This is a genomic window from Fusobacterium perfoetens (assembly GCF_021531475.1).
In the GTDB taxonomy this organism is placed as follows: Bacteria; Fusobacteriota; Fusobacteriia; order Fusobacteriales; family Fusobacteriaceae; genus Fusobacterium_B.
Genome location: NZ_JADYTX010000015.1, coordinates 1 through 47,809 on the forward strand (window position 1 = coordinate 1; position 47,809 = coordinate 47,809).

Consider the following 47,809-nt stretch of genomic DNA (forward strand, 5'->3'; position numbering starts at 1 on the left):
TTAAAATCACAAAACTCGCTAACGCTCAAACAGTTGTGATTTTTAGCATTCGATATCGCTTTATAAATCTAATTTTTCTTCATAATTTCCGTAATTTTTAATTTATATTCTTATTAATAAAAATGCAACAGTCCTTTTTTATTCCTCATCAGAGGATATTATATTTAGTATAGTTTTTGTGAGGATTAGGTTTTTATTACCTGTTTTGTAGGCTATCAATTTTCTTTCAGACAAAGCCTTATAAATAGTTGACTTCCCCATACCAAGAAACTCTGAAAGTCTTTTTATTGTAGTCAATTCTCCAAGAGTTTTATAAGCTATCTTTAGAAATTCTTCCTCTTTAGGATTTCTTGGTTTTGTCCCCTCGATTATCTCCCAATCCTCCATAAAATCAAAATTTATCATGATTCCTCCTATGTTTAGGTGTAGAAAATAAACTCCCTTTTATTTTCTTAATACCCAAGTTAAATCTTTAAAAAATGAGCTATAACGTTGAAGTAGAACAAATAAACTTGTATCATCTATCTTCATAACTTCTCCTATTTTCTCAAGAGTATAACCTTTCAAAAGATAATGTTTTATTAAGTTTAAATTGCTATCCATATGCCCTCCCTATGATAAACTTTCTCCATATTTTTCTTCGTAAAGTTTTTTAATAAAAAGATTTATAAAATATACCTGTCCTTTTCCTGTAACCTTAGTAGTGGCAACCACTGATTGATGTCCATTTGAATGTGTAACAAGGCTTTCTTTTATCTCGAATAATCTCATATCCATAGATTTTTGAGTAGGCATATTGTAAGAATCCCCTTTTTTCATCAGATAATTATTCTCTCTAAGCCAAGCAAATAGACGTTTTTGTCCTATATCGTATCCTTTTTGTTTAATGATTTTTGCAAGTTCTCCAATGAGAATTGAGTGGTTAGACCCCTCCACAGCCTCAGCAAAAATAACTTTTGGACGGTCTTGGCTGGCGTTATTTTCTAGTGCTTTTATTTTCATAGTCTTTTCATCAATTTCTGATTGCATCAAAAGTACAGCCTTTGCTAATAATAGTTTTTCCTCATCTTTAGGTGGTTTAGCAAGATATACCCCTTTTTTACGGATAGTTTTTAATATCTCTTTTATCTTTCTTTTAAAAGTTTTTGCAATAGGTTTTCTTGATTGCATCAAAACTTCATAAAGTCCATCTTCTGTTAAAAACCACATTTCTCTATTTTGACCTGAGTTACACATTGTGTAAGTCAGCTTTTCATCATCATCAACCATATTCAACATATGAGAGATATTAGTATGCCCAATCCAACTAGCCACATCACGAGCTAAAAATAGAGGGTTTTCAATATCTCCATAGATTTTAAAAGATCTTCCCATCATGTTTCTCTTTGCCAAAACTTTCATATTTCCTCCTTTTTCTAATAAAAATAAAATATAAAAATAAGTATTTTTGATTATATACATATCATAAACTACGATTTTTTATCATATTTATATAAATCCCATATGTTTATAAAGTTCAATATTATCATCGGGGATTTCACTATCTTTGTAGGTTTCTTCCCCTATCTTTTTAAAGTTTTTCTCAATGTTATAAAGCCTGTAATCATCTCGTATAGCACTTACTATCCAACCCTCTCCTTTGTTGTTTGATTTTGCAAAAGCCACTACATCTTTTACTCTTTGGATAGGTTTTTTAAATCTCACAATAGTCATATAATTTATGTTCCAATCTTTTAAAATCTCTTTTATAGTATCTTTGTAGAGAGTATCATCTATTTTATTATTTATATTATTATCTATATTATTGGGTATAATATTTTGACCTATCTCAGTAAAATCTTTTGACTGACAAGCTATATTTTTTTGACTTTCATCAGTTAAAATATTTGACTGGTTGTCCAAAGCCCTATAAATATATGTTCTCATACTTTTGTTAATCCCTACTCTTTGGATAAGCCCTTTATTCATAAGGGATTTAATAACAGTAATCACAGTCTGTTTGCTAGAACCTATCCAACCAGCTAAGTAGTTAAGACTTCCCTCAAAAGATGAGTTATTTTTTGAAAATCCGTAGATAATACCGTATATTATAAGTTCATTCCCCTTGAGTTTCAAATCATCTACCATAAATCTTTCAATGATAAAAAATCCGTTTTTCTTCATATATCCTCCTAATTATTCGCCTTAAACGTATAAAAAAGTCAAAAAAATATATACCTTTTAGATATAGTTTCCTCTATCATTTTTATTCCCTCTAAGGATATAATTTTTCCTTTTTTTAGTTTGTATAGCCAAGTAACAAAGGTTGTATAGGGAATACCAATATTACGAGCCATACTCTTTAGAGTTTTTTTATTATTTTTAGAATATTCAATTACATCTTTATAAATTTTTTTAGCCAAAGTTTCAAAATTATCTTTCATAATTAATCGCCCTCCTCGTATAATTATTATACGCCATAGTACGACGTATTGTCAAGAGATTTTTTTTAAAAATATTTTTTTGAGGAAACTCTCCAACACCCTCTCAAACCCTCTATCTCGTATTTTTAGAAAAAATTTTTTTATGGTATCATTTATATATCAAAAGAAAAGGAGGAGATAGAATGACAAATCAAGAGGCAAAACCAATCGTAGAGGAATCTTTAGCAAAGCTTAAGGAATCAGTAAAAAGAGAGGGGACTTATAATAAGGAGATAGCAGATGACAAGCTGACTTTAAAGACTTTGGAAAAGATGAAAACAGATGGAGAGGAGTTACCATTAGATTGTCCATATGAAAGTTTTGATGAGTGGATAACTCAAATAAACAAAGAGATAAAATCTGGTGAAAACTCTCTTGCAAGAATTGGCAAAGAGAAAGCTGAGATAGTGGCTTTTGAGTATTTTGTATCTAATGCTAATTAGTATCAATGGATAACTTTTATAAGTACAAGCTGTTGGAGATAATTATCTTGGTAGTAGAAAAAATTCTAAAAACCCTATTTGGCGATTGATTTTCTTTTACAATTTTTTTACAAGAAATAAATATCTTTTTAACAGAAAAAGGGTATAATCCTCTCAAGAGATTAACCCCTACCCAAGTCAAAAATTTATCCAGAAAAAAAGAGCTAGACATTTTTGTTTAGCTCTTTTGCTATATTTGTGATTTTATTTGTAAAATATATCCCAATATTTTTTATCAATCTGTGAGGTTGCACACCAAGTTTCGTTATCTTTTAAAAGCTCCTTTGCAAAAAGATTAGCCTCATCTTCATAAACTGATATATTCACAAGGTATGTGTTATTAAGAAGAAAATTCAGATTATCAAAATGGTTGCACATCAAGTGTCCCAACTCGTGGGCACAGGTAAAAAGCCGATCTACCTCATTTAGATTTTCATTTATACAGATATATTTTCTTCTAAATTTTTTCATAGAGTACCCTTTAAGATTACCTAAATCCTTGTAACTTACGATTATTCCAAGATAATTGCAAAGACTAAAAGGATTACTCGTACCCCATTTTTCAACTAATTTTTTTACTCTTAAAGGAATATCCATTTCCCCACCCCTATTTTTTTCTTCTTTTGTTAGCAAGTTTTATCTCAAAATAAGCCTCTTGTAAAGATTCAAAAAGTTTAGCCTTGTCCTCATCAGAGATTTTTTCATTTTGGAAGTATAAAATGGCATCTTGTAAGAAATCATTTAACTCTATTCTTTGATTTTTAGAAAGATTGCAAGTCTTATCTGTATCAAATACTATATTACGTCCTAAAAATGCTGAATCCAATCTATTTCTTTCTTTTTTAGTAAGTTTTAATGTTTCACTAAGGATATCTAAAGTTTTTTGACTTCCTCTACTTTTTCCACTTTCGATATCTCCGATAGTTCCATTTCCAACTCCACTTAATTCAGATAATTTTTTTATAGTTAGACCTCTAGAGTTTCTTAATTCCTTTAAAACCAAACTTAATCTTGTCCTTTGCATAGTTCCTCCTCGATTGAATGTACGATAAAATTTATTCCTTAAGATAATTATTCGATAGTTACGTATTTAATCTCATTATACTCCACTATTATAAAAAAAACAAGATTTTTCTTTACTTATTTACTTTTAACGTATATAATAGTATTATACGGATATAAACGAATAAATATAAAAAATGATCTAAATTATTTTTATTTCTTAAATTAGTAATGAAATTGTAAGGGGGAGTTTATGAAAAATATTCCTATTTGCAGATATTGTGGGAAACCTTATAAAAAAAATCCACATATTTTGGAGGGGTTACCCGATTTTATAAAAGAGAAAATAATCTATATTCCTGATTGTGATTGTCTTGAAATCCAAAAAGAAAAAGAACTAGAAGAGCTTGAGAAAAAGAGAGTGGAGGAGTGCAAAGCAAACAGAATAAAGAGGTTTAGAGATATATCTTTGATAGACGAGAAGTTTAGGTTAAGCACTTTTGAAAGAGCTGATATGAGTCAAAACTATATAAAGATAGCTCGTGCTTTTGCTGAAAAGTTTATAGAGAAAGGGAATGCTCCAAGGGGGATTTTATTTTATGGGGGAGTTGGTACAGGGAAGACCTACGCCTCTAGCTGTATAGGGAATTATCTTATGGACAGTGGCAAAACAGTTGTTATTATGAATATGGGGCTTTATATTGGGAAAATTCAAAGGGAGTGGGCTGAGGCAGAAAAAGATTTACTTTCTTATATAAAAGACTCTGACCTTTTGATAATAGATGATTTTGGTGCTGAAAAAATATCAGAGTTTGTTATTGAAAAAACTTTTGCTATGATAGACACTAGATACAGAGCTTTAAAACCTCTTATTATCACCACTAATCTAAATATAGAGGAGATTGGGGAAAGGTTTGGTGCAAGGATAGCTGATAGAATTTCTGAGATGTGCTTTCCTATTCTGGTTACAGGTATGTCAAAGAGAGGGGCTGACACTAAAAGAAAATTTATGGAGTTTTTAAAATAAAGAAAAAAGCCCTTGATTTTCAAGGACTTTAGTCTGGACTATTTATATAAAATATTACCAAAGATAAAACTATCTTAATTGGAAACCAGCTGATTTAATAGTTTCAATTATTCTATCTCTATGAGCCTCGTCCATACACTCGATAGCCACAGTGGCTTTTTGAGAGTTTATTGGTAGGTTAGAGCTATACATAGTTTGGTTGATGCTTAGGACACTTGCTTTTTCTTGAGCAAGGATTGATAAAAGTTTGTTAAGTTCTCCAAATCTATCCTCAACAATAACGTTAAGTTCAACCTTTCTACCAGATAGTACAAGGGCTTTGTTGATTATTCTTTCAACAGCAGTTATATCAGCATTACCACCAGACACAACACAACAGATATTTTTACCTTTTTCTTTTATTTTACCAGAAAGTAGAGCAGCAAGAGGAGATGCTCCAGCTCCCTCAGCCAATACTTTAGATTTTTCTAATAAGAAAAGTATAGCTTTTGCAAGTTCGTCCTCAGTAACTGTCACTATATCATCAACATACTCAGAGATTATTTTGCAAGTTAAGTTACCAGCACGAGCCACAGCAATACCGTCAGCAATAGTAGGACTAACTTTTACAGTACAAGGGCAACCTTTAGCCACAGCCTCTTTCATAGATGGTGCGTTAGACGGTTCAACACCTATTATTTTAACATCTTTTTTAATAGATTTTATAGCTTTAGCAATACCAGAGATAATACCTCCACCACCGATTGGAACTATTACCACATCTACATTTTCTAAATCTTCTAATATTTCAAGCCCAATTGTACCTTGACCAGCTATTACATATGGATCATCAAATGGGTGTAAGAAAGTTGCTCCAGTTTCTTTTTGGATTTCACAAGCTTTTTTATATGCGTCATCATAAACAGTACCTACTTGTACAACCTCAGCTCCATAATTTTTAGTGGCAGCTACCTTTGATAAAGGTGCAGTCCCTGGCATAACAATAGTTGATTTTATACCAAGACTTGTAGCTCCAAGAGCCACCCCTTGAGCGTGATTACCAGCAGAAGATGCAATAACTCCACGAGCTTTTTCCTCATCTGTCAAGTTCATAATCTTATTCATAGCTCCTCTTATTTTGAAAGAACCAGTTTTTTGAAGATTTTCTAGTTTGAAATAAACTCTATTTCCAGTCATTTCAAAAAGAGTAGGACATTCCATAAGTTGAGTTCTTTTTATCGAATCTTTTATGGTGTAAGCAGCGTCTTTAATCATTTCAAGAGTTACATCATTTACCATATTATTTACCTCACTTTTTATTTTGTTTTAAAAGATTTCTAAATTTTTTAAAATTTCATCACCAGTATAGATTTTACACTCTATCACAGGTATTTGGCTAAACTCCCTTATTTTACGAGTGGTAGATGGACCTATTGAGATTACCTTTATTCCCTCAAGAAGACTGTCATCTTCTAAGGTTTTGAAAAAATTCTCAGCACTAGACCCACTAAAGAAAGTAATATGAGTAGCCCCTTTGATAGTATCTATTATATTCTCTTTTGTTGTGTTGCAAGGGATATTCTTATACCCAATATATTTTTTAAACTCTCTTTTATATTTTTTTGAAAAACTTGCCTCGTCAATAGGAGATACATCAGAGGTCATAATAAATATCTTGTCCCCTTCACTTGTAACCTTAGTCATCTCAAAAGCTAGATTTTCACTTAAATATTCACTTGGCATAACATCAGGAGTTATTTTATATTTTTTTAGCTCTTGGGAAGTCTTGCTACCGATAGCCCCAATTTTAAGATGAGCTATATTTCTTATATCATCTATATGTTCAAAGAAAAATTTTACACCATTTGGTGAGTTAAACATTATCCCTTGATAGTTTTTAAGCTCTTTGTAATCAAAATCCATCATATCATCTATAAGGTCTATCATAGGTAAAGATATAGCCTTTCCTCCAAGTCTTTCAATTTGAGAGCCAAACTTATACCCCTCACGAGCCTCACGAGTAACAACCACCTTTTTACCAAACAGTGGCTTATCCTCAAACCATTTATATAGTTCTCTTTTTTCGACAACCTGACCAATTATAATAATAGCAGGTGGTTTTATCCCCTGAGCCTTTGTCATTATATTTTCTAAAGTCCCAATAGTTGTATTTTGACGAGCCTCGCAACCTCTTTCTATTATTCCGATAGGTGTTTCAGGATTTTTACCATATTTTATAAGGGATTTTGTGATAGTTTCTAGATTTTTAACTCCCATTAAAAATACCAAAGTTCCTTGAAGTTTTGCAATAGTTTCAAAATCTAAACTATCATCATCAGCTGTCATACCTGTAAATACGTGGAATGAACGAGCAATTTTCCTATGAGTAACAGGGATACCAGCATATTCTGGTACAGCGATAGATGATGAAATCCCCGGTACCATTTCAAAAGGGATATTGTGAGGAAGTATCGCCTCTATCTCCTCTCCTCCTCTACCGAATACAAAGGAATCTCCACCTTTCAGACGGACAATATTTTTATATTTTCCAGAGATAGCTTTTTTCACAAGAGTTTGGTTTATTCTCTCTTGAAGAAGTCCCCCCTCTGTATTTTCTTTTCCAAGGTAAATTAGTTCTGCATTAGATTTTGCAAAACTAAGTATCTTATCATTTATAAGTCTGTCATAGATAATACAATCGGCATTTTCTATATATCTTTTTCCTTTTAGGGTCAAAAGTTCAAAATCTCCAGCTCCAGCCCCTACAAAATAGATTTTTCCTTTATCCATCTATATCACCTTTTAAAAGTGAGGCTAAAAGCCTTGCTACCATTATATTTTTATCCAATTTTCCAAACATCTTTCTTTTGTAAAACTTGCCATTCATAGAGTACATTCCAAAAAGCTCAATAAATTTTTCCCCATTTTCTTCAACTATCTTACCACTGCAACCAATAGGAGTGTGACAACCACCGTCAAATATCTTAGAAAACTCCCTTTCAGCCTCAATAACTTTTGTTACTTCTAAGTCGGTTATAGCGTCAAGTAGATTTTTTACAACCTCATCATTTTCTCTATACTCGATACATAAAGCCCCTTGTGCTGGTGCAGGTACAACGTCTTCTATATCAAAAAATTCAGTTATCTTATTACTCAGACCTGTTCTTAAAAGCCCAGCTCCAGCAAGAACAATCCCGTCATAATCTTCCTCATATAATTTTCTGATTCTTGTGTGGATATTTCCTCTAAGTGGTTTTATTATTGCATCAGGTCTTATTTGTTTTATACATTGACTACGTCTAAGAGAGCTTGTCCCAATAATGGGATTTGGTGGCAGTTCCATAAGTTTTTGAGAATTTTTTGAAATAAATATATCTCTGTTGTCCTCACGGATTGGTACCCCTGCCATTATTAAACCATTAGGTAAAATGCTTGGCATATCTTTCATTGAGTGTACTGCAAAATCAATATCTCCCTCAAGTAACTCTTTTTCAATCTCCTTAGTGAAAAAATTCTTAATAGATACCCCTTGGCTACCCCAGTTAGTAGAGAGGTCTTTATCTCCAGTTGTAACGATTATTTTTATTTCAAATTCATAGTCAGGGAATCTACTTTCAAGTAGAGATTTAACTATCTTTGTTTGAGCAAGAGCAAGTTCACTTCCCCTTGTTCCTATTAGAAATTTCTTTTTCATTCTAGTTCCTTTCATCTAAATAAATTTTTAAAATCTCCTCTATGTTACTGCTAACCCAAGGATATTGGATAGCAGGACGTCTGAGTATAAGGACTTTTGCCCCTATATCAAGAGCAGATTTTATTTTTTCTAATTCTCCCCCAGTAGTTCCACTTTCTTTTGTTACTAAATAATCTATCTTGTAATTTTTAAGAATAGCCAAGTTAAAATCATAGGAAAATGGTCCTTGCAGAGCAATTATATTTTTAGCCATTATTCCACATTCCTCTAACTTTCCAAGAGCCAAAGTTGTAGGTAAAATTCTAAAATAGATATTCTTAAGATTTGGTAGATTTTTAAATTTTTCTATTGTGTTACTCCCCAGAGTAACCAAGATATTTTTATTGAGATTTGAAATAAATTTAGTTATTTCAAAAATATCTGTAAAGTAAATTATATTCTTATTATCAGAGAAATTATTTTCGAGATTTTCCCTCTCAAAACGGTAGTAAAGAATGTTCACAACCTTTGAAATATCCATAGCATTTTTTGATATTTCCTGTGCATATGGGTGAGAGAAATCAAATATCCTTTTTATAGAATATTTTTTGATAAACTCCCTCATCTCATCTATGTCCATAGGCTTTACAATTACATCTATTGGATACTCTTCAAGAAGTTTTTTCCCATAAGGTGTGGCTGTTGTTACTATAATATTATTTTTATTTTGTTTAAGTAGACTCTCTATAAAATCTCTAGAATCCTTTGTTCCTCCAATTATCCAATCCATTTTTTATCCTTTTGACCTGACTTACACAATATGTAAGTGAGTTTTTTTTATTAAAGTTTTATATAAGGAAAATTAAAACCCCTTTTCCCTACTTTCTCATAATTCTAAAACCAATATAAGAAAAATAAACTAAATCACTTCTCTCTTATCACATATATTAAAAATTACGAAAATATGGAAGAAATTTATGATTTAATAAACGACATGGAATGCTAAAAATCTCAATTGTTTGAGCGTAGCGAGTTTTGAGATTTTAATGGAGTGAGTTTTAATTAAATCAAATTTCTGTAATCTGTAGTAATTTTTAATTATATAAAAGGAAATTAACTTTAAACTTTCTTTATACGAAAAAGAAAATTTTTGTAATTTATATTAATTTCTAATAATATAAACTATTAAAGCCCTATAAATATAAGGGCAAACTACCTCATTATATATTATCATTTTACCTTTTTAATTACCAAAAGTAAAGGAATTTTTATAATTTATTTCTAATTAATTGTACACGAAATTATAGAGAATTTTTTCAAAAAATATAGTATAATATACCTAGATTCAAAAATTTTTTAACAAAAGGGGGATAATATGAAAGGGTTTATTATTGCTGGAACTAAGAGCGGTATAGGCAAGACAACTATAACACTTGGACTTATGAAAAATTTTCAAAATGTATCTCCTTTTAAGATAGGACCTGACTATATAGACGGGAGATTTCACGAATATGCTACCAAAAATCCAAGCTACAACCTAGATTATTTTCTTATGAAAGAGGAGGGTATAAAATATAGTTTCCTAAAACATAGAAAAGATATATCTATAATCGAGGGTGTAATGGGACTTTATGACGGACTGGGAGATAGTCTCACAAATGGAAGTACAGCTCATATTTCAAAAATCTTAAATCTTCCAATAATTCTAGTAGTAGACGGAGAAAAAAGAGGGACTAGTATATCTGCTGAAGTCTTAGGATACAAAAACTTTGACTCTGAGATAAATATCTGTGGTGTTATCATAAATCGTGTAACTTCAAAAAAAGCCTATGATATTTTAGCAAGTTCTATTGAAAAATATACAGGGATAACTTGTCTTGGTTATCTACTAAAAATTCAAGAAGTAGAACTTGGAGAAAGACACCTTGGACTTATTCAAGCTGGTGAAGATGAAAAGCTTGAAGAAAAATTAGAGATACTAGCAAGTAAAATAAAAGAAACAATAAATCTTGATAAAATCTTAGAGCTAACTGAAATAAAAACAAAAGAAAATGAGATAGTTGATAAACTTATAAGTGGTACTATAATCAATACCAACAAGGTAATAAATCTAAAATCAAAAATAATCTCCCTTGATAAAAAAGACAAATATCAAGGGGTTACAATAGGTATTGCAAAGGACAGTGCTTTTAGTTTTTATTATAATGATAATATAGAGTTTTTAAAAGGTTTAGGGGTAGAGATAAGATATTTTTCACCAATAAAAGATAAAACTATTCCAGATAATGTGGATATACTATATTTTGGTGGAGGTTATCCTGAAAACTATGGAGAAACTTTATCTAAAAATCAAAGTATGATAGATTCAATAAGGGATTTTTACAGCAGAAATGGAGTTATATATGGAGAGTGTGGAGGATATATCTACCTTTCAAAATCTCTTACAACTTTAGATGACAAAACCTATAACTTTGTAGGGGTTACAGATAGAAGTTTTGTTATGAAAAATAGATTAAATATCAAAAGATTTGGATATATAGATGTAAACTTTAAAGGATTTTCCTACCCTGCTCACGAATTTCACTATTCTGAGGTTATAGGTGGCAGAGAGGGAGTGTTTAAAATCTCAAAAAAAGACGGACGTAGCTGGGATTGTGGCTACGAAGATAAAAATCTTCTGTGTGGCTATCCACATATCCATTTTTTTACAAGCAAAGATTTGATATTTGACTTGCTTGATAGGGCTTTGGCATACAGAGAAAAGAAAAATCGTTTTAGTTTTATGGATTTTTTTAATTTTGGAAATTTTAGAAAGGGAAAAGAGTAATGAGAGAATATATAAAAGAACCACAACTTATTGAAAAAAGAAGTTTTGAAATAATAACTAGTGAGCTTGGGGATAAGATAAAAAACTTTACTGACGAGGAGCTACCAATAGTTAAAAGGGTTATCCATACAACAGCAGATTTTCAGTATGCTGACCTTATAAAATTTCTAAATAATCCAATAGAAAGTGGGAAAAAAGCACTTTTAGAGGGGACAAAAATATATTGTGATACCAATATGATAGTAAATGGGCTTAGCAAAATGGTTTTAAAAAAATTTGGTTGTACAGCTTATACTTTGGTGTCAGATGAAGAAGTGGCAAGAGAGAGCAAAGAAAGAGGGGTTACTCGTTCAATAGTTGGGATAGAACATGCCTCAAGGGATACGGATACAAAGATATTTTTAATTGGGAATGCTCCAACAGCTCTTTATAGATTAAAGGAGCTTATAGAAAGTGGAGAGATTGAAAAACCACTGCTTGTAGTGGGAGCACCTGTTGGATTTGTAGGAGCTAGTGAGTCAAAGGAATTTTTCAAATCAGTTGATGTACCATATATCACTATTGACGGAAGAAAAGGGGGAAGTACAGTAACTGTGGCAATACTTCACGGAATATTGTATCAGATTTATAAAAGAGAGGGATTTTAAATGAAAAAGTTAAAATCTGGGTATACCACAGGAAGTTGTGTTGTAGCCTCTGTTATTGCAAGTCTTAATTACCTTATAAAAGATGAGATATTGGACTTTGTAGATATATTTTTAGTTGATAATAAAACCCTAAAAATCCCAATAAATCGTCTTAGAAAAAGAAAAAACTTTTGTACAGCCTCTGTTATAAAATACTCTGGTGATGACCCAGATGTAACAAATGGTATGGAGATTTTTACAAAGGTAACTTTGGTTGATGAAATAAAGCCTAATCCCTCAATGTATAATATAGATAATATCTATATAACAGGTGGTCGTGGTGTAGGAGTTATCACAAAAAAAGGTTTGCAACAGCCAATTGGGAAATATGCAATCAATCCAAAACCCCTTGAAATGATAGTAAAAAATATAAAGTTATTTCTTAAAGAAAATCCCATTGGAAATAAAAAAATCTTAGTAAAAATCTATATTCCCAAAGGGCGAGAGATAGCTAAAAAAACCTTTAATGAAAAGTTAGGTATAAAAGGTGGACTTTCGATTTTAGGTACTACTGGGATATTAAAACCAATGAGTGAGGAGGCGTTAAAAGACTCTCTAAAGCTAGAACTTAAAGTTTTAAAAGAGAATAACAAAAAAGATTGGATAATTTTTTCCTTTGGGAACTATGGGAAAAAATATTGTGAGGAGCTTGGGCTTGATACCGAAAACCTTATAGTTATTAGTAACTATGTTGGATTTATGCTAGACTGTGCAGTGGAGCTTGGTTACAAAAAAATATTTTTAGTTGGGCATATTGGTAAGGCTATAAAGATAGCTGGGGGGATTTATAATACCCATAGCAAAGTGGCTGATGCTCGTATAGAAATAATGGTTGCAAATGCTCTTTTAGTAGGAGAGAATATAGAAAATATCCATAAAATCTTGGGAGCTAATACAGTTGAAGAGGCTTGTGATTATATAGAAAAGACAGAATTTTTTGATTTTATAGCCAATAAAGTAGCACAAAAATGTGAAGAATATCTAAGAGGAGAGGATATAAGGTGTGAGGCACTGATTTTTTCCTTTAAAGATAAAATAGGCATAAGTAAAGGCTTTAAATCTATGGTGGAATTTATATAATAAACAGATTGAAAAAATAAAAATCTTGATTTCTTAATAATGAAATGGTATAATGAAGAAAATAAAAACGAGTGAGCCTCTGCTCTAAAAAGAGGAGCTATAAAAACGAGTGAGCCTCTGCTCTAAAAAGAGGAGCTATAAAAACGAGTGAGCCTCTACTCTAAAGTGGGGAACTATAAAAACAAAAGCTATCTTGATGATAGCTTTTTTCTTTATACAAGGAGAGATATGAAAATAGTAGAATTAGATAAAGATTATATAAATTATTTAAGAGGTTTTGATAAATTTGTTTTAAAACCTGATGGAAAAGATTATAAAAAAGAAAGAAAATATTTGGGAGTTGTTTTTTCTTATGATTGTTTTGATTATTTTATTCCTTTTTCTTCTCCTGATAAAAAAGATGATTATGATAAAGATGGAAAAATAAGAAAATCATCAATGGTTGTTATAAGAATGGTGGACAAAAAAGAAAAAGCTAAACTTTTAGGAACATTAAGATTAAATAGTATGATTCCAATATATAATAAGAATGTAATAAAAGAATATGATATATTAGAAGAAAATGATATTTTTTATAAGAGTTTATTATTTAAAGAGTATAATTTTATAAAAGAAAATAAAGAAATAATCATAACAAAAGCTAAAAAACTTTATGATTTAAAAGTTAATAATTCTAAAATACCAATGTTAAATTTTGTTTGTAATTTTAAATTATTGGAAGAGAAATCTTTAGAGTATATATTAAAAAAATAAAAAAGAGAGTTGTAAATATGATAAATGTTATAGGCTTAGGAGTAGGAAATCTTGAATATTTTTCAAAGGTAGGAGAAAATAGAATAAAAACTTCAGATATAATTATAGGTGGAGAAAGGCAGTTAGAGGATATATCACCTATAATACCAAAAGTTTGTAAAGTCTACACACTAAAAAAGTTATCAGATATGTTAGATTTTATAAAATCAAACCTAGATAAAAATATTTCAATAATAGTTTCAGGGGATACTGGTTTTTATAGCCTTTTAAGATATATAAAGAAAAACTTACCTAATGAAAATATAGAGGTTATCACAAATATTTCATCTTTTCAATATTTATTTGCCAAAATCTGTGATACTTGGGAAGACTTTACTCTTTTAAGTGTCCACGGTAGGGAAAATGATATTGTGAAAGCCTTAGAAAAAAGCAAAAGAGGTTTGATACTTCTTACAGATAGCAAAAATAACCCCTATGAGATAGCTAAAACTCTAGCGGATAGTGGGTATCAAAACACTCAAATTATAGTTGGAGAAAGATTATCATATAGTGATGAAAAAATAACTAGATTTTATGCAAGGGATTATAAATCTTATCAAAGAGATTATCAAATGAATGTGGTTATTTTAGAAAAGGAGAGCCAATGGGACATATAAAAGATAGAGATTTTATCCGAGGGGAAGTTCCTATGACTAAAGATGAAGTAAGAGCTATCTCAATAGCAAAACTTGATTTAAGAGAAAATTCAATCCTTGTAGATGTAGGAGCAGGGACAGGAAGTGTCGGTATTGAGGGAAGTACCTACCTTACAAAAGGGTATGTTTATGGAATAGAGAAAAATCCAAAAGGTTGTGAATTGATAAAAGAAAATCTAAAAAAATTTAGGATAAACAATTATAAACTTATTGAGGGTATAGCTCCCAAAGATTTAGATGAGATAAAAAATATAGGTTTTGATAGAATGTTTATAGGTGGCTCATCTGGAAATATGGAGGAGATTATAGATTTTTTTATTGAATACTCTAGTGATGATAGTATTTTTGTAATAAATTTAATAGCTCTGGAAACTCTAACAGAGGTTATGAATATTTTAAAAAGAAAAAATTTAAAAGATATAGAGATAGTAAATATTTCAGTTTCAAGAAGTAAAAAATTAGGAAATTATACAATGATGATGGGAGAAAATCCCATATATATAATAAACGGGAGAAAGTAAATAATGAGTAAATTATATGGAATAGGAGTAGGTGTTGGAGAGCCTGAAATGATAACAATAAAGGCTGTGAATACCCTAAAAAAAATAGATGTGGTGATACTGCCTAACGCAGGTCGTGAGTTTTCAAGTACAGCTTATGGAATAGCTAAAGAATATTTAAAAGAGGGAATAGAATTTATTGATATGGAGTTTTCTATGAATCCCGACGTTAAGCAGAGGGAGATTGAAAGAAAACAAAATGCAAAGGTAATTGAGGAACATCTTGATAGAGGTTTAAATGTTGGATTTATAACGATAGGCGACCCAATGACATATAGCACATATATTTATATATTAGAATATCTTAATGAAAAATATCAAGTGGAAACAATACCGGGGATTTCATCTTTTGTAGATATTGCTTCTCGTGTTAATATTCCACTGGTTATTGGAGATGAGAGCCTAAAAGTAATTGGACTTTATAGAAAATGCGATAGAGATTTTATAATAAAGCATATAGAGGAAAATGATAACCTTGTAGTTATGAAAGCCTCTCTTAAATTTGAGGAGCTTAAGGAGGCATTAAAAATCACAGGAAATGAAAATAATATAGTTTTGGTTTGCGACTCTGGAAAGCCAAATCAAAGAGTATATTTTGATATAATGGACTTAAAAAAAGATGAGATACCATATTTTTCAACTCTAATTCTTAAGAAAGGGGGGATTGAAAAATGGAAAAAGTTTATTTCATAGGAGCAGGACCGGGAGACCCAGAACTAATCACAGTAAAAGGGCAAAGACTTATAAAAGAGGCTGATGTGATTATATATGCAGGTTCACTTGTTCCAAGAGAAGTTATCAATTGTCATAAAGAGGGGGCAGAGGTTTATAATAGTGCCACTATGACTTTAGAAGAAGTTATGGACGTTACTATAAATGCAGTAAAAAATAATAAAATGGTAGCAAGAGTTCATACAGGGGATCCTAGTATTTTTGGAGCTCATAGAGAGCAAATGGATATTTTAGAGGAAAATAGGATAGAATTTGAGGTTATTCCGGGAGTTAGTTCTTTCCTTGCATCAGCTGGTAGCCTAAAAAAAGAGTTTACTTTGCCAGATGTTAGCCAAACAGTTATCTGTACAAGACTTGCTGGTAGAACTCCAGTTCCTGAGAGAGAATCTTTAGAGAGCCTTGCCTCACATAGAGCCTCAATGGCGATATTTTTATCAGTTCAAATGATAGATGAGGTGGTAGAAAAACTTTTAACACACTATCCAATAGATACTCCAGTGGCAGTAGTTCAAAGAGCCACTTGGAAAGATGAAAAAAAAGTTATAGGAACTTTAGCAACTATCTCAGACCTTGTAAAAAAAGAAAATATTACAAAGACTGCTCAGATTTTAGTAGGAGATTTTTTAGGAGATAGATACTCAAAGTCAAAACTTTATGATAAAACCTTTACTCACGAGTATAGAAAGGGAAAAGATGAATAAAATAGCTCTTATTACTGTTACCAAAAAAGGTGTAGAACAAGCAAAAAAAATAGAAAAAATCTATACTAAGGCTCCAATAGACATCTATACTATGGAAAAATTTTCTGATGAATCTACCTTTACTATTAAGGGGAGTTTTAAGGAGCAAGTTGGGGAGATTTTTTCTGAATACAAAAGAATTATTTTTATAACAGCGGTAGGGATAGCAGTTAGAGCTATTGCTCTATATATAAAAACAAAAGATGTTGACCCTTGTGTTTTGGTTATAGATGAGGGGAGTGATTTTATAATTCCGATACTTTCAGGACATCTTGGAGGTGGAAATGAACTAGCTCAAGATATATCCCAAAGTATAGGAGCATATCCGCTTATTACTACATCATCAGATATTTCAGGGAAGATTGCTGTGGACACTCTAGCTCAAAAAATAAATGGAAAGTTGGAAAGTTTAGAGTCAGCCAAAAAAGTTACAAGCCTTATTGTAGCAGGGGAGAGTGTTTCTATAAAAGTTCCACAAAATATAGAAGATAGTAATCCAAGTGGTGTGATAGTAGTATCAAATCGTGAGAAAATTGAAATAACTCAGATTATTCCAAAAAATATTTCAATTGGTATTGGTTGCAAAAAAGATACCCCAAAAGAAAAGATAATTGAAATAATAGAAACAACTCTAAAATCTCTAAACATCTCTACAAAAGCCATAAGAGTTATGGGGACAGTTGATATAAAAAAAGACGAAGTTGGAATAATAGAAAGTGCAAAATATTTTAATGTTCCACTAAAAATTATTTCAAGAGATGAGATAAAAAAAATAGAGGATAAGTTTGAAACTTCTGATTTTGTGAGAAAAACCATAGGAGTAGGGGCAGTATCAGCTCCGTGTAGTATTCTCGCCTCAGAAAGAGAGGGAAAACTTTTAATAGAAAAGTCTAGATTTCAAGGTATTACAGTGTCAGTATACGAGGAGGAGACAAAAGATGGGTAAGATTTACGTTGTAGGGTTAGGACCAGGGAATAAAGAGAATATGACTTTTAGAGCCTATGATGTCCTAAAAAATTCAGATATAATAATAGGGTATAAAACATATGTTGATTTAATAGAGGGTATGTTTCCAGATAAAAAAATAATAAAATCCTATATGAAAAAAGAGGTGGCAAGATGTGAAGAAACTTTAAAACTTGCTCTTGAAGGAAATATAATATCACTTATTAGTTCTGGAGATGCAGGAGTTTATGGAATGGCAGGTTTAATGCTAGAGATTGCAGGCGGTCAAGTAGAAGTTGAGATAGTTCCGGGAATAACTTCAGCTAACGCCTCAGCAAGTCTTGGGGGAGCTCCTATTGTTCATGATAGTGTAAATATCTCTTTAAGCAATCTTTTAACAGATTGGGAACTTATTAAAAAAAGAATAGATTTGGCATCACAAGGGGATTTTGTAATCACTCTATATAATCCAAAAAGTAGTGGCAGATCTGAACTTATAAATGAAGCAAGAGATATTATGTTAAAACATAAAAGAAAAGATACTCCAGTTCTAATTGCAAGAAATGTTGGTAGAGAGGGAGAGAATTATGACATCACTACTCTTGATAAGATGTTAGATTATGAAATAAATATGTTTTCTACTGTGATAATAGGAAATTCCAATACAAAAGTAGTAAATAACAAGATGATCACTCCTCGTGGTTATAAGGTTTAAACCTAAGTAAAATAAATTTCAAAAAAAATAAAAATTTTTTAGACAAAACAACGTTTTTTAAAGTCTTATATATTAAGTTAAATGATTTTTTATCTATTATCTTTTAAAGGGAGGAACTATGAAAAAAGTAGAATTTGCAGAATTACTTATGAAAAAGGCAAATTTGCCAAGTAAAGAAGAAGCAAAAAGACAAGTAGAAGTTTTTGTAGAAACACTAAAAGAAGCACTTGCAACAGAAGAAGTTTTAGTTTTTAGAGGGCTAGGAACTTTTGAAAGAAAAACTACAAAAAGAGCTGAAGGTATCAACCCTAGAACTGGTGAACCTATCAAAATAACTCCTAAAAACTATGTAAAATTTAAAGTTGGAAAAGACTTATCAGACAGATTAAACGTTAAAGAAGAACCTAAGAAAAAAAGAACTTGCAAAAGAAAAGCTAAATAGTTAACAAAATAGTAATATAAATAAGAGTTGTAGTAATGGTGATTTTATTCATTTTTACGCAACTCTTTTTTTAATGTAAATTTTTTTACACTGTTTTTACATAAAATAAATATTAAAATTACATTGAAAGTTTACAATATACACTGAGAAATTATAGAAGGAGGAGTGTATATGGTTTATGGAATAATTGACTTGGGGTCTAATACCATAAGATTGTCGATTTTTAAATATGAAGATGGGAAGATAAGACTTTTACAAAATAAAAAAGCTATAGCTGGTCTAGCTGCTTGTGTAGAAGATGGAGGTCTTACAGAGGTAGGGATTTCAAAAGCTTGTTTTGTTTTAAATAGATATAAGGATATATTAAAATCACAAAATATAGAAAATTACTCTGTATTTGCAACAGCATCTCTTAGAAATATTAACAATAGAGAGATAGTTTTAAATGAAATAAAAGAAAGAACAGGAATTGTTCCAGAAGTTTTATTTGGAGATGAGGAAGCAAGACTTGATTTTATAGGAGTAAAAAACTCTTGTGAATTATCAAGAGGGGTTCTTATAGATATCGGTGGTGGAAGTACAGAGCTTGTTTTATTTGAAAATGGAGAGATAAAAAGATTAACTAGTATTCCAATAGGAGCTTTAAATCTTCAAAATAAATCAGTAAAAGGAATTATAGCTACAGATAGAGAGCTTAAAAAGATGAAAAAAATCATCAATAACGCTTTAGATGAACTTCAATGGAATTTTGAAAGTAACTATGAAACAATGTATGCTATTGGAGGAAGTTCAAGAGCTGCTCTTGAAATATCAAAAGAGTTATTTAAAATACCAGCTGAGGAAAGATCTTTCAACAGAGCAAATGTTAAGGAGATTTTAAATAGACTTAAGAGTTCAGATGTTAAAGATTACAAAGCTGTATATAAAATCAAACCTGAACGTATATTTTCTCTTTCAGGAGGACTTGTAATCTTAAACGAAGTAATCAAAAGATTTGGTTGCGAAGTAATAAAGATTAGTAAAGACGGAATAAGAGAGGGATATTTTATAGATAGAATCATAGATCAAATGAGTGATAAGGAAGAAAATAATGAAAAATAATGAAAAAATTGAGTATATAGATAATCGTGAACTTTCGTGGCTAAAATTTAATGAAAGAGTGTTAGAAGAGGCAGATTGTGAGACAACTCCTTTGCTTGAGAGATTAAAATTCATATCAATTTTTACAACAAACCTTGATGAATTTTTTATGGTAAGGGTTGGGACACTTAATGACTATATGAAGTATATCCCAAACTATTCAGATGATAAAACAGGAATGAGTGCTAAGGAACAACTTTCAGAAATATATAAAAATACAGAGACACTTTATAGACTTCGTGATTATGTATATGAAAAAATTGATGTTTCTTTAAGAGAAAATAATATAAACTTTGAAAAAATGGCAAATCTTAATGAAAGCGGAATAAAAAAAGTAGAGAAATATTTTAAAAGAAATATTTTACCTATTCTATCTCCACAAATCATAGATTTATGGCACCCATTTCCATTTATACCAAATAAAAAATTGCACGTAGTAGTGCATTTGGAAAACAAAAAAAATGAGGTTATAGGAATTATTCCTGTACCAGAAAGTATAGATAGAATAGTGGTTTTAGACAAAGAAAATGGAATATATCTATTACTTGAAGATATTATTCTGTACTTTGCTCAAAGCATTTTCTCAATGTATAAGTTTGTAGATAGCACTATTATGTGTATCACAAGAAATGCTGATATAGATACTGACTTAGAAATTTACGATGACTCAATTGATTATAGACAACATATGAAAAAACTTATAAAAAGCCGTTCAAAACTTTCTCCAGTAAGAATTGAAATGCAAAAGAAAATGAAAAAAGATTTTAATAAATATTTTATGGAAAAATTAGGCTTAAAGAGTGAGCAATTTTTCATTTCAGATACACCACTTGATACAACATATTGTTTTTCATTAGAAAATATTATATCAGAGGAATTAAAACAAAAACTTACATACGTTCCATTTATACCAGTTCAAACTATAAAAAAAGAAAGTATGATAGAAGAGGTATTCCAAAGAGAGCTACTTATCCATTATCCATTTGAAAGTATGAAACCATTTTTGGAACTTGTAAAAGAGGCGGCTAACAATCCAAAAGTAAAAGCTATCAAAATGACTTTATACCGTATCTCTAAGGATTCAACTCTAGCCACTTATCTTATAAATGCTGCTGAAAATGGAAAAGAAGTTACAGTACTTATGGAGTTACGTGCAAGATTTGATGAAAATAACAATATTGAATGGGCTCAAAAATTAGAAGAAGCAGGTTGCAGAGTAATATATGGAATGGATAAATTTAAAGTACACTCTAAAATCTGTCTAATAACTTACAAAGATGAAAATGAATTTAAGTATATAACACAAATAGGTACAGGAAATTATAACGAAAAAACAGCAAAAATATATACAGACCTTTCTTTTATAACAAGTGATGAGGAAATCGGTGTTGACGCTGATAAATTCTTCAAAAATATGGCTATGGGAAATCTTTATGGAATGTATAAAAAATTATGGATTGCCCCAGTTGGATTTAAGTGCAACATAATAAAGTCTATTGAAGAAGAGATAAAAAAATGTGAAGAGGGAAAAGAGGGAGTAGTAATAATAAAATGTAACTCTTTTACTGACAAGGATATTATAAAAGAACTTATAAAAGCGTCTGAAAAAGGTGTAAAAATAATTCTTATTATAAGGGGAATTTGTTGCCTTATCCCAGAGATAATTGGAAAAACTTCAAATATAAAAGTCATAAGTATTGTGGGACGTTTCCTTGAACACTCAAGAATTTATGCTTTTGGAACAAAAGAAGAAAGAAAAATCTATATATCTTCTGGGGATATGATGACTAGAAATACAGAACATAGAGTTGAAATCTCTTGTCCAATCACTTCACAAGAAAGCAAAGATAGGATAGAACATATCCTTGAAGTGATTATGAAAGATAATACAAAGGCAAGAGTGCTACAAAATAGCAAAAGATATTTAAGACTAATTCCAAAAATAGGTGAAGAAAGTATAAATTCACAAGAGACATTTATGAAAGAGGTCTACGAAAACAAAGAAACTTTATAAAAAATATAGTTTATAAAATAAGCAGTAGAAAAGATACCGAGAAGATTTTCTTTTTGGTATTTTTTTTACCTTTATTTTTGTGAAAAGAATACAAATTAACTAAAATATATGATATAATTATCAATAAGAAAATTAAGGAGGTCTTTTATTTTGGGAAAAATAATCTACGTTAGTGGTGGGGCTCGTTCTGGTAAAAGTGGTTTTGCAGAAGAGTATATAGAAGAAAGATATAGCAAAAAAATTTATTTAGCAACAGGTATAGCTTTTGATGATGAAATGCAAGATAGAATTACTAAGCATAAAAGAAGAAGAGGTAAAAACTGGAAGACAATTGAAAATTATAAAAATATCCCAACTCTTTTAAAAGGGCATATTGAGGGGTATGATGTTATACTTTTAGATTGTCTAACTAATATGGTTACTAACTATATGATACTTGATAATGACAGAGATTGGGACAATACTTCTATGATGGAAGTTGATAAAATAAAAAAATTCATTATAAATGAAGTTGTGGCAATTTTAGATTTTGTAAAAGAAAGTCCAGTAGATATGGTAGTTGTTACTAATGAGCTTGGTATGGGACTTGTTCCAGACAATCATTTAGGAAGATATTTTAGAGATATAGCTGGAAAAATAAATCAAATAGTGGCTAAAGAAGCTGATGAGGGATATTTTGTAGTTTCAGGAATCCCTATGAAATTAAAATAATTTGTGGAGGAGATTAGATGGAAGGATTGATATTACTTTTTAAATTTATGACAAGACTACCTATTCCAATGGATCCAAAATTTGATTCTATAAAAATGGGAAAAAGTATGAGATTTTTCCCAGTAGTAGGGATAGTTATAGGAATAATTATGTATGTTTTTTATTTGCTGTTTGGAAGCTTTATCCGTTCAGCTTATATACTTGCAGGGGTAATGGTTTTACTAGAAATAGCCTTAACAGGTGCAATGCATCTTGATGGACTTTCAGATACATTTGACGGGATTTTTAGTTACAGAAGTAAACAAAAAATGCTTGAGATAATGAAAGATTCAAGAATAGGTGCTAACGGAGCTATTGCTCTTATAATGTATTTCCTATTAAAAGTTTTATTACTTGCAGGGATTCAAAATGAATTTCCTATTATAAATTTAGGTTTGCTTTCAGGAAAATTACAACTTAATGGAATGGGACTAGCTCTTTTAATCTCTCCGGTTATTGCAAGAGCCAACAGTGTTTTAAACTGTGGAATGTCTCCATATGCTAAAGCCTCTGGAAGTGCAAAGGATTTAGTAGAACAAACAGACAGACAAGGGGTAATGGTAGGGATTTTAATATCTCTTATCTATTCTTTACTTGTTCAAGCTATATTATATAGAGGTTTCAATGCTCTTTATGTAGTTAATACTATTTTTGTAACTCATGTTCTAGGAGCTTATTTTGCAAAACTTATGGAGAGAAAAATAGGTGGAATTACAGGAGATACATTAGGAGCTGTACTAGAGCTTTCACAACTTGTTGTACTATTTGGAATCTATATTTCATTAGGAGTTAGCCTATGAAAAAATTAATCTTAGTTAGACACGGAGAAACTACAATGAATCTTCAAAAGCTTTATTATGGTTTCTTAGATGCAGACCTTACAGAAAAAGGTATAGAGCAAGTTAAGTCAGCTAGGGAGATTTTAAAAAATATGGATTATGATGAGATTTACTCTAGTGATTTAAAAAGAGCTTATAAAACAGCTGAGATAATCAATCATAAAGGTTTAGAGATAAAAGTTTCAAAGGAGATAAGAGAGCTAAACTTTGGGATTTTTGAAGGATATACTTATCAAGAACTGAAAGAAAAATATCCCGAAGAGCTTTTGATTTCTCAAAAAGAATGGAAAACATATAATTTTGAGAATGGAGAAAGTCCAAGTGACTTACAAAAAAGGGTAGTTAATTTTGTAGAGAGTTTAGAAGATAATAAGACCTATCTTATAGGGACACATTGGGGGGTAATATGCACTATGCTTAGCTATTACTTTGCTAATAAAACTCTTGATAGTTATTGGAAATATAAGATAGAGAATGGAAGTGTTACTATAATAGAGTTTAAAGACAATTATCCTTTGCTTTGTGGACTAAATTGGAAAGGAGTCTAATTTTTAATGAAAAGATTTCAAGAAAGTTTAAGAGATGTGACTTTTTTAAATAAAAACTCAAAAAGAGAGTGTAAAGAGATTCTTGATAGCAAGATGAAACCTATTGGAAGTCTTGGAGTTTTGGAGGAGATTGCAGAGCAACTAGCAGGGATACTACCTTATTCGATAGGAAAGATAAAAAGAAAAGGTTGTCATATTGTGGCAGTTTCTGACAATGGTATTATAGAGGAAAATATCTCTCCTTGTCCACCAGAATATACAAGACTTGTGGCAGAAGAGATGTTAAATGGAATTGCTCCCATTGGGATATTTTGTAAAAATCTAGACGTTGATTTAAAAGTTATAGATGTAGGAATGAAAAAAAGTATTCCTAGAAAATATCCAAACTTTTTTATATCAAAAGTTGTAAATGGGACTAAAAACTTTAGAAAAGAGCCAGCAATGGAGATAAATCAAGTGATTGATACTATTGAAAATGGAATATTTACAATAGAGGAACTTGAAGAGGAGTATGATGTTTTCTCAACAGGAGAGATGGGAATTGGAAATACTACAACATCTTCAGCAGTTTTATACTCACTTACAAGATGTGGTTTAGACGAGGCTGTTGGTAGAGGGTCTGGAGTTAATGACGAGGGGTTAGCCCTTAAGAAAAAAATAATATTTGAAAGTTGTGTTAGATATAATACTTTCCAAATGAGTCCTACAGAGATATTAGCCTCTGTTGGAGGGTTAGACATTGCATTTATGGTGGGACTTTATATAGGTGCTGCAAAATGTAGAAAATTGATATTAGTAGACGGATTTATATCAGCAGTGGCAGCTTTAGTAGCCTCTAGATTAAATCCAATAATAAAAAATTATTTATTATTTACTCACATAAGTGAAGAGCCAGGAATGAAATTAATATTAAAAGAGCTTGGAAAAGAGGCTTTTTTAAATATGAAGATGAGACTTGGAGAGGGAACAGGAGCGATTTTTGCTTACCCTATGGTTTGGGGAGCTGTTGACATATATGAAAAAATGAAAACACCAAGAGAGGTTTATAATCTATTTTTTGAAGAATAATTAGGAGGGAGTATGATGAGTATTCCAAAAACTAATATTGATGAAAAAATAAAAAATAGTAGAGAGGGACATAGAAAAAGACTTCAAGAGAGATACTTAAATGGTGGATATAAAGCCCTCGCAGATTATGAGATAGTTGAGTTTTTGCTATTTTTAGTAATCCCTAGAAAAGATACCAAAGCTCTGGCTAAAGAGTTACTAGAGAGATTTTCGTCTATTAACGGAATTTTTGAGGCTAACTTAGAGGAGCTTAGGAGCATAAAAGGTTTAGGAGATGTATCATCTACATATATAAAATTTTTAGGGGATATGTATTCCTATTATTTTGAAGAAAAAATGTTAACAGGAGCTGAGGGCGATAATATCGCTATCAGGTCGAAAAATCAACTGATTAACTATCTTAGAAAAAATATAGGGATTTCAAAATCTGAGGAGTTTAAGGTTTTGTTTCTAAATTCCAATAATGAAGTATTAGGTATGGAAACTTTATTTGAGGGGACAATAGATAGAAGTGCTGTGTATCCAAGAAAGATTTTAGAAAGGGTACTTGCTTATAATGCTCGTTCTATAGTTTTTGCTCACAATCACCCATCAGGAAATACAACACCCTCTCAAAAAGATATAGAGCTTACAAATCTATTAAAAGATTTTTTTAAGTTGGTAGATGTTTCTATACTGGATCATATAATAATATCAAAGGATTCCTATTTCAGTTTTTTAGAAGAGGGAATTCTATAAAGAATATAGAGGAGAATTATGAAAGAGATAGAGAATGTAGAAAATATAGAGATAAAAGAATTTCAAGATAAGAAAATTGAAAATATAGTTGAAATAGTAGAGGAAATAGAAGAAGTAGAAGAAAAGAAAGAGGAAGAAAAATTTTATACTGTTGTAGGTGTAATCTTTGAAATAACTAAAAAAAGATATTATTTTGAGGTTGTAAATAAAGATGAAGTCTACAGAAAAGGAGATAAAGTTATAGTTGACACAATAAGAGGTCAAGAGATAGGGGTAATCTACAATACACCAATAACTTTATCAGAAAAATATCTTGTACTACCTCTAAAACCTGTTATTAAAAAAGCAAGTGAAGATGAGATAAAAAGATATGAAGATTTAAGACGTGAAGCTAATGAGGCTTATAAAATCTGTAAAGAGAAGATAGCTGAACATAAACTTCCTATGAAACTTATAAATACAGAGTTTACTTTTGATAAAACAAAATTAATATTCTATTTTACAGCTGAAGGAAGAATTGACTTTAGAGATTTAGTAAAAGATTTAGCAAATATATTTAGATTAAGAATAGAACTTCGTCAAATAGGTGTAAGAGATGAGGCAAGAATTTTAGGAGATATAGGAGTTTGTGGTAAAGAGTTATGTTGTAGAACTTTTATCAACAAATTTAACTCTGTATCAATAAAAATGGCTAGAGACCAAGGACTTGTAATAAATCCTGCAAAAATATCTGGGGTTTGTGGTAGACTTCTTTGTTGTATCAACTATGAGTATCAACAATATGAAGAGGCTCTAAGAATGTTCCCAGCAGTTAACCAAATAGTTAGAACTGAAAAAGGCGAAGGAAAAGTAACAAGTATCAGTCCATTAAATGGATTTTTATATGTAGACTTACCAAATTTAGGAATAACAAGATTTGATATTTCTGAGGTTAAATTCAATAGAAAAGAGGCTAAAAAACTTAAAAATGAAACTCCTATTGTATCAGAAGATGGAACAAGTCTTGATATACTAGAAAAAGAGTAGCCTATGAATGAGAAAGTAAATATTACTACTTTTGATGATGATATAAAGATGTACCAACTTGTAGATGGATTTAGATTTTCTGTTGACCCTATTATATTGGTTAATTTTTTTGAGGGAAATTCAAAGAAAAAACTTTTGGATATTGGAAGTGGTACAGGGATAATACCCATACTTCTTGCTAAAAGAAAAAATATGCAGGATATAACAGGGGTAGAAATTCAAGAGGATTCTGCTAGACTTTTCAGAAAAAATGTAGAGGAAAATGGACTTTCTGATAGAATAACCATAGTCCATCAAGATATTAAAAATTTTGATAAATCAAATACCTTTGATTATGTGATTTCTAATCCACCTTATATGGTGTTAGATGGGAAAAAAATCTCTGAAAATGAGAATAAAAAAATCTCTCGTCACGAAATCACTTTGAATCTAGAGGATCTAATAAAAAATACCAAAAGGCTTTTAAAACCTCAAGGGGAGTTTTTTATGGTTCATCGTAGTTTTAGACTTCCTGAGATTATAATGGAGCTAGAAAAAAATAAGTTTTCTCTAAAGAAAATACAATTTGTATATTTTAATAGAGAAAAAAATTCAAACCTTGTTTTAGTTCAAGCCTCAAAAGGTAAGAAAAATAAATTAGAGATAATATCCCCACTGTTTTTGGAGGAAGAGGGATATTAAAAAAATATATATTGACTTTTTAGAGACAGTGTATTATAATATACTGCAGCCATCAAGAGAGACGGAGGGAGTGGCCCAAAGATGTCTCAGCAACCTACTTTTTGTGTGGTGCTAATTCCAACCAGATGGGGATTGTAGTTGTTAAAAAGCAAGTCCCTTTCTTATGAAAGGGATTTTTTATTTATTAATTATTGATTTGTATTTTTATAGGAGGAAAAAATAATGGAAGATTTAGTATACTTTACTTCTGAGTGTGTATCACCTGGACACCCAGACAAAGTAGCAGACCAAATTTCAGATGCTGTGTTAGATGCTTGTTTAAAAGATGACCCTAATTCAAGAGTTGCTTGTGAAGTTTTTTGTACAACAGGACAAGTTATAGTTGGTGGAGAAATCACAACTAAAACATATATAGATATTCAAGATATAGTTAGAAAAAAAATATATGAAATAGGATATAGACCTGGAATGGGATTTGATGACAGTTGTGGAGTATTCAACTCAATTCACTCTCAATCACCAGATATCGCTATGGGAGTTGACATTGGAGGAGCTGGAGACCAAGGAATAATGTTCGGTGGAGCTGTAAAAGAAACTCCAGAACTTATGCCACTTGCTCTTGTACTTTCTAGAGAAATCTTAAAAGTGTTAGTTGATTTAAGAAAAGAGGGAGTTTTATCTTGGGCTAGACCAGATGCAAAATCTCAAGTTACTTTAGCATATGACAGAGAAGGAAATATAAAATTTGTTGATACAATAGTTGTATCAGTTCAACATAACCCAATTGTAACTCAAGAACAAATACATCACGATATAAAAGAATTAGTTATAAAACCAGTTTTAGCTAAATATGAATTAAACTTTGATGATGTTAAAAAAATATTTATAAACCCAACTGGAAAATTTGAAATAGGAGGACCACACGGAGATACAGGTCTTACTGGAAGAAAAATCATAGTTGATACTTATGGTGGATACTTTAGACACGGTGGAGGAGCTTTCTCTGGAAAAGACCCTTCAAAGGTTGACAGATCAGCCGCTTATGCAGCTAGATGGGTAGCAAAAAATATCGTTGCAGCAGATTTAGCAGACAAATGTGAAGTTCAACTTTCATATGCAATCGGTGTTGCAGAACCTACATCAATAAAAATTGATACTTATGGAACAGGAAAAGTTGATGAAATAGAACTTGCAAAAGGAGTTTCAAAAATATTTGACCTATCTCCAAGAGGAATCGAAAGAGATCTAAAACTTAGAAGTTGTGAATTTAGATATCAAGATTTAGCAGCTTTTGGACATATTGGAAGAACAGACATCTCTCTTCCTTGGGAACAATTAGATAAAGTTGATGAATTAAAAGCATACTTTAATAAATAATAAATGAAAAAAGACCTGACTTACATAATGTGTAACTCAGGTTTTTTCTTTTGAAGTTTTTTATATTACTTGAAAGATACTTTTGTAACATCTTCATTTCTTGAAATTTCAGAAAGAAGGTCAAAGGAGTTAAATTGTTTAGGGACTATTATAGAAAAAGTTATTTTTTTATTATCCTCATTTTTTTCCATATTTTTAATTTTTATATTTTTATTTTTTAAAGTGTCATAGATTTTTATAGAATCATTTCCAAGAGATGCCTCAGGTTTAAAAAATATTTCAAGACAAGCTACAAATTTTTTATCAATTACAGATTCTTCAAATTTCTTTAAAGTAACAAGAACTACTATGATTGCAACTCCAGCGGGAATAGCAAGATTATAGAATCCCCAACCGATACTTAATCCAAGACAACCAGTGGCCCAGATAGAAGCTGCTGTAGTAAGTCCACCTATTACTCCCCCTTTATCTCTCATTATAGTACCAGCACCTAAAAATCCTATACCACTTACAACCTGAGCACCGATTCTTCCAATATCTGTTTTGATTACTTGAGCAACTTCAGGGTAAGCAATAGCAAAATTTGTTGTGTTAACTCTCAACTGATCTTGGATAATAGAAACAATACAAGCTCCAAGACAAACTAAAATATGAGTTCTAAATCCAGCAGGGGCAGTTCTGTTGTGAATCCCTCTTTCATATCCTATGGCTCCTCCAATAAGGACAGAAATAAAAATTCTAAGTAAAATTTCTTTTGTTGTTAAAGATAAAGTAAATACATCATTCATAATTCTCTCCTCTTAATTATAATATTTTTAAATTATACAAAAAAATGAGCCACTCAAAAAAATTGAAAAAAGCTCACTCCACTCCGCTTTAATATATAATTTAACTAATCAATTTCATCATAACATAAATAATATAAAAAGTCAAAGGATAAAAAAGATAATTTTGTGAAAAAAATTCTATGTTAAAATAATGTTAAAAAAATGTTAATATTAAGTAAATAAGTTCTGAAAAAATATTAAATATTTATTTTCAAATCAATAATTTGTTTAAAAAAACATAAATTTGATTGACAAAAAATGATATTGTTGATAGAATAATATCAAAGGAATAAAAAGCTTGGAGAGAAGGAGTAGCTAATTATTATAGAGAAATCTATAATTTTTTGCTACTTTTTTTTATTTAAGCAATGTTTTTTAATAAATTTTTGAAGGGAGAATGGCTATGAGAAAATTTAGAGATTTGTTATTAGTGTTAGCTTTGGGTGTTTCAATTGTAGGTTGTGGTGGCGACAAAAAATCAGAAGCAAAAGTTGAAAAGAGAGTTTTCAAAGTAAGTACAAAATTTGTTGACGATGAGCAAACTGCAAAATCATTAGTAAAAGTTGTAGATAAGGTAAATGAAAGAAGTAAAGGTGCTTTAGAATTACAACTATTTACAGGAGGAACTTTACCAATAGGAAAAGATGGAATAGAACAAGTTGTTAATGGTTCAGATTGGATATTTGTTGACGGAGTTAACTTCTTAGGAGATTATGTACCAGATTATAATGCTGTTACAGGTCCATTATTATATCAATCATTTGATGAATATTTAAGAATGGTTAGAACTCCATTAGTTCAAAATTTAAATAAACAAGCTGAAGAAAAAGGAATAAAAGTATTATCACTAGATTGGTTATTTGGATTCAGAAGTATGATGACTAAAAAACCTATCAAAACTCCTGCAGATATGAAAGGAATAAAAGTAAGAGTTCCAACTAGCCAACTTTATACATTTACAATAGAAGCACTAGGTGGAAATCCAGTTGCAATGCCTTATCCAGATACATATGCAGCTATTCAACAAGGTGTTATTGATGGTGTTGAAGGTTCTATAATGACTTACTATGGAACTAAACAATATGAGAACGTAAAAGAATACTCTTTGACTAGACACTTACTAGGTGTATCAGCAGTTTGTATTTCTAAAAAAGTTTGGGACGAATTAACTGATGAACAAAGAGCAATACTTCAAGAAGAATTTGATGCTGGAGCAGAAGATAACTTAAGAGAAACTATAAAACTTGAAGGTGAATATGAACAAAAATTAAAAGAACTTGGTGTTAATTTCCATGAAGTTGATGGAGAAGCATTTAATAAAGCAGTAGCTCCTGTTTATTCTAAATTCCCTAAATGGACACCAGGAATCTATGATGAAATAATGAAAGAACTTACAAAAATTAGAGAAGACATAAAAAACGGAAAATAAAATTAACTTTTTAAAAGAATAGGGGAGAAATTCCCCTATTTCTTAACTACAAATAGAAAAGTTTATATTTATAAGAGGTGAAATATGAGAGAATTTTTAAAAAAATTTGAATTGTATCTAGGTAGTATATTTATTGCCATAACAACATCAGTTGTTGTAATGAATGTATTTACAAGATATGTTTTAAAATTCACATATTTCTGGGCTGAGGAGATAGCTGTTGGATGTTTCGTTTGGACAATATTTTTAGGGACAGCAGCAGCTTATAGAGAAAAGGGACTACTTGGAGTAGAGGCTATTGTAGTTTTACTTCCTAAAAAAATCAGAGATATAGTTGAATTTTTTACATATATATTACTACTTATTTTAAGTGGAGTAATGTTTTATTTTAGTTACACTTATGTAGCAACATCTACAAAAATAACAGCAGCACTAGAAATATCATATGCTTATGTAAATGCTGGAATAGTTCTTTCATTTGGACTTATGACTATTTATTCGTTATTATTTGCAATAGATGGATTTAAAAAAGTATTTTTAAAGAAAAATTAGGGGGTAGACTATGCACGCATTATCACCAGTAATAGTGCTATTTATATTATTCTTTCTAAATATCCCTATTGGATTTGCTCTTATGGGGTCAGCACTATTTTACTTTATGTTTATAAATCAAACTATGGCTATGAATATGGTTATTCAACAATTTGCTACATCTGTTGAATCTTTTCCATACTTAGCAGTACCATTTTTTATAATGGTTGGTTCAGTGATGAATTATTCTGGAATAAGTGAGCAACTTATGAATATGGCTGAGGTTTTAGCAGGTCATATGAAAGGGGGACTTGCTCAAGTAAACTGTCTTTTAAGTGCTATGATGGGTGGAATTTCTGGTTCTGCCAATGCTGATGCAGCTATGGAATCAAAAATTCTTGTACCAGAAATGATAAAAAAAGGATTTTCTCCAGAATTTTCAGCAGCAGTAACAGCAGCATCTTCAGCAGTTAGCCCTGTAATACCACCTGGAACAAACTTAATTCTTTATGCTTTGATAGCTAATGTACCAGTTGGAGATATGTTCTTAGCAGGATATACACCAGGTATTTTGATGACAGCTGCTATGATGATTACTGTTTATATAATTTCTGTAAAACGTGGATATGCTCCATCAAGAGATAAGATGGCAAGTCCAAGTGAGATTGGAAGACAAGCTTTAAAATCAATATGGGCTTTGGCAATACCATTTGGTATTATTATGGGAATGAGAATGGGAATGTTTACTCCAACAGAGGCTGGAGGAGTGGCAGTAATATTCTGTTTCTTTGTTGGTTTCTTCGTTTATAAAAAATTAAAATTAAAACATATACCAATTATCTTAATGGAAACAGTAAAAAGTACAGGTTCAGTTATGATAATTATAGCTAGTGCAAAAGTATTTGGTTACTATATGACACTAGAAAGAATACCACAAATTATAACTCAAGGTTTAATGGATTTCACAGACAATAAATTTGTACTTTTAATGGTTATAAATCTTTTACTTCTTTTCATTGGAATGTTTATAGAAGGTGGAGCAGCACTTGTAATATTAGCACCACTTTTAGTACCAGCTGTAAGAAGTTTAGGTGTAGACCCACTTCATTTTGGTGTTATCTTTATAGTAAATATTATGATTGGAGGATTAACTCCACCATTTGGTTCAATGATGTTTACAGTTTGCTCTATAGTCAATGTAAAACTGGAGGACTTTATAAAAGAAGTATGGCCATTTATAATATCTTTAGTAGTGGTTCTATTATTAGTAACTTACTCACAAGATGTGGCTTTATTTATACCTAACTTATTTAGATAATCTTAAAAGGGAGAGGTGAATATGGAGGGAAAAAACTGCTATTTATTAGATATGGATGGAACAATCTATCTAGGAGAACAACTGATAGATGGGGCGAAAGATTTCCTAAAAAAAATTAAATCAAGTAATAAAAGATATATATTTTTAACAAATAACTCTTCCAAAAATAAAAACTCTTATGTTGAAAAATTAGCAAGACTGGGGATAGAGGCTACTTCAGAGGAGGTTTTTAGCTCAGGAGAAGCCACTATATTTTGGTTGAAGAAACAGAAGAAAAATGCAAAAATATTTTTATTGGGGACAAAAGCCTTAGAAGATAGTTTTGTAGAAGCTGGATTTGAACTTGTAAGAGAGAGAAATAAAGAGATAGATTATGTAGTTTTAGGATTTGATACTACTTTAACCTATGAAAAGTTGTGGATAGCTTGTGATTATATCAGTGATGGGGTAGAATATGTTGCTACTCATCCAGATCTTGTTTGTCCTCTTGAGGGGGGAAGATATATGCCAGATACTGGTTCTATGATGGCTCTTATAAAAGCTACCACAGGAAAAGAGCCTATCGTAATAGGAAAACCTAATCATTATATAATAGATGCTATTTTAGAAAATTATAATTTAAAAAAAGAGGAATTGGTAATGGTTGGGGATAGGTTATATACAGATATTAGAACAGGACTTGATAATGGAGTTACTTCAGTTCTTGTGATGAGTGGAGAAACTACAAAAGAAATGCTTAAGGATACATCTTTTAAACCTGACTATATCTTTAATTCAGTAAAAGATATGATAGATTATATTTAGATCTGATGGCGATATTATCGCTATCAGGTTTTCTAAAAAAAATATAGGACTATGGAAAAAATAGTAAAATGATTTAACTTAGACTGTTGTAATAAAACTACAGCAGTCTTTTTTTATTGTTAAAAATAAAGTTATGAAGAAATTGAAAAAAATGGTATAATTAAGGAAATAAAATTTTTTGAGGTTTAGTATGAAAAAATTCTTTCTGGTGTTTTTTTTGATGATAAATTCCTTTATTTCTCAAGGAATATCAATAGAAAGAACTCCCAAAAAAATAGTTTTAAAAAAAGAATATGTAGTGGCTTTTGATCCTATGGAACCTCCTTTACAATTCGTAGAAGAGGGAGTAATAAAGGGATTTAATATAGAGCTTTTAAATCTTATAGGACAAAAAAACAATGTTAAATTTATATATGTCCCTATGACTAAAAAAGAGTCTTATGAAAAGTTAGTAAATAAAAAAATAGATGCTGTAATTGGAATGAGATTTGATAAAGAGTATGAAAATAAAATTAGATATACAGATAGTATTGGAGAATATAGTGTCTGTATAGTGGCTCCTAAAACTAAGATAAAAAGTATAAAAGAGGGATTTGGTAATGAAGATTTTTTAGTAGGAGTAGAGAAAGGCTCATCAGAATATAACTATCTAAAAAATATGAAAAAAGTTAATTTTAATATTGTATTTGATCAAGAATCTCTTTTTAAACTTTTGGAATTGGAAAGAGCAGATTTTGCGATCGGTGTACAAGAGATAGCTGAATATATAATGCTAGAAAAAAATCTATATAATAAGTATGAAATAATGAATAGTTATACTGCTCCAGTAAGTTATTATATAGGAGTTTCTTATGAAAATGAAAGTTTAGTTAAAGTTATCAATGGAGAATTAAAAAATTTAAAAATAAATGGTAGTTATGAAAATCTTTTTGTGAAATGGAATAAATCGGCAGAGCTTGAGAAAGAAAAGCAGATGTTACAAAATATAAAAACAATATCTTATGTTTCTTTGATTTTGGTTTTGATATTGCTAGTTATAAGTATTTGGAATATTCAATTAAAAAAAGTTGTAAAAGATAAAACTGCTAAACTTAGAAAAATAAATAAAGAACTTGAAGAAAAAATCATAGAGATAAGAAATAATAACGAGCTTAATAGCATTATTTGTGAAAGTAGTCCTAGATGTATCACTATTTTTGATAGAGATAGAAAGATAACTTTTATGAATAAAAATTCTATAAATCTTTTTAATGCAGGAGATAACTTCAAAGGAAAAGATGCTTATTATTATCCCATAATGGAAAAAATTATAGGAAATGGAGTTTTTGAAAAAACTGTTTTTGAGAATGAGGCTCATATAACAAGAGAGCTTAAAATAAATCTGAATGGAAGAGAGGAGTATTTTAGATATACCCTTTATCCACTTTTAGATTATCAAAAAAATAATATTGGGGCTTTTCTTACTATGGAAGAGTGTACTAAGGAGAAACTTTTAAGAGAAAAATCTCTAAAAAAAGAGAAAGATACAGCTATTGCCACTATAATTGCTGGGATTGCTCACGAGATAAGAAATCCAATGACAGCTATAAAAACATATATTGAACTTTTGCCACTAAAAAAAGATAATGAAAAATTTAGAGAACAGATAGTGACAATAGTTCCCAAAGAAGTAGAAAGAGTAAATAGATTGATAGAAAATCTTATAGATTATATAAAACCAAAGGCTAATTCCATATCTGATATAAATTTATATGATATTATAAATTCATCAATGTTACTTCTTAAGCCTACATTTGATAAAAATTCTATAAAAATAGAACTTGATATAGATACCACTCTTTCTATCAAAGGGGATCCAGCTCAAATAAAGCAAGTTATGATAAATATTCTTTTGAACTCAATAGATGCTATAAATGAGAAAAAAGAAAAAATAGATGAGAAAGAGGAGTATTTTATCAAGATAAAAAGTTATGCTTTTGAGGAGCATAGAATAATTGAGATAACAGACAATGGAATTGGAATGACAGAAAAAGAATTGAATAATATATATGAAGTGTTTTATACAACTAAAGCAAAGGGAACGGGACTTGGGTTACCTTTGACAAAACAACTTGTAGAAAAAAACAGTGGAAATCTATTTGTTGAAAGTGAAAAAAACAAGTTTACAAAATTTACTATAATTTTTGAGGTGATATAGGTGGAAAAAATAATTATAATAGATGATGAGATTTCAATTTGTTCATCTCTTACTTTTGCATTGGAAGATAGCTATGATGTTCAAGCTACTACTGATCCGAGCTTGGGAATAGAGATAATAAAAAAAGAAAATATTAATCTTGTACTTCTTGATCTAAAAATAGGAGATGTAGATGGTCTAGAGGTTTTAGAAGAAATAAAAAAAATAAATAAAGATATAGTTGTGATAATTATGACAGCATATGGTTCTATAATGTCATCAGTAGAGGCAATGAAAAAAGGTGCTTATACATATTTGACTAAACCTATGAATTTAGAAGAACTTTATATGATAGTAAAAAAGGCTCTAGAGTTTCAAAAAATGAATGAAAAGATAGAGTATCTTAGCAAGGAACTTCAAAATAAATATCAATTTGAGGGAATAATTGGAAAAACAGAGGGAATGAAAAGGATATTTTCTTTGATTGATAAGCTAAAAGATGTTGATACAGGAGTGATGATAACAGGAGAAAGTGGAACAGGAAAAGAGTTAGTTGCGAGAGCCATACATTTTTCAGGAAAAAGAAAAGATAATAAATTTGTAGAAGTAAATTGTGCAGCTATTCCAGAGGGGTTACTTGAGGAGGAGTTTTTTGGTCATAAAAAAGGAACTTTTACCAATGCTGTAAGTGACAAAATAGGAAAATTTCAATATGCTAATAAGGGGACAATATTTCTTGATGAGATAGGAGATATGTCTTTAAGTCTTCAATCAAAGCTTTTAAGAGTGTTACAAGAAAAATCTTTTATTCCTTTGGGGGCTAATGAGCCAATAGAAACTGATGTAAGAATTATTGCTGCTACTAATAGAGATCTTAAAAAAATGGTAGAAGAGGGAACATTTAGAAGAGATTTATACTTCAGACTTAATATAGTAGAAATAAAAATACCACCTCTTAGAGAGAGAAAACAAGATTTACCACTGCTTTTTAAACATTTTATAGAAATTTATAATAAAGAGATGGGTAAAAATATAAAAGGTTTAGATAGAAGATGTGAAAAAATATTGATGAACTATGATTATCCTGGAAATGTCAGAGAGCTTTCAAATATAATTGAAGGTGGAGTTCTTTTATCGCAAAACGATACAATAGAGCTAGATTGTTTGCCAAGCCAGTTAACAGATATGGGAATTGGAACGATTAACACTACAGATAAAATTATTTTAGAAGGAAAAGATCTTACAGAGATGACATTAAAAGAGGCTGAAAAAGTTTTAATAGAAGTTTGTCTAAGAAAAAATAACGGACATAAAAGACAGACAGCTGAGATGTTGGGGATAAGCGAGAGAGGATTAAGGAATAAAATCAATGAATATGAACTATAAAAATATATTTTTAAAAGTGGTAGTATTTCTGTGTTTTCTATCTATGTCCTTTGGACAAGATTATAAAGATGTATTTATAAGTATAGGAACGGGACCCATTGATGGAGTGTTTTATCCTGCTGGGACAGCTATATCAGAGATAATAAAAAAAGTAGGATATAACTCCTCTGCCTGCTCAACTGCTGGGTCTGGAGAAAATATAGACCTTATTATTGATAAAAAAATAGAGATGGCAATAGCGATGTCTGACACTGTTTATCAAGCTTATTATGGAGTTGGAGCCTATAAAGGAAAAGGACCAATAAAAAATTTAAATTGTATAACGGGACTTCATCCAAATTATACTCAGATAGTTACTTTGAGAGATTCCAATGTAAAAACTTTTAAAGATTTAAAAGGAAAAAGGATAGGAATAGGGATATATAACTCAGGAGTTGAGTTAAATGCAAGACTTTTATATGAGGCTCATGATATGAAATATTCTGATAGTGAGATAAGTTATGGTACCCCTGGAGAACTTATAGAGCAATTAAAAAACCATATTTTAGATGCAATATTTTTAACGAACACAGTACCAACGGATATTATTTATAATCTTTCATTAGAAATGCCGATAAACTTTGTAGCTATTGAAGATGAAGGAATAGAAAAATTAAGAGAAAAATGGCCTTTTTTCTTTAAGGAAAAAATTACTAAGGAAGATTATAATATAGAAAAGGATATTCAAACTGTGGCAGTACAAAATCTTTTGTTAGTGGATAGAAATCTTCCTGAGGGGATAGTTTATGATATTACAAAAGCTTTCTTTGAAAATATAGAAGAAGTAAGATGTTCTAATCTTGGGATAAGAAGAAATGTATCCATTGAAAATTATGATAAAAATGTTGATATTCCATTTCATAAAGGTGCTTTAAAATATTATAAGGACAAGGGTATAAGGTAGGATATAAAAAATTAATTAGTTGTAGATAAAAAAAGCTGACTTTCAAAAGCCAGCTTTTTATTTTATACTTAATCAATTAACTTTTCAATTAACTATTATTTGAACATATTCATGAAGAATGTGATGATAACAGCGTTGAAGAAGTCGATGAATAATGATCCAACTAATGGAATTACGAAGAAAGCTTTAACAGATGGTCCGTTAGCTTTAGTGAATGATTCCATGTTAGCCATTGCGTTAGGAGTAGCTCCCATTCCAAATCCACAGTGTCCACAAGCTATAACAGCAGCGTCGTAGTCTCTTCCCATGATATTGAATGTTACGAAGTAAGCATAGATAGCCATGATTACTGTTTGAACTAATAAGATTACGATTAATGGTAATGCTAGAGCAGCAAGTTCCCATAATTTCATTGACATTAATGCCATTGCTAAGAATATAGAAAGTGCGATATTTCCAAGCATTGATATTTCAGTTAATGGAAGTTTTTTCTTAGACATATCCATAACGTTTCTGAATATAGCAGCAACTAACATTGGTCCTAAGTAAACTGGAATTGCAACACCTAATGATTTTGCAAATGGAGGAATCCAAGCTCCACATCCCATTGCTAAACCGATAGCAACAACAGCTTTGAATAAACTTTCTTCACTAACTTTTTCTTCGAAAACGTCAAGGTCTCCTTCGAAAACTTCATTGTCTATTTCTCTCTTAGTTTGATGAGGTTTTTCGTCTTTTTTAGCAACTAAACCAAATTTTTCTATAAGTTTTTTAGCGATTGGTCCACCGATTAAACATCCAGCAACAAGTCCAAATGTAGCAGAAGCCATAGCAACTGACATTGCTCCAACTGCTCCACCTTGTTCCATTAATGGTCCGAAAGCTCCAGAAGTTCCGTGTCCACCTGTTAATGGTACTGATCCAGCAGCAAGTCCGATATATGGATGTAATCCAAATATTTTAGCTAGAGATACACCAACTGAGTTTTGGATAACAACTAATATGATAGCAGCTAATAAGAATAATACAACCCCGATTCCACCTTTTTTAAGAAGTTCGAAACTTGCAAGGTATCCAACTGTAGTATAGAAAGCTATCATTAAGAAATCTTTTAATACTCCGTCAAAAGCGAAAGAGAAAGCACCAGTTTCATGTCCTATTAATAATACGATAGAGAAGATAACTCCACCAATAACTGGTCCAGGAATAAAGAATCTTTCAAGAACTGGAACTCTTTTTTTAACAGCAGCTCCGACTAAAAGAATAACGATTGCTATGGCAAGTGTTTCAGCCATATTAAAAGTGAAAGTCATAAATAATACCCCCTGTATAATTTAATGAATACATCCCATGTGGGTTAGAAATTTTTTGGCGATAATTAAGCCTTTCAAAATTCAGTTATGCTATAATTACATAATTTGAGTTCTGAAACTGTAATTAAAGTATCAAAAAAACTCTAAAATGTATTTGATAATCTAATATTATCACATAAAATATCAAAATAAAAATTCATTTATTTTATACTATAAATATTTTTTATATATGTTATATATTTTTTTAAATAAAAATGTAAAGAAAATACTAAATAAATGAAAAAATAAGATGTTATATAAAAAATAAAGACATATTTTTGATAAAAAAATATATAGAGATAGAGAAAATAAATTAAAAAAAATTTTACTTGAATTTATTACAAAAAAATAATAAATATAAAAAGTTGACTTATAAAAAAAAATAGGGGATAATGATATAAAAGGGTATTGTAATTTTTTTAAAGGAGGAAATTAATATATACTATATTAATGAAGAAAAATGATACAAAGTTTATTAAGAGCAATGGAATTACTAGAAATTTTAAAGAGAGCAAACGATACTTGTTCCATAGCACAATTAGCTGAAGAACTGGAGCTACCACCAAGTACAGTTCATAGAATATTAAAGACATTGTGCTCGACAATGTATGTTGTGAAAGATGAGAAATCCCATGAATATAGATTGGGACCAGCACTTATTCCTCTCGGGACATCAGCTTCTAAACACGTACATCTTCAAAGTGTAGCATATGATGTGTTAAAAAAGATAGCTTTAGAAACGGGAGAGGATACTTTCTTGATTATTCCTGTAGAGTATAAAGGTATAGTTTTAGAGAGGGTTGATGGAAAAAGAACTTTAAAACTAGTTGAAGAATTTGGAGATGAGTTGTATCTTCACTATGGTGCTATAAGAAAAGCGATACTTGCATTTCAATCAGACGAGTTTATAAATGACTACATAAAAAAAGTAATAGAAAAAGGAAAAACTTCTCTTAGAATAACACCTTTAGAGCTTAGAGAAAAACTAAAGAGAATAAGAGAAGAGGGAATATCTACATCGTCTGGAGATTATGCCAAAGGGACTATTGGAATAGGAGCTCCTATAAGAAATAGTTCAGGAAATGTTATAGCTTCTGTTGGAATAGTAGTTGCAAAACCTAAAATCTTCTCAGAGGAGAGAGTAGAAAATCTTAAAAATATTATAAGAAAAGCAGGAGAAGATATTTCTAAGGGTATAGGATATTTTTAAGATATGCTTTACATATATATGATAAATATATTTTAAAATGTTATACTATTTAAATTATAAATTATGTAAGCTTTTAGAATAAAAAATGTTAAAAAAAAACTTAAAACAAGAGAATAAATAAGAAAATATACAAAAAATTTATTGACTAAATAGAAATTTTGTATTATAATTAATTTGAAAAAATGAAATACATTCCATAATGTGGAATATAATAACATAAGGAGGTGTGAGAAGAGATGTTTACTGGTAGTACTATGGGAATATTTGAATCATTAATAGTTTCTGCTTTAGGATTGTCTGTTGTTTTTACAGCTCTAGCGGTATTGGCTATTGCTATCATTATTTTCTCTAAAATATTCAGTTGTTTAGGAATTTCTGAACAAAAACCAGCACCAAAAGTAGTAACTAAGCCTGCAGAAGAGGACTTAAGTGAAGAATATTGTGCTGTGTTAATATCAGCTGTTTCAGAAGAATTACGTTCTGTAAGAGGTGAATATAGAGTAAAATCTATAAGAGAAATTAAATAGTGTTTTAAAAGGGTTTTTATTTTATTAAAAGGTATTGAGTTTATTAAAAAATTAAAATTTAAAAAATTATGAAAAATTGAAAGGACGGTTTTTAAGAGAATGAAGTATATTGCCAATGTAAATGGAAAAAGATATGAAATAGAATTAGAGAGAGTTGAAGATTACAGACCAATGACTCGTGAGGAAATAGCAGCACCAGTAACAGCATCAGCACCTATCGTAGCAGCACCTGCAGCTCCAGTAGCACCAACACCAGTAGCAGCACCTGCACCAGTTGCTCCAGCTCCAGTAGCAGCTCCAGCACCTACAGCAGCACCAGTTTCAGCAGGAGCATCTACAGTAGTAGCTCCACTTCCAGGAACAATCTTAGACGTTAAAGTTGCACCAGGACAAGCTGTAAAAACTGGAGAAATAGTAATCATAATGGAAGCTATGAAAATGGAAACAGAAGTTGTAGCAGCGGCTGATGGGGTAGTAGATTCTATCCTAGTTAAAAAAGGTGACGCAGTAGATACAGATGCAACTCTAATTACATTGAAATAAGGAGGAGTTGTAAATGAATTTTATAGACGTATTTAAAGGAATTTTATTAGAGTCAGGGTTCATAGGAGCAACTTGGCAAGAGCTAGTAATGATACTAATATCATTCGTATTAGTATATATGGCTGTAGTAAAAAAATATGAGCCATTATTACTATTACCTATAGCTTTCGGTATGTTCTTAGCTAACTTACCTTTAGCTGGTCTTATGAAAGAAGCAGAACCTTGGTACTCATCAGGAGTATTAAGAATAATCTATAGTGGAGTAAAAAGTAGTTTATTCCCTTGTTTAATATTTACTTGTGTTGGATCAATGACAGACTTCGGTCCATTAATTGCTAACCCAGTAAGTTTACTATTAGGAGCAGCAGCTCAATTTGGTATCTATGTAGCATTTACATTAGCTAATGCAACTGGATTATTTACAGTTGGAGAAGCAGCAGCTATCGGTATCATCGGAGGAGCTGACGGACCTACAGCTATTTATATAGCTAACAACCTAGCTCCAGACTTAGTAGCACCAATCGCAGTTGCAGCTTACTCATACATGGCGTTAATCCCTATGATTCAACCACCTATCATGAGAGCTTTAACAACTGAAAAAGAAAGAAAAATTAAAATGGGACAATTAAGAAAAGTTTCTAAAGTAGAAAAAGTAGTTTTCCCTATATTCGTAACATTATTCTGTGCTTTATTACTTCCATCAACAGCACCATTAATCGGTATGTTAATGTATGGTAACTTATTAAAAGAATCAGGAGTAGTTGCTCGTTTATCTGATACAGCTCAAAACGCTTTATGTAACTTAGTAACATTATTACTAGGACTTGCAGTTGGAGCTACAGCAAACGGAACTATCTTCTTAAGAACTCAAACTTTAGCAATAGTTGGAATGGGACTTTTAGCTTTCTGTTTCGCAACAGTTGGAGGAATCTTATTAGGAAAAGTTTTATGCTTAATAACTGGTGGAAAAATCAACCCACTTATTGGATCAGCTGGGGTATCAGCAGTTCCAATGGCAGCTCGTGTTTCTCAAGTTGAGGGAGCAAAAGCAAATCCTACTAACTTCCTATTAATGCACGCTATGGGACCTAACGTTGCAGGAGTTATTGGGTCAGCAGTTGCAGCTGGATTCTTTATGATGGTATTTGGAAAATAATAAAATCTTAAAAATTATAACATTTGAATAAAAACAAAATAAAATTTAAGGAGGTTTTTGACGTGGAAAGTAAAATAATGTCTTTAAAAGACGCAGTAGCAAAATATGTCAAAAATGGAGATCATATGGTTATAGGTGGATTCACTACTAACAGAAAACCATATGCACTAGTTTATGAAATTCTAAGACAAGGATTCACAGATTTTGTAGGAGAATCAGGACCTGCAGGTGGAGATTGGGATATGTTAATAGGAGCTGGAAGAGTAAAAGCTTATATTAACTGCTATACAGCTAACTCAGGAGTAACTAACGTTTCTAGACGTTTCAGAAAATGGTATGAAGAAGGAAAACTTAACATGGAAGACTACTCACAAGACGTTATCATGTTAATGTTACACGCTGCATCTCTAGGATTACCATATTTACCAGTTCGTTTAATGATGGGAACTGACTTAGTAAACAAATGGGGAATCTCTAAAGAAGTTAGAAAAACAATAGACAAAATACCAGATGACAAATTTGTTTATGTAGAAAACCCATTCAAACCAGGTGAAAAAGTAGTAGCTGTTCCAGTACCTGAAATAGACTTAGCTATAATTCACGTACAAAAAGCATCTCCAGATGGAACTTGTTCAATAATTGGTGACGAATTCCACGACGTAGACATCGCTATCGCAGCAAAACGTTGTATAGTAACTTGTGAACAAGTAGTAAGTAACGAAGAAATTCGTTTAGATCCTACTAAAAACTCAATAGCTGGATTCTGTGTTGACGCAGTTGTACATGCACCATACGGAGCTCACCCAACTCAATGTTACGGATTCTATGACTATGACAACGCTTTCTTAAAATTATATGACGTTGCAAGTAAAACTCAAGAAGACTTTGAAGCATTCTTAAAAGAATGGGTATATGACGTACCAACTCACGAAGCTTATTTAAATAAATTAGGAGCATCTCGTTTAATCAATTTAAATATAGTTCCTGGATTAGGATATGCTAAAAAAGCTGAGGAGGTAAAATAGAAATGGCAGATTACACTAATTATACAAATAAAGAAATGCAAGCAGTTACAATTGCAAAACAAATTAAAAATGGACAAATAGTTATAGTTGGAACTGGACTTCCATTAATCGGAGCCTCTGTTGCTAAAAAAGTATTTGCACCTGAATGTAATATCATAGTTGAAAGTGGACTTATGGACTGTAACCCAATCGAAGTACCAAGAAGTGTTGGAGACAACAGATTCATGGCTCACTGTTCAGTACAATGGCCAAACGTTCGTTTCATAGGATTCGAAGCTAACGAATGGTTACACGATGAAACAAGATTAGTAGCTTTCATCGGTGGAGCTCAAATAGACCCATACGGAAACGTTAACTCAACTTCAATAGGAGATTACAACCATCCAAAAACTAGATTCACTGGTTCAGGAGGAGCTAACGGAATCGCTACTTATGCTAACACTATCATAATGATGCAACACGAAAAAAGAAGATTTATAAATAAAGTAGACTACATCACATCTCCAGGATGGATGGACGGACCTGGTGGTCGTGAAAAAGTTGGATTACCTGGAAACAGAGGACCAATAATGGTTGTTACTGACAGAGGAATCTTAAAATTCGATGAAGAAACTAAGAGAATGTATCTAGCTGGATACTATCCAACTTCATCTCCAGAAGATGTATTAGAAAACACTGGATTTGATATTGACGTATCAAGAGCTGTATTATTAGAAGCTCCATCTCCAGAAGTTATCAAAATGATAAGAGAAGAAATTGACCCAGGTCAAGCATTCATCAAAGTTCCAGTAGAAGAAGCAAAATAGTCTTTTATATCTAAAAGTAGACAAAATCAGGAGGAAATAAATGAATAATTATTCAATGCCAAAATATTTTCAAAATATGCCTACACTAGGAAAACCTCTAGCTGCAGCTAATAACGAAAATATGGAAGCTTTAAAAGCAATTGAAGCTGATATACACGAAGCAATAAAAACAGTACAAGCTGAAGGACGTACTGATGAATCTTTAAACGAATCAGGACAAATGACAGCTTTACAAAGAATAGCAGCATTAGTAGATAAAGGAACTTGGTGTCCATTAAATACTATCTACAACCCAGAAGGAAATGACAATGGGTCTACTGGTATAGTAAAAGGATTAGGAAGAATCAACGGTAAATGGGCAGTAATCGTTGCATCTGACAATAAAAAATTAGCAGGAGCTTGGGTTGCAGGACAAGCTGACAACTTATTAAGAGCATCTGATACAGCTAAAACATTAAGAATTCCTTTAGTTTATGTACTAAACTGTAGTGGAGTTAAATTCACAGAACAAGAAAAAGTATATCCTAACAGAAGAGGTGGAGGAACTCCATTCTTCAGAAACGCTGAATTACAAAAATTAGGAATTCCAGTAATCGTTGGAATTTACGGAACAAACCCAGCTGGTGGAGGATACCACAGTATCAGTCCAACTCTAATCGTTGCTCATAGAAAAGCTAACATGGCTGTTGGAGGAGCAGGAATCGTTGGAGGAATGAACCCTAAAGGACATATCGAAATACCTGATGCTGAACAAATCATCACTAACACAATAAACGCTGGAAAAGTAAACCCTCCTGGATCAGTTTCTATCCACTTCAATGAAACTGGATTTATGAGAGAAGTTTACCAAGAAGAATTAGGTGTAATAGAAGGAATCAAAAAATATGTTGATATGTTACCAGCATATGATTTACAATTCTTCAGAGTTGACGAGCCAAGAGCTCCTAAATACTCAGCTGAAGACCTATATTCAATAGTTCCATTAAATCAAAAGAAAACTTACGATATCTATGAAGTTATCGCACGTTTATTTGACAATTCAGAATTCACTGAATACAAAAAAGGATTTGGACCTGAAATCGTAACAGGTATGGCAAAAGTAAACGGATTATTAGTAGGAGTTGTAGCTAACGTACAAGGACTATTAATGAAATATCCTGAATATAGAGAAAATGCAATAGGAATCGGAGGAAAATTATACCGTCAAGGTTTAATTAAAATGAACGAATTTGTAACTCTTTGTGGAAGAGACAAATTACCTATCGTATGGATCCAAGACACATCTGGTATCGATGTAGGTGACGAAGCTGAAAAGGCAGAATTACTAGGATTAGGACAATCTTTAATCTACTCAATTGAAAATTCAGACATACCTCAATTTGAAGTTACATTAAGAAAAGGAAGTGCGGCAGCTCACTATGTATTAGGAGGACCTCAAGGAAACAACACTAACGTATTCTCAATAGGTACTGCAGCAACTGAAATGTATGTTATGAATGGAGAAACAGCTGCAATAGCAATGTACTCTAGAAAATTAGTTAAAGATAAAAAAGCTGGAAAAGATCTACAACCTACAGTAGATAAAATGAACGAATTAATCAAAAAATTCTATGATGAATCAAGACCAAAAGCTTGTGCAGTAACAGGTATGGTAGATGAAATCGTTGATATGACAATGATTCGTCCATATATCGAAGCATTCGTAGAATCAGCTTACCAAAATCCAAAAGGAATCTGTGCATTCCATCAAATGTTACTTCCAAGATCAACTCGTGATTTTGATAGTTACACAAAAAGATAATCTATTAAATAATTAAAAAATATTAACAATATTTCACTTCGAAAGAGGTGAAATATTGTTGTATTATTAGATTTAAGTTTTTAATATATATAAACTTAGATTATTATATAAAAAATAAATTTTTTTAAGTGCAAGGAAACGGAGGATTTTAATGTACACAATGGGAATTGATATAGGTTCTACTGCATCTAAAAGTGTTATACTTAAAGATGGGAAAGAAATTATCAGTAAAGCCGTTATTAATGTAGGAGCAGGTACTAGTGGACCAGGTAGAGTTATTGAAGAAGTAACTAAACAAGCAGGTCTAAAAAGAGAAGATATAGATTGTGTATTAGCAACAGGATATGGTCGTAACTCTCTTTTAGAATGGGCAGATTACCAAATGAGTGAACTTAGTTGTCACGCAAAAGGAGCTAACTATCTATTTCCTAATGTAAAAACAGTTATAGATATTGGTGGTCAAGATGCTAAAGTACTTAAAGTTGGACCTAAAGGAGTTCTTATAAATTTTGTAATGAACGACAAATGTGCAGCTGGTACTGGAAGATTCTTAGACGTTATGGCTAAAGTATTAGAAGTAAAAGTTAGTGACTTACAAACTTTATCTGCAGAATCAACAAAAGATGTAAGTATAAGTTCTACTTGTACAGTTTTTGCTGAATCAGAAGTTATTTCCCAATTAGCAAAAGGAACTGATAAAAGAGATATCATAAGAGGAATCCATCGTTCAGTAGCAGGAAGAGTTGGAGGACTTGCAAAAAGAGTAGGGTTAGAAGACGACTTAGTTATGACAGGTGGTGTGGCCCTAAATGGTGGAGTTGTTTTAGCTATGTCTGAAGAATTAGGAAAAGAAGTTAAAACTTCACCTTTAACTCAATATACAGGAGCAATAGGAGCAGCATTATTTGCATATCAAAAAAGTGATATGATACCCATAAAGGACACATATATATTATCAACAAATTAAAAAATATAAGAAAGTTGGTAATGTAT

At 31.0% G+C, this 47,809-nt stretch carries 51 protein-coding genes and 1 riboswitch; of the genes, 38 read left to right on the forward strand and 13 right to left on the reverse strand.

All coding sequences use genetic code 11. The features are described 5' to 3' along the window. Positions 1–138 precede the first annotated feature (138 nt). The 5 genes from I6E15_RS04715 to I6E15_RS04735 form a co-directional block, all read right to left on the reverse strand. Positions 139–405: a hypothetical protein gene (locus I6E15_RS04715; RefSeq protein ID WP_235245675.1), complete on the reverse strand. Its 267-nt coding sequence runs from the start codon at positions 403–405 to the stop codon at positions 139–141. 39 nt (positions 406–444) lie between these two features. Beyond that, entirely contained in the window at positions 445–603 is a 159-nt protein-coding gene (locus I6E15_RS04720; RefSeq protein WP_235245677.1) for a hypothetical protein, read from the reverse strand. Positions 604–612: 9 nt separating this feature from the next. Continuing rightward, complete coding sequence (locus I6E15_RS04725) at positions 613–1,401, reverse strand: phage antirepressor (RefSeq protein ID WP_235245679.1); 789 nt, start codon at positions 1,399–1,401, stop codon at positions 613–615. 87 nt (positions 1,402–1,488) lie between these two features. After that, positions 1,489–2,163 (reverse strand): helix-turn-helix domain-containing protein, encoded by a 675-nt coding sequence (locus tag I6E15_RS04730; RefSeq protein WP_235245680.1) that lies wholly within the window; start codon positions 2,161–2,163, stop codon positions 1,489–1,491. Positions 2,164–2,201: 38 nt separating this feature from the next. Next, positions 2,202–2,423: a hypothetical protein gene (locus I6E15_RS04735; protein WP_235245681.1), complete on the reverse strand. Its 222-nt coding sequence runs from the start codon at positions 2,421–2,423 to the stop codon at positions 2,202–2,204. Between the two features lie 182 nt (positions 2,424–2,605). Between I6E15_RS04735 and I6E15_RS04740 the strand changes: the two genes are divergently transcribed. Then, positions 2,606–2,905: a hypothetical protein gene (locus tag I6E15_RS04740; protein WP_235245683.1), complete on the forward strand. Its 300-nt coding sequence runs from the start codon at positions 2,606–2,608 to the stop codon at positions 2,903–2,905. Positions 2,906–3,148: 243 nt separating this feature from the next. Here the strand turns inward: I6E15_RS04740 and I6E15_RS04745 are convergent, their stop codons facing one another. Together I6E15_RS04745 and I6E15_RS04750 are read right to left on the reverse strand one after the other, a co-directional pair. After that, positions 3,149–3,541: an ImmA/IrrE family metallo-endopeptidase gene (locus I6E15_RS04745; RefSeq protein ID WP_235245685.1), complete on the reverse strand. Its 393-nt coding sequence runs from the start codon at positions 3,539–3,541 to the stop codon at positions 3,149–3,151. 10 nt (positions 3,542–3,551) lie between these two features. After that, the gene (locus I6E15_RS04750; RefSeq protein WP_177161148.1) at positions 3,552–3,968 is read right to left on the reverse strand and encodes a helix-turn-helix domain-containing protein; all 417 of its coding nucleotides are present in this window, start codon (positions 3,966–3,968) and stop codon (positions 3,552–3,554) included. 231 nt (positions 3,969–4,199) lie between these two features. Between I6E15_RS04750 and I6E15_RS04755 the strand changes: the two genes are divergently transcribed. Beyond that, positions 4,200–4,973 (forward strand): ATP-binding protein, encoded by a 774-nt coding sequence (locus I6E15_RS04755; protein ID WP_235245686.1) that lies wholly within the window; start codon positions 4,200–4,202, stop codon positions 4,971–4,973. Between the two features lie 69 nt (positions 4,974–5,042). Here I6E15_RS04755 and ilvA read toward each other — a convergent pair whose 3' ends face one another. Genes ilvA through I6E15_RS04775 form a run of 4 tightly spaced genes read right to left on the reverse strand, consistent with a single transcriptional unit; the run spans position 5,043 to position 9,415 of the window. Continuing rightward, positions 5,043–6,251 carry a threonine ammonia-lyase gene (ilvA, locus tag I6E15_RS04760; RefSeq protein WP_235245688.1) on the reverse strand — a complete coding sequence of 403 codons (1,209 nt, stop codon included), beginning with the start codon at positions 6,249–6,251 and terminating at the stop codon, positions 5,043–5,045. Positions 6,252–6,278: 27 nt separating this feature from the next. Then, positions 6,279–7,742: a uroporphyrinogen-III C-methyltransferase gene (gene cobA / locus I6E15_RS04765; protein ID WP_235245689.1), complete on the reverse strand. Its 1,464-nt coding sequence runs from the start codon at positions 7,740–7,742 to the stop codon at positions 6,279–6,281. Continuing rightward, complete coding sequence (hemC, locus tag I6E15_RS04770) at positions 7,735–8,646, reverse strand: hydroxymethylbilane synthase (protein ID WP_235245692.1); 912 nt, start codon at positions 8,644–8,646, stop codon at positions 7,735–7,737. The genes cobA and hemC overlap by 8 nt, the downstream gene beginning before the upstream one ends. A 1-nt stretch (position 8,647) precedes the next feature. After that, positions 8,648–9,415: a cobalt-precorrin-6A reductase gene (locus I6E15_RS04775; RefSeq protein WP_235245693.1), complete on the reverse strand. Its 768-nt coding sequence runs from the start codon at positions 9,413–9,415 to the stop codon at positions 8,648–8,650. A 585-nt stretch (positions 9,416–10,000) separates the two neighbouring features. Here I6E15_RS04775 and I6E15_RS04780 point away from each other — a divergent pair. The 21 genes from I6E15_RS04780 to metK all read left to right on the forward strand — a co-directional run bounded on the left by I6E15_RS04780 (position 10,001) and on the right by metK (position 28,982). Continuing rightward, positions 10,001–11,452 (forward strand): cobyrinate a,c-diamide synthase, encoded by a 1,452-nt coding sequence (locus tag I6E15_RS04780; protein WP_235245694.1) that lies wholly within the window; start codon positions 10,001–10,003, stop codon positions 11,450–11,452. Further along, complete coding sequence (locus I6E15_RS04785; protein ID WP_235245696.1) at positions 11,452–12,099, forward strand: precorrin-8X methylmutase; 648 nt, start codon at positions 11,452–11,454, stop codon at positions 12,097–12,099. The genes I6E15_RS04780 and I6E15_RS04785 overlap by 1 nt, the downstream gene beginning before the upstream one ends. Then, the gene (gene cbiD / locus I6E15_RS04790; protein ID WP_235245698.1) at positions 12,100–13,218 is read left to right on the forward strand and encodes a cobalt-precorrin-5B (C(1))-methyltransferase CbiD; all 1,119 of its coding nucleotides are present in this window, start codon (positions 12,100–12,102) and stop codon (positions 13,216–13,218) included. A gap of 228 nt (positions 13,219–13,446) precedes the next feature. Then, positions 13,447–13,971: a type III toxin-antitoxin system ToxN/AbiQ family toxin gene (locus I6E15_RS04795; RefSeq protein WP_235245700.1), complete on the forward strand. Its 525-nt coding sequence runs from the start codon at positions 13,447–13,449 to the stop codon at positions 13,969–13,971. Between the two features lie 17 nt (positions 13,972–13,988). Then, positions 13,989–14,627, forward strand: coding sequence for a precorrin-6y C5,15-methyltransferase (decarboxylating) subunit CbiE (gene cbiE / locus I6E15_RS04800; protein WP_235245702.1), 639 nt, complete (start codon positions 13,989–13,991; stop codon positions 14,625–14,627). After that, entirely contained in the window at positions 14,615–15,187 is a 573-nt protein-coding gene (cbiT, locus tag I6E15_RS04805; protein ID WP_235245704.1) for a precorrin-6Y C5,15-methyltransferase (decarboxylating) subunit CbiT, read from the forward strand. The genes cbiE and cbiT overlap by 13 nt, the downstream gene beginning before the upstream one ends. After that, positions 15,188–15,919: a precorrin-2 C(20)-methyltransferase gene (cobI, locus tag I6E15_RS04810; protein WP_235245774.1), complete on the forward strand. Its 732-nt coding sequence runs from the start codon at positions 15,188–15,190 to the stop codon at positions 15,917–15,919. Further along, positions 15,898–16,659, forward strand: coding sequence for a precorrin-4 C(11)-methyltransferase (gene cobM / locus I6E15_RS04815; RefSeq protein WP_235245705.1), 762 nt, complete (start codon positions 15,898–15,900; stop codon positions 16,657–16,659). Before cobI ends, cobM begins: the two co-directional genes overlap by 22 nt. Beyond that, complete coding sequence (gene cbiG / locus I6E15_RS04820; RefSeq protein WP_235245716.1) at positions 16,652–17,644, forward strand: cobalt-precorrin 5A hydrolase; 993 nt, start codon at positions 16,652–16,654, stop codon at positions 17,642–17,644. Before cobM ends, cbiG begins: the two co-directional genes overlap by 8 nt. Continuing rightward, complete coding sequence (cobJ, locus tag I6E15_RS04825) at positions 17,637–18,359, forward strand: precorrin-3B C(17)-methyltransferase (RefSeq protein ID WP_235245718.1); 723 nt, start codon at positions 17,637–17,639, stop codon at positions 18,357–18,359. Before cbiG ends, cobJ begins: the two co-directional genes overlap by 8 nt. A gap of 118 nt (positions 18,360–18,477) precedes the next feature. Beyond that, positions 18,478–18,801, forward strand: coding sequence for an HU family DNA-binding protein (locus I6E15_RS04830; RefSeq protein ID WP_177161162.1), 324 nt, complete (start codon positions 18,478–18,480; stop codon positions 18,799–18,801). A gap of 171 nt (positions 18,802–18,972) precedes the next feature. Continuing rightward, positions 18,973–19,902, forward strand: a complete 930-nt coding sequence (locus I6E15_RS04835) for a hypothetical protein (RefSeq protein ID WP_235245719.1) — start codon at positions 18,973–18,975, stop codon at positions 19,900–19,902. Then, a complete protein-coding gene (gene ppk1, locus I6E15_RS04840; protein ID WP_235245720.1) occupies positions 19,892–21,955 on the forward strand; it encodes a polyphosphate kinase 1 in 2,064 nt (687 codons plus the stop codon). The genes I6E15_RS04835 and ppk1 overlap by 11 nt, the downstream gene beginning before the upstream one ends. Positions 21,956–22,105: 150 nt before the next feature. Further along, on the forward strand, positions 22,106–22,666 hold the full coding sequence (cobU, locus tag I6E15_RS04845) for a bifunctional adenosylcobinamide kinase/adenosylcobinamide-phosphate guanylyltransferase (protein WP_235245721.1): 561 nt from the start codon (positions 22,106–22,108) through the stop codon (positions 22,664–22,666). A 17-nt stretch (positions 22,667–22,683) separates the two neighbouring features. Continuing rightward, a complete protein-coding gene (cobS, locus tag I6E15_RS04850) occupies positions 22,684–23,505 on the forward strand; it encodes an adenosylcobinamide-GDP ribazoletransferase (RefSeq protein WP_235245722.1) in 822 nt (273 codons plus the stop codon). After that, on the forward strand, positions 23,502–24,092 hold the full coding sequence (locus I6E15_RS04855) for a histidine phosphatase family protein (protein ID WP_235245723.1): 591 nt from the start codon (positions 23,502–23,504) through the stop codon (positions 24,090–24,092). Before cobS ends, I6E15_RS04855 begins: the two co-directional genes overlap by 4 nt. Positions 24,093–24,098: 6 nt before the next feature. Next, positions 24,099–25,160, forward strand: coding sequence for a nicotinate-nucleotide--dimethylbenzimidazole phosphoribosyltransferase (cobT, locus tag I6E15_RS04860; protein WP_235245724.1), 1,062 nt, complete (start codon positions 24,099–24,101; stop codon positions 25,158–25,160). A gap of 12 nt (positions 25,161–25,172) precedes the next feature. Continuing rightward, positions 25,173–25,898, forward strand: coding sequence for a RadC family protein (radC, locus tag I6E15_RS04865; protein WP_235245726.1), 726 nt, complete (start codon positions 25,173–25,175; stop codon positions 25,896–25,898). Between the two features lie 84 nt (positions 25,899–25,982). Then, positions 25,983–26,924 (forward strand): PSP1 domain-containing protein, encoded by a 942-nt coding sequence (locus I6E15_RS04870; protein WP_235245779.1) that lies wholly within the window; start codon positions 25,983–25,985, stop codon positions 26,922–26,924. Between the two features lie 3 nt (positions 26,925–26,927). Beyond that, the gene (locus I6E15_RS04875; RefSeq protein ID WP_235245727.1) at positions 26,928–27,605 is read left to right on the forward strand and encodes a tRNA1(Val) (adenine(37)-N6)-methyltransferase; all 678 of its coding nucleotides are present in this window, start codon (positions 26,928–26,930) and stop codon (positions 27,603–27,605) included. A gap of 46 nt (positions 27,606–27,651) precedes the next feature. Further along, a riboswitch (SAM riboswitch) is annotated at positions 27,652–27,737 on the forward strand. A gap of 90 nt (positions 27,738–27,827) precedes the next feature. Then, positions 27,828–28,982, forward strand: a complete 1,155-nt coding sequence (gene metK, locus I6E15_RS04880) for a methionine adenosyltransferase (RefSeq protein ID WP_235245741.1) — start codon at positions 27,828–27,830, stop codon at positions 28,980–28,982. Between the two features lie 65 nt (positions 28,983–29,047). Here metK and I6E15_RS04885 read toward each other — a convergent pair whose 3' ends face one another. Continuing rightward, a complete protein-coding gene (locus I6E15_RS04885) occupies positions 29,048–29,770 on the reverse strand; it encodes an MgtC/SapB family protein (protein ID WP_235245744.1) in 723 nt (240 codons plus the stop codon). 442 nt (positions 29,771–30,212) lie between these two features. On the opposite strand from I6E15_RS04885, the gene I6E15_RS04890 reads away from it, so the two are divergent. From I6E15_RS04890 to I6E15_RS04920, 7 genes are all read left to right on the forward strand, one after another. Continuing rightward, on the forward strand, positions 30,213–31,238 hold the full coding sequence (locus tag I6E15_RS04890; RefSeq protein ID WP_235245747.1) for a C4-dicarboxylate TRAP transporter substrate-binding protein: 1,026 nt from the start codon (positions 30,213–30,215) through the stop codon (positions 31,236–31,238). A gap of 84 nt (positions 31,239–31,322) precedes the next feature. Then, positions 31,323–31,790 (forward strand): TRAP transporter small permease, encoded by a 468-nt coding sequence (locus I6E15_RS04895; protein ID WP_235245749.1) that lies wholly within the window; start codon positions 31,323–31,325, stop codon positions 31,788–31,790. Positions 31,791–31,800: 10 nt separating this feature from the next. After that, entirely contained in the window at positions 31,801–33,087 is a 1,287-nt protein-coding gene (locus I6E15_RS04900; RefSeq protein ID WP_235245752.1) for a TRAP transporter large permease, read from the forward strand. A 21-nt stretch (positions 33,088–33,108) separates the two neighbouring features. Continuing rightward, positions 33,109–33,891 carry an HAD-IIA family hydrolase gene (locus tag I6E15_RS04905; RefSeq protein WP_235245753.1) on the forward strand — a complete coding sequence of 261 codons (783 nt, stop codon included), beginning with the start codon at positions 33,109–33,111 and terminating at the stop codon, positions 33,889–33,891. A 220-nt stretch (positions 33,892–34,111) separates the two neighbouring features. After that, the gene (locus I6E15_RS04910) at positions 34,112–36,088 is read left to right on the forward strand and encodes an ATP-binding protein (protein ID WP_235245757.1); all 1,977 of its coding nucleotides are present in this window, start codon (positions 34,112–34,114) and stop codon (positions 36,086–36,088) included. Further along, a complete protein-coding gene (locus tag I6E15_RS04915) occupies positions 36,089–37,453 on the forward strand; it encodes a sigma-54-dependent transcriptional regulator (protein ID WP_235245759.1) in 1,365 nt (454 codons plus the stop codon). Beyond that, entirely contained in the window at positions 37,437–38,396 is a 960-nt protein-coding gene (locus I6E15_RS04920) for a TAXI family TRAP transporter solute-binding subunit (protein WP_235245761.1), read from the forward strand. Before I6E15_RS04915 ends, I6E15_RS04920 begins: the two co-directional genes overlap by 17 nt. Before the next feature lie 95 nt (positions 38,397–38,491). Here I6E15_RS04920 and gltS read toward each other — a convergent pair whose 3' ends face one another. Continuing rightward, positions 38,492–39,709, reverse strand: a complete 1,218-nt coding sequence (gene gltS / locus I6E15_RS04925; RefSeq protein ID WP_235245764.1) for a sodium/glutamate symporter — start codon at positions 39,707–39,709, stop codon at positions 38,492–38,494. Between the two features lie 499 nt (positions 39,710–40,208). Here gltS and I6E15_RS04930 point away from each other — a divergent pair, with 499 nt between their 5' ends. From I6E15_RS04930 to hgdC, 8 genes are all read left to right on the forward strand, one after another. Beyond that, the gene (locus I6E15_RS04930) at positions 40,209–40,958 is read left to right on the forward strand and encodes an IclR family transcriptional regulator (RefSeq protein WP_235245765.1); all 750 of its coding nucleotides are present in this window, start codon (positions 40,209–40,211) and stop codon (positions 40,956–40,958) included. Between the two features lie 236 nt (positions 40,959–41,194). Next, positions 41,195–41,485: an OadG family protein gene (locus I6E15_RS04935; RefSeq protein WP_177162313.1), complete on the forward strand. Its 291-nt coding sequence runs from the start codon at positions 41,195–41,197 to the stop codon at positions 41,483–41,485. 99 nt (positions 41,486–41,584) lie between these two features. Continuing rightward, entirely contained in the window at positions 41,585–42,028 is a 444-nt protein-coding gene (locus tag I6E15_RS04940) for a biotin/lipoyl-containing protein (RefSeq protein ID WP_235245766.1), read from the forward strand. Positions 42,029–42,041: 13 nt separating this feature from the next. Next, positions 42,042–43,184 (forward strand): sodium ion-translocating decarboxylase subunit beta, encoded by a 1,143-nt coding sequence (locus I6E15_RS04945; RefSeq protein ID WP_235245768.1) that lies wholly within the window; start codon positions 42,042–42,044, stop codon positions 43,182–43,184. Positions 43,185–43,261: 77 nt separating this feature from the next. Then, the gene (gene gctA, locus I6E15_RS04950; RefSeq protein ID WP_177162315.1) at positions 43,262–44,209 is read left to right on the forward strand and encodes a glutaconate CoA-transferase subunit A; all 948 of its coding nucleotides are present in this window, start codon (positions 43,262–43,264) and stop codon (positions 44,207–44,209) included. Between the two features lie 2 nt (positions 44,210–44,211). After that, positions 44,212–45,015, forward strand: a complete 804-nt coding sequence (gctB, locus tag I6E15_RS04955; RefSeq protein ID WP_177162310.1) for a glutaconate CoA-transferase subunit B — start codon at positions 44,212–44,214, stop codon at positions 45,013–45,015. A 40-nt stretch (positions 45,016–45,055) separates the two neighbouring features. Beyond that, positions 45,056–46,816 (forward strand): acyl-CoA carboxylase subunit beta, encoded by a 1,761-nt coding sequence (locus tag I6E15_RS04960; RefSeq protein WP_235245771.1) that lies wholly within the window; start codon positions 45,056–45,058, stop codon positions 46,814–46,816. Between the two features lie 151 nt (positions 46,817–46,967). Then, positions 46,968–47,783 (forward strand): (R)-2-hydroxyglutaryl-CoA dehydratase activase HgdC, encoded by an 816-nt coding sequence (gene hgdC / locus I6E15_RS04965; RefSeq protein WP_235245773.1) that lies wholly within the window; start codon positions 46,968–46,970, stop codon positions 47,781–47,783. The last annotated feature ends 26 nt before the right edge of the window (positions 47,784–47,809 follow it).

What these genes read in the sequence shown, in the direction of transcription:
- I6E15_RS04755 (WP_235245686.1), top strand. Translation starts at nt 4,200, where the DNA reads ATGAAAAATATTCCTATTTGCAGATATTGTGGGAAACCTTATAAAAAA.
- ppk1 (WP_235245720.1), top strand. Translation starts at nt 19,892, where the DNA reads ATGAAAAATAATGAAAAAATTGAGTATATAGATAATCGTGAACTTTCG.
- cobA (WP_235245689.1), bottom strand. Translation starts at nt 7,742, where the DNA reads ATGGATAAAGGAAAAATCTATTTTGTAGGGGCTGGAGCTGGAGATTTT.
- I6E15_RS04720 (WP_235245677.1), bottom strand. Translation starts at nt 603, where the DNA reads ATGGATAGCAATTTAAACTTAATAAAACATTATCTTTTGAAAGGTTAT.
- I6E15_RS04935 (WP_177162313.1), top strand. Translation starts at nt 41,195, where the DNA reads ATGTTTACTGGTAGTACTATGGGAATATTTGAATCATTAATAGTTTCT.
- I6E15_RS04725 (WP_235245679.1), bottom strand. Translation starts at nt 1,401, where the DNA reads ATGAAAGTTTTGGCAAAGAGAAACATGATGGGAAGATCTTTTAAAATC.
- I6E15_RS04960 (WP_235245771.1), top strand. Translation starts at nt 45,056, where the DNA reads ATGAATAATTATTCAATGCCAAAATATTTTCAAAATATGCCTACACTA.
- I6E15_RS04740 (WP_235245683.1), top strand. Translation starts at nt 2,606, where the DNA reads ATGACAAATCAAGAGGCAAAACCAATCGTAGAGGAATCTTTAGCAAAG.
- radC (WP_235245726.1), top strand. Translation starts at nt 25,173, where the DNA reads ATGATGAGTATTCCAAAAACTAATATTGATGAAAAAATAAAAAATAGT.
- I6E15_RS04900 (WP_235245752.1), top strand. Translation starts at nt 31,801, where the DNA reads ATGCACGCATTATCACCAGTAATAGTGCTATTTATATTATTCTTTCTA.
- I6E15_RS04910 (WP_235245757.1), top strand. Translation starts at nt 34,112, where the DNA reads ATGATAAATTCCTTTATTTCTCAAGGAATATCAATAGAAAGAACTCCC.
- I6E15_RS04835 (WP_235245719.1), top strand. Translation starts at nt 18,973, where the DNA reads ATGGTTTATGGAATAATTGACTTGGGGTCTAATACCATAAGATTGTCG.
- I6E15_RS04830 (WP_177161162.1), top strand. Translation starts at nt 18,478, where the DNA reads ATGAAAAAAGTAGAATTTGCAGAATTACTTATGAAAAAGGCAAATTTG.
- I6E15_RS04735 (WP_235245681.1), bottom strand. Translation starts at nt 2,423, where the DNA reads ATGAAAGATAATTTTGAAACTTTGGCTAAAAAAATTTATAAAGATGTA.
- cobJ (WP_235245718.1), top strand. Translation starts at nt 17,637, where the DNA reads ATGGGTAAGATTTACGTTGTAGGGTTAGGACCAGGGAATAAAGAGAAT.
- cbiE (WP_235245702.1), top strand. Translation starts at nt 13,989, where the DNA reads ATGATAAATGTTATAGGCTTAGGAGTAGGAAATCTTGAATATTTTTCA.
- gctA (WP_177162315.1), top strand. Translation starts at nt 43,262, where the DNA reads ATGTCTTTAAAAGACGCAGTAGCAAAATATGTCAAAAATGGAGATCAT.
- I6E15_RS04745 (WP_235245685.1), bottom strand. Translation starts at nt 3,541, where the DNA reads ATGGATATTCCTTTAAGAGTAAAAAAATTAGTTGAAAAATGGGGTACG.
- metK (WP_235245741.1), top strand. Translation starts at nt 27,828, where the DNA reads ATGGAAGATTTAGTATACTTTACTTCTGAGTGTGTATCACCTGGACAC.
- I6E15_RS04855 (WP_235245723.1), top strand. Translation starts at nt 23,502, where the DNA reads ATGAAAAAATTAATCTTAGTTAGACACGGAGAAACTACAATGAATCTT.
- cbiD (WP_235245698.1), top strand. Translation starts at nt 12,100, where the DNA reads ATGAAAAAGTTAAAATCTGGGTATACCACAGGAAGTTGTGTTGTAGCC.
- I6E15_RS04875 (WP_235245727.1), top strand. Translation starts at nt 26,928, where the DNA reads ATGAATGAGAAAGTAAATATTACTACTTTTGATGATGATATAAAGATG.
- gltS (WP_235245764.1), bottom strand. Translation starts at nt 39,709, where the DNA reads ATGACTTTCACTTTTAATATGGCTGAAACACTTGCCATAGCAATCGTT.
- I6E15_RS04730 (WP_235245680.1), bottom strand. Translation starts at nt 2,163, where the DNA reads ATGAAGAAAAACGGATTTTTTATCATTGAAAGATTTATGGTAGATGAT.
- I6E15_RS04750 (WP_177161148.1), bottom strand. Translation starts at nt 3,968, where the DNA reads ATGCAAAGGACAAGATTAAGTTTGGTTTTAAAGGAATTAAGAAACTCT.
- I6E15_RS04775 (WP_235245693.1), bottom strand. Translation starts at nt 9,415, where the DNA reads ATGGATTGGATAATTGGAGGAACAAAGGATTCTAGAGATTTTATAGAG.
- cobM (WP_235245705.1), top strand. Translation starts at nt 15,898, where the DNA reads ATGGAAAAAGTTTATTTCATAGGAGCAGGACCGGGAGACCCAGAACTA.
- I6E15_RS04715 (WP_235245675.1), bottom strand. Translation starts at nt 405, where the DNA reads ATGATAAATTTTGATTTTATGGAGGATTGGGAGATAATCGAGGGGACA.
- cbiT (WP_235245704.1), top strand. Translation starts at nt 14,615, where the DNA reads ATGGGACATATAAAAGATAGAGATTTTATCCGAGGGGAAGTTCCTATG.
- cobS (WP_235245722.1), top strand. Translation starts at nt 22,684, where the DNA reads ATGGAAGGATTGATATTACTTTTTAAATTTATGACAAGACTACCTATT.
- hgdC (WP_235245773.1), top strand. Translation starts at nt 46,968, where the DNA reads ATGTACACAATGGGAATTGATATAGGTTCTACTGCATCTAAAAGTGTT.
- I6E15_RS04895 (WP_235245749.1), top strand. Translation starts at nt 31,323, where the DNA reads ATGAGAGAATTTTTAAAAAAATTTGAATTGTATCTAGGTAGTATATTT.
- I6E15_RS04930 (WP_235245765.1), top strand. Translation starts at nt 40,209, where the DNA reads ATGATACAAAGTTTATTAAGAGCAATGGAATTACTAGAAATTTTAAAG.
- I6E15_RS04785 (WP_235245696.1), top strand. Translation starts at nt 11,452, where the DNA reads ATGAGAGAATATATAAAAGAACCACAACTTATTGAAAAAAGAAGTTTT.
- I6E15_RS04795 (WP_235245700.1), top strand. Translation starts at nt 13,447, where the DNA reads ATGAAAATAGTAGAATTAGATAAAGATTATATAAATTATTTAAGAGGT.
- I6E15_RS04885 (WP_235245744.1), bottom strand. Translation starts at nt 29,770, where the DNA reads ATGAATGATGTATTTACTTTATCTTTAACAACAAAAGAAATTTTACTT.
- cbiG (WP_235245716.1), top strand. Translation starts at nt 16,652, where the DNA reads ATGAATAAAATAGCTCTTATTACTGTTACCAAAAAAGGTGTAGAACAA.
- I6E15_RS04940 (WP_235245766.1), top strand. Translation starts at nt 41,585, where the DNA reads ATGAAGTATATTGCCAATGTAAATGGAAAAAGATATGAAATAGAATTA.
- hemC (WP_235245692.1), bottom strand. Translation starts at nt 8,646, where the DNA reads ATGAAAAAGAAATTTCTAATAGGAACAAGGGGAAGTGAACTTGCTCTT.
- gctB (WP_177162310.1), top strand. Translation starts at nt 44,212, where the DNA reads ATGGCAGATTACACTAATTATACAAATAAAGAAATGCAAGCAGTTACA.
- I6E15_RS04920 (WP_235245761.1), top strand. Translation starts at nt 37,437, where the DNA reads ATGAATATGAACTATAAAAATATATTTTTAAAAGTGGTAGTATTTCTG.
- I6E15_RS04780 (WP_235245694.1), top strand. Translation starts at nt 10,001, where the DNA reads ATGAAAGGGTTTATTATTGCTGGAACTAAGAGCGGTATAGGCAAGACA.
- ilvA (WP_235245688.1), bottom strand. Translation starts at nt 6,251, where the DNA reads ATGGTAAATGATGTAACTCTTGAAATGATTAAAGACGCTGCTTACACC.
- I6E15_RS04905 (WP_235245753.1), top strand. Translation starts at nt 33,109, where the DNA reads ATGGAGGGAAAAAACTGCTATTTATTAGATATGGATGGAACAATCTAT.
- I6E15_RS04890 (WP_235245747.1), top strand. Translation starts at nt 30,213, where the DNA reads ATGAGAAAATTTAGAGATTTGTTATTAGTGTTAGCTTTGGGTGTTTCA.
- cobT (WP_235245724.1), top strand. Translation starts at nt 24,099, where the DNA reads ATGAAAAGATTTCAAGAAAGTTTAAGAGATGTGACTTTTTTAAATAAA.
- I6E15_RS04945 (WP_235245768.1), top strand. Translation starts at nt 42,042, where the DNA reads ATGAATTTTATAGACGTATTTAAAGGAATTTTATTAGAGTCAGGGTTC.